At 58.9% G+C, this 57,671-nt stretch carries 53 protein-coding genes (2 of these 53 running past the window's edge); 30 read left to right on the forward strand and 23 right to left on the reverse strand.

What is annotated here, in order from left to right:
* The 11 genes from trpE to FO268_RS05430 form a co-directional block, all read left to right on the forward strand.
* Positions 1 to 1,375 carry the 3' portion of an anthranilate synthase component I gene (gene trpE / locus FO268_RS05380; RefSeq protein WP_150990497.1) on the forward strand. 113 nt of this gene lie to the left of the window's left edge, so the window shows 1,375 of its 1,488 coding nt (coding positions 114–1,488); the start codon falls outside the window, past its left edge; the stop codon is at positions 1,373 to 1,375.
* 16 nt (positions 1,376 to 1,391) lie between these two features.
* Positions 1,392 to 1,970 carry an aminodeoxychorismate/anthranilate synthase component II gene (locus FO268_RS05385; RefSeq protein WP_150990499.1) on the forward strand — a complete coding sequence of 193 codons (579 nt, stop codon included), beginning with the start codon at positions 1,392 to 1,394 and terminating at the stop codon, positions 1,968 to 1,970.
* 478 nt (positions 1,971 to 2,448) lie between these two features.
* Positions 2,449 to 3,477 (forward strand): anthranilate phosphoribosyltransferase, encoded by a 1,029-nt coding sequence (gene trpD, locus FO268_RS05390; protein ID WP_150990501.1) that lies wholly within the window; start codon positions 2,449 to 2,451, stop codon positions 3,475 to 3,477.
* A 162-nt stretch (positions 3,478 to 3,639) separates the two neighbouring features.
* Positions 3,640 to 4,452: an indole-3-glycerol phosphate synthase TrpC gene (gene trpC / locus FO268_RS05395; RefSeq protein WP_150990503.1), complete on the forward strand. Its 813-nt coding sequence runs from the start codon at positions 3,640 to 3,642 to the stop codon at positions 4,450 to 4,452.
* Positions 4,453 to 4,465: 13 nt separating this feature from the next.
* Entirely contained in the window at positions 4,466 to 5,818 is a 1,353-nt protein-coding gene (locus FO268_RS05400) for an MATE family efflux transporter (protein ID WP_150990505.1), read from the forward strand.
* Positions 5,819 to 5,919: 101 nt separating this feature from the next.
* On the forward strand, positions 5,920 to 7,728 hold the full coding sequence (locus FO268_RS05405) for an IucA/IucC family protein (protein WP_150990507.1): 1,809 nt from the start codon (positions 5,920 to 5,922) through the stop codon (positions 7,726 to 7,728).
* Positions 7,715 to 9,508 carry an IucA/IucC family protein gene (locus FO268_RS05410; protein ID WP_150990509.1) on the forward strand — a complete coding sequence of 598 codons (1,794 nt, stop codon included), beginning with the start codon at positions 7,715 to 7,717 and terminating at the stop codon, positions 9,506 to 9,508. Before FO268_RS05405 ends, FO268_RS05410 begins: the two co-directional genes overlap by 14 nt.
* A 2-nt stretch (positions 9,509 to 9,510) precedes the next feature.
* Entirely contained in the window at positions 9,511 to 10,833 is a 1,323-nt protein-coding gene (locus FO268_RS05415; RefSeq protein ID WP_150990511.1) for an AMP-binding protein, read from the forward strand.
* Positions 10,830 to 11,123, forward strand: coding sequence for an acyl carrier protein (locus tag FO268_RS05420; protein ID WP_225316503.1), 294 nt, complete (start codon positions 10,830 to 10,832; stop codon positions 11,121 to 11,123). Before FO268_RS05415 ends, FO268_RS05420 begins: the two co-directional genes overlap by 4 nt.
* Entirely contained in the window at positions 11,120 to 12,145 is a 1,026-nt protein-coding gene (locus tag FO268_RS05425) for a DUF6005 family protein (protein WP_202336539.1), read from the forward strand. The genes FO268_RS05420 and FO268_RS05425 overlap by 4 nt, the downstream gene beginning before the upstream one ends.
* A complete protein-coding gene (locus FO268_RS05430; RefSeq protein ID WP_150990513.1) occupies positions 12,142 to 12,996 on the forward strand; it encodes a sugar phosphate isomerase/epimerase family protein in 855 nt (284 codons plus the stop codon). The genes FO268_RS05425 and FO268_RS05430 overlap by 4 nt, the downstream gene beginning before the upstream one ends.
* Here FO268_RS05430 and FO268_RS05435 read toward each other — a convergent pair.
* From FO268_RS05435 to FO268_RS05470, 8 genes are all read right to left on the reverse strand, one after another.
* Positions 12,963 to 13,262 carry a DUF2218 domain-containing protein gene (locus FO268_RS05435; RefSeq protein WP_150990515.1) on the reverse strand — a complete coding sequence of 100 codons (300 nt, stop codon included), beginning with the start codon at positions 13,260 to 13,262 and terminating at the stop codon, positions 12,963 to 12,965. The two genes, FO268_RS05430 and FO268_RS05435, sit on opposite strands and share 34 nt — an antisense overlap.
* Positions 13,262 to 14,059 (reverse strand): ABC transporter ATP-binding protein, encoded by a 798-nt coding sequence (locus tag FO268_RS05440; RefSeq protein ID WP_150990517.1) that lies wholly within the window; start codon positions 14,057 to 14,059, stop codon positions 13,262 to 13,264. Before FO268_RS05440 ends, FO268_RS05435 begins: the two co-directional genes overlap by 1 nt.
* Complete coding sequence (locus tag FO268_RS05445) at positions 14,056 to 15,066, reverse strand: FecCD family ABC transporter permease (protein WP_227716323.1); 1,011 nt, start codon at positions 15,064 to 15,066, stop codon at positions 14,056 to 14,058. Before FO268_RS05445 ends, FO268_RS05440 begins: the two co-directional genes overlap by 4 nt.
* Before the next feature lie 82 nt (positions 15,067 to 15,148).
* Entirely contained in the window at positions 15,149 to 16,309 is a 1,161-nt protein-coding gene (locus tag FO268_RS05450) for an ABC transporter substrate-binding protein (protein WP_225316504.1), read from the reverse strand.
* Positions 16,309 to 18,294 (reverse strand): TonB-dependent receptor domain-containing protein, encoded by a 1,986-nt coding sequence (locus FO268_RS05455; protein ID WP_150990521.1) that lies wholly within the window; start codon positions 18,292 to 18,294, stop codon positions 16,309 to 16,311. The genes FO268_RS05450 and FO268_RS05455 overlap by 1 nt, the downstream gene beginning before the upstream one ends.
* 98 nt (positions 18,295 to 18,392) lie before the next feature.
* Positions 18,393 to 19,739 carry a sensor histidine kinase gene (locus FO268_RS05460; protein ID WP_150990523.1) on the reverse strand — a complete coding sequence of 449 codons (1,347 nt, stop codon included), beginning with the start codon at positions 19,737 to 19,739 and terminating at the stop codon, positions 18,393 to 18,395.
* Positions 19,736 to 20,440: a response regulator transcription factor gene (locus tag FO268_RS05465; protein WP_150990525.1), complete on the reverse strand. Its 705-nt coding sequence runs from the start codon at positions 20,438 to 20,440 to the stop codon at positions 19,736 to 19,738. The genes FO268_RS05460 and FO268_RS05465 overlap by 4 nt, the downstream gene beginning before the upstream one ends.
* 117 nt (positions 20,441 to 20,557) lie before the next feature.
* Entirely contained in the window at positions 20,558 to 21,169 is a 612-nt protein-coding gene (locus FO268_RS05470) for a DUF4202 domain-containing protein (protein WP_150990527.1), read from the reverse strand.
* 219 nt (positions 21,170 to 21,388) lie between these two features.
* Here FO268_RS05470 and FO268_RS05475 point away from each other — a divergent pair, with 219 nt between their 5' ends.
* On the forward strand, positions 21,389 to 22,522 hold the full coding sequence (locus FO268_RS05475; protein WP_150990528.1) for a GGDEF domain-containing protein: 1,134 nt from the start codon (positions 21,389 to 21,391) through the stop codon (positions 22,520 to 22,522).
* Here the strand turns inward: FO268_RS05475 and FO268_RS05480 are convergent.
* From FO268_RS05480 to FO268_RS05490, 3 genes are all read right to left on the reverse strand, one after another.
* Entirely contained in the window at positions 22,519 to 23,136 is a 618-nt protein-coding gene (locus FO268_RS05480) for a glutathione S-transferase family protein (RefSeq protein WP_150990530.1), read from the reverse strand. The genes FO268_RS05475 and FO268_RS05480 overlap by 4 nt on opposite strands.
* Positions 23,137 to 23,226: 90 nt before the next feature.
* Positions 23,227 to 23,961: an alpha/beta fold hydrolase gene (locus FO268_RS05485; protein ID WP_150990532.1), complete on the reverse strand. Its 735-nt coding sequence runs from the start codon at positions 23,959 to 23,961 to the stop codon at positions 23,227 to 23,229.
* 2 nt (positions 23,962 to 23,963) lie between these two features.
* Positions 23,964 to 25,064, reverse strand: a complete 1,101-nt coding sequence (locus tag FO268_RS05490; RefSeq protein WP_150990534.1) for a M14 family zinc carboxypeptidase — start codon at positions 25,062 to 25,064, stop codon at positions 23,964 to 23,966.
* Positions 25,065 to 25,363: 299 nt separating this feature from the next.
* Between FO268_RS05490 and FO268_RS05495 the strand changes: the two genes are divergently transcribed.
* The 4 genes from FO268_RS05495 to FO268_RS05510 all read left to right on the forward strand — a co-directional run bounded on the left by FO268_RS05495 (position 25,364) and on the right by FO268_RS05510 (position 29,513).
* Entirely contained in the window at positions 25,364 to 26,332 is a 969-nt protein-coding gene (locus FO268_RS05495; protein ID WP_150990536.1) for an ABC transporter substrate-binding protein, read from the forward strand.
* A 107-nt stretch (positions 26,333 to 26,439) separates the two neighbouring features.
* The gene (locus FO268_RS05500) at positions 26,440 to 27,474 is read left to right on the forward strand and encodes an ABC transporter permease (RefSeq protein ID WP_150990538.1); all 1,035 of its coding nucleotides are present in this window, start codon (positions 26,440 to 26,442) and stop codon (positions 27,472 to 27,474) included.
* Positions 27,475 to 27,485: 11 nt separating this feature from the next.
* Positions 27,486 to 28,544, forward strand: coding sequence for a quaternary amine ABC transporter ATP-binding protein (locus tag FO268_RS05505; protein WP_150990540.1), 1,059 nt, complete (start codon positions 27,486 to 27,488; stop codon positions 28,542 to 28,544).
* 99 nt (positions 28,545 to 28,643) lie between these two features.
* On the forward strand, positions 28,644 to 29,513 hold the full coding sequence (locus FO268_RS05510; RefSeq protein ID WP_150990542.1) for a substrate-binding periplasmic protein: 870 nt from the start codon (positions 28,644 to 28,646) through the stop codon (positions 29,511 to 29,513).
* On the opposite strand, the gene FO268_RS05515 is transcribed toward FO268_RS05510, so the two are convergent.
* Positions 29,488 to 30,240 carry an META domain-containing protein gene (locus FO268_RS05515; protein ID WP_150990544.1) on the reverse strand — a complete coding sequence of 251 codons (753 nt, stop codon included), beginning with the start codon at positions 30,238 to 30,240 and terminating at the stop codon, positions 29,488 to 29,490. The two genes, FO268_RS05510 and FO268_RS05515, sit on opposite strands and share 26 nt — an antisense overlap.
* A 141-nt stretch (positions 30,241 to 30,381) precedes the next feature.
* On the opposite strand from FO268_RS05515, the gene FO268_RS05520 reads away from it, so the two are divergent.
* The gene (locus FO268_RS05520; protein WP_150990546.1) at positions 30,382 to 31,119 is read left to right on the forward strand and encodes a glutathione S-transferase family protein; all 738 of its coding nucleotides are present in this window, start codon (positions 30,382 to 30,384) and stop codon (positions 31,117 to 31,119) included.
* Here the strand turns inward: FO268_RS05520 and FO268_RS05525 are convergent.
* Positions 31,109 to 32,146, reverse strand: a complete 1,038-nt coding sequence (locus tag FO268_RS05525) for an AraC family transcriptional regulator (protein WP_150990548.1) — start codon at positions 32,144 to 32,146, stop codon at positions 31,109 to 31,111. The genes FO268_RS05520 and FO268_RS05525 overlap by 11 nt on opposite strands.
* 138 nt (positions 32,147 to 32,284) lie before the next feature.
* Between FO268_RS05525 and FO268_RS05530 the strand changes: the two genes are divergently transcribed.
* The 6 genes from FO268_RS05530 (at position 32,285) to FO268_RS05555 (ending at position 37,797) form a co-directional block, all read left to right on the forward strand.
* Positions 32,285 to 33,208, forward strand: coding sequence for a sterol desaturase family protein (locus tag FO268_RS05530; RefSeq protein ID WP_150990550.1), 924 nt, complete (start codon positions 32,285 to 32,287; stop codon positions 33,206 to 33,208).
* 97 nt (positions 33,209 to 33,305) lie between these two features.
* Positions 33,306 to 34,223, forward strand: a complete 918-nt coding sequence (locus tag FO268_RS05535; protein WP_150990552.1) for an alpha/beta fold hydrolase — start codon at positions 33,306 to 33,308, stop codon at positions 34,221 to 34,223.
* A gap of 70 nt (positions 34,224 to 34,293) precedes the next feature.
* The gene (modA, locus tag FO268_RS05540) at positions 34,294 to 35,070 is read left to right on the forward strand and encodes a molybdate ABC transporter substrate-binding protein (RefSeq protein ID WP_150990554.1); all 777 of its coding nucleotides are present in this window, start codon (positions 34,294 to 34,296) and stop codon (positions 35,068 to 35,070) included.
* On the forward strand, positions 35,070 to 35,750 hold the full coding sequence (gene modB, locus FO268_RS05545) for a molybdate ABC transporter permease subunit (protein ID WP_150990556.1): 681 nt from the start codon (positions 35,070 to 35,072) through the stop codon (positions 35,748 to 35,750). The genes modA and modB overlap by 1 nt, the downstream gene beginning before the upstream one ends.
* The gene (modC, locus tag FO268_RS05550) at positions 35,747 to 36,826 is read left to right on the forward strand and encodes a molybdenum ABC transporter ATP-binding protein (protein WP_191966847.1); all 1,080 of its coding nucleotides are present in this window, start codon (positions 35,747 to 35,749) and stop codon (positions 36,824 to 36,826) included. The genes modB and modC overlap by 4 nt, the downstream gene beginning before the upstream one ends.
* An 83-nt stretch (positions 36,827 to 36,909) precedes the next feature.
* Positions 36,910 to 37,797 (forward strand): alpha/beta fold hydrolase, encoded by an 888-nt coding sequence (locus tag FO268_RS05555; protein WP_150990560.1) that lies wholly within the window; start codon positions 36,910 to 36,912, stop codon positions 37,795 to 37,797.
* Here FO268_RS05555 and crp read toward each other — a convergent pair.
* Positions 37,794 to 38,435, reverse strand: a complete 642-nt coding sequence (crp, locus tag FO268_RS05560; RefSeq protein WP_007153756.1) for a cAMP-activated global transcriptional regulator CRP — start codon at positions 38,433 to 38,435, stop codon at positions 37,794 to 37,796. The genes FO268_RS05555 and crp overlap by 4 nt on opposite strands.
* 237 nt (positions 38,436 to 38,672) lie before the next feature.
* On the opposite strand from crp, the gene FO268_RS05565 reads away from it, so the two are divergent.
* The 3 genes from FO268_RS05565 (at position 38,673) to FO268_RS05575 (ending at position 41,088) form a co-directional block, all read left to right on the forward strand.
* Complete coding sequence (locus FO268_RS05565; RefSeq protein WP_150990562.1) at positions 38,673 to 39,095, forward strand: OsmC family protein; 423 nt, start codon at positions 38,673 to 38,675, stop codon at positions 39,093 to 39,095.
* A 201-nt stretch (positions 39,096 to 39,296) separates the two neighbouring features.
* Positions 39,297 to 40,088, forward strand: coding sequence for an adenosylmethionine decarboxylase (speD, locus tag FO268_RS05570; protein WP_150990565.1), 792 nt, complete (start codon positions 39,297 to 39,299; stop codon positions 40,086 to 40,088).
* A 142-nt stretch (positions 40,089 to 40,230) separates the two neighbouring features.
* Entirely contained in the window at positions 40,231 to 41,088 is an 858-nt protein-coding gene (locus tag FO268_RS05575; protein WP_150990567.1) for a pirin family protein, read from the forward strand.
* On the opposite strand, the gene FO268_RS05580 is transcribed toward FO268_RS05575, so the two are convergent.
* Complete coding sequence (locus FO268_RS05580) at positions 41,089 to 41,955, reverse strand: phosphoribulokinase (protein ID WP_150990569.1); 867 nt, start codon at positions 41,953 to 41,955, stop codon at positions 41,089 to 41,091.
* Positions 41,956 to 41,973: 18 nt separating this feature from the next.
* Positions 41,974 to 45,732: a DUF1631 family protein gene (locus FO268_RS05585; protein WP_150990571.1), complete on the reverse strand. Its 3,759-nt coding sequence runs from the start codon at positions 45,730 to 45,732 to the stop codon at positions 41,974 to 41,976.
* A 168-nt stretch (positions 45,733 to 45,900) separates the two neighbouring features.
* On the opposite strand from FO268_RS05585, the gene FO268_RS05590 reads away from it, so the two are divergent.
* The gene (locus tag FO268_RS05590) at positions 45,901 to 46,971 is read left to right on the forward strand and encodes an aminopeptidase (RefSeq protein ID WP_150990573.1); all 1,071 of its coding nucleotides are present in this window, start codon (positions 45,901 to 45,903) and stop codon (positions 46,969 to 46,971) included.
* On the opposite strand, the gene argA is transcribed toward FO268_RS05590, so the two are convergent.
* The 7 genes from argA to coaBC all read right to left on the reverse strand — a co-directional run bounded on the left by argA (position 46,942) and on the right by coaBC (position 56,253).
* A complete protein-coding gene (gene argA / locus FO268_RS05595; protein ID WP_150990575.1) occupies positions 46,942 to 48,252 on the reverse strand; it encodes an amino-acid N-acetyltransferase in 1,311 nt (436 codons plus the stop codon). The genes FO268_RS05590 and argA overlap by 30 nt on opposite strands.
* 179 nt (positions 48,253 to 48,431) lie before the next feature.
* Complete coding sequence (gene argE / locus FO268_RS05600; protein ID WP_150990577.1) at positions 48,432 to 49,592, reverse strand: acetylornithine deacetylase; 1,161 nt, start codon at positions 49,590 to 49,592, stop codon at positions 48,432 to 48,434.
* Between the two features lie 26 nt (positions 49,593 to 49,618).
* Positions 49,619 to 50,872: an acetylornithine deacetylase gene (locus FO268_RS05605; protein ID WP_150990579.1), complete on the reverse strand. Its 1,254-nt coding sequence runs from the start codon at positions 50,870 to 50,872 to the stop codon at positions 49,619 to 49,621.
* A gap of 20 nt (positions 50,873 to 50,892) precedes the next feature.
* Positions 50,893 to 51,789 (reverse strand): acetylglutamate kinase, encoded by an 897-nt coding sequence (gene argB / locus FO268_RS05610; protein ID WP_150990581.1) that lies wholly within the window; start codon positions 51,787 to 51,789, stop codon positions 50,893 to 50,895.
* Between the two features lie 58 nt (positions 51,790 to 51,847).
* Complete coding sequence (locus FO268_RS23265; protein ID WP_150990583.1) at positions 51,848 to 54,478, reverse strand: phosphomannomutase/phosphoglucomutase; 2,631 nt, start codon at positions 54,476 to 54,478, stop codon at positions 51,848 to 51,850.
* An 86-nt stretch (positions 54,479 to 54,564) separates the two neighbouring features.
* Positions 54,565 to 55,026 carry a dUTP diphosphatase gene (dut, locus tag FO268_RS05620; RefSeq protein WP_150990585.1) on the reverse strand — a complete coding sequence of 154 codons (462 nt, stop codon included), beginning with the start codon at positions 55,024 to 55,026 and terminating at the stop codon, positions 54,565 to 54,567.
* A 12-nt stretch (positions 55,027 to 55,038) separates the two neighbouring features.
* Complete coding sequence (gene coaBC / locus FO268_RS05625) at positions 55,039 to 56,253, reverse strand: bifunctional phosphopantothenoylcysteine decarboxylase/phosphopantothenate--cysteine ligase CoaBC (protein ID WP_150990587.1); 1,215 nt, start codon at positions 56,251 to 56,253, stop codon at positions 55,039 to 55,041.
* 140 nt (positions 56,254 to 56,393) lie between these two features.
* Between coaBC and radC the strand changes: the two genes are divergently transcribed.
* The 3 genes from radC to rpmG all read left to right on the forward strand — a co-directional run.
* The gene (gene radC / locus FO268_RS05630; protein ID WP_150990589.1) at positions 56,394 to 57,068 is read left to right on the forward strand and encodes a RadC family protein; all 675 of its coding nucleotides are present in this window, start codon (positions 56,394 to 56,396) and stop codon (positions 57,066 to 57,068) included.
* A 201-nt stretch (positions 57,069 to 57,269) separates the two neighbouring features.
* Positions 57,270 to 57,506 carry a 50S ribosomal protein L28 gene (rpmB, locus tag FO268_RS05635; protein ID WP_027829915.1) on the forward strand — a complete coding sequence of 79 codons (237 nt, stop codon included), beginning with the start codon at positions 57,270 to 57,272 and terminating at the stop codon, positions 57,504 to 57,506.
* Between the two features lie 11 nt (positions 57,507 to 57,517).
* On the forward strand, positions 57,518 to 57,671 hold the 5' portion of the coding sequence (gene rpmG / locus FO268_RS05640; RefSeq protein ID WP_007153739.1) for a 50S ribosomal protein L33. The gene runs 2 nt beyond the window's last position; only the first 154 of its 156 coding nucleotides appear in the window; it begins with the start codon at positions 57,518 to 57,520; the stop codon is cut by the window's right edge — 1 of its three bases falls inside, at position 57,671.

Genomic DNA, 57,671 nt, shown 5'->3' on the forward strand with positions numbered 1-57,671 from the left:
CAGCGGCCCTTACTCCTACCTGTTCGAGTCCGTGCAGGGTGGCGAGAAGTGGGGCCGCTACTCCATCATTGGTTTGCCCAGTCGCGAAATCCTCAAGGTCTTCGACCACGACATCACAATTACCCGCGACGGCAAGGTGGTGGAGGAGACGACGGCAGACGATCCACTCGCCTTCGTGGAAGACTACCAGGCCCGCTTCAACGCGCCGGACCTGGACGAACTGCCACGATTCAACGGCGGCCTGGTGGGTTATTTCGGCTACGACACCGTGCGCTACATCGAAAAACGGCTGCGGAACACCTGCCCTCCGGACAAGATCGGCACGCCCGATATCCTGCTGATGGTCTCCGACGAAGTGGTGGTGTTCGACAACCTGCGGGGCAAGCTGCATCTGATCGTCCATGCCGACCCCAGCCTTGACGGCGCCTATGAGCATGCCCAGCAACGCATTGATGAACTGGAATCACGCCTGCACCGCCAGACTGCCAACGCACCCCGTACCCCAGAGCATCTGCGTGGCAAAACCGTGGACGAGAGCGACTTTATTTCCGGCTTCAATCAGGAAAAGTTCGAAGCGGCCGTGGGCAAGATCAAGGAATACGTGCTGGACGGTGATGTGATGCAGACCGTCATCTCCCAGCGCATGTCGATCCCGTTCGAGGCACCACCACTGAACCTTTATCGCTCACTGCGGGTACTCAACCCGTCCCCCTACATGTATTTCCTGGACCTGGACGACTTCCACATCGTCGGTTCCTCGCCGGAAATCCTGGCCCGGGTGGAAGACGAGGAAGTCACCGTGCGCCCCATCGCCGGTACCCGCAAACGCGGCGCCACCGATGCCGAAGACAAGGCCCTGGAAGCCGAGCTGCTGGCCGACCCCAAGGAAATTGCCGAACACCTGATGCTGATCGACCTGGGCCGCAACGACGCCGGCCGGGTATCGGAAACCGGCACCGTAAAACTGACCGACAGGATGATCGTGGAGCGCTACTCCCACGTGATGCACATTGTCTCCAACGTCACCGGCCGACTGAAAGAGAACACCAGTTGCCTGGATGTCCTGCGTGCCACCCTGCCCGCCGGCACCTTGAGCGGCGCCCCCAAGATTCGCGCCATGGAAATCATCGACGAGCTGGAGCCGGTGAAGCGCGGCGTGTATGGCGGCGCCGTGGGTTACCTGTCCTTCAACGGCAACATGGATACCGCCATTGCCATCCGCACCGCCGTGATTAAGGACAAGACGCTGCACATCCAGGCTGGTGCCGGCGTGGTGGCCGATTCGGTACCCCGCCTCGAGTGGAAGGAAACCATGAACAAGGGCCGCGCGATCTTCCGCGCGGTGGCCATGACCTACAACGATTTCGACCACTGAGGCGGAGGATAAGATTATGTTGCTGATGATCGATAACTACGATTCCTTCACCTACAACGTGGTGCAGTACCTCGCGGAGCTGGGTGCGGATGTTCAGGTGTATCGCAACGACGAAATCACGGTAGAGGAAATCGAAGCACTGAAGCCGGAGCGCCTGGTAATCTCCCCCGGGCCCTGCACGCCCAATGAGGCCGGCATTTCCATGGCTGCCATTCGCCACTTTGCCGGCAAGCTGCCGATCCTGGGCGTATGCCTGGGCCACCAGGCCATCGGCCAGGTGTACGGCGGCGATGTTATCCGCGCTGGCCGGGTCATGCATGGCAAGGTATCACCGGTGTATCACAAGGATCAGGGCGTGTTTCGCGGCCTGAACAATCCGCTGCAGGCGACCCGCTACCACAGCCTTGTGATCGACAAGGACACTTTGCCGGATTGCCTGGAGGTCACGGCGTGGACCCGCAATGAGGATGGCTCGGTGGAGGAAATCATGGGGGTCCGTCACAAGACGTTGCCCATTGAGGGCGTTCAGTTTCACCCTGAATCCATCATGACCGAGCAGGGCCATGAGTTGTTGCGGAACTTTCTTAGGAGCTAGTTTTGGTTAGGTTGCCCGGGGGTCTGGTTCTGAGTCCGGGCAGTAATGGGGAGAGCTTATCCCAAACACGCCTCAAGACGTCCATGTGCGGCTCGGGCTCCGCCATCCATGGCTCCGCACGGTTTGGGATAAGCTCTCCCCATTACTGCCCTCTCAGCATGTTGTTCCAACCTGTTCTCCGCTCAAGTGTGGGACGGCAAAGAGAAAGTGAGGGGCATTAATTTCTGAATAAGCCCTCACCCAGGCTCTAAGGGAGAGGGCTGGGGTGCCCCCTTCCAAAACCGTGCGGAGCCATGGATGGCGGAGCCGAGCGTACAGGGACGTATTCACAGCGTGTTTTGGAAGGGGGCACCCCAGCCATCGACCAGGCTCCAAATCAAAGGGCTAACCCAACAACAGGCCCTACACCCAGCAGGAAATTGCTAAGCTAGACCCAAACACAGAAGACAAAAAGCAGATCAACCCAAGGGGCCCACGAATGGACATGAAAGAAGCACTGAACCGCATTGCCTCCAACCTGGACCTGTCCACCGAGGAAATGAAAGACGTTATGCGCATTGTCATGAAAGGCGAAGCCACTGATGCGCAGATCGGGGCTTTTCTGATGGGCCTGCGCCTTAAGAGTGAAACCATCGACGAAATTACCGGTGCCACCGAGGTCATGCGGGAGCTGGCAACCAGAGTGACCGTCAACGCCGAGCCTCTGGTAGACATTGTTGGCACGGGGGGCGACGGTGCCAACCTGTTCAATGTGTCTACCGCCGCATCCTTTGTGGTGGCAGCGGCGGGCGGTTTTGTTGCGAAGCATGGCAACCGTGCGGTGTCTTCCAAGAGCGGCAGTGCCGATCTACTGGAAAATCTCGGCATCAACCTGCAGATGAAACCCGAAGAAGTCGCACGCTGTGTGGAAGAGATCGGTGTCGGCTTCATGTTTGCCCCGGCCCACCACGGCGCCATGAAACACGCCATCGGGCCTCGCAAGGAGCTGGGGTGCCGGACCATTTTCAATATCCTTGGCCCCATGACCAACCCGGCAAGCGTCAAACGCCAGCTGATCGGCGTGTTCACAAAAGAGCTGTGCCGCCCGATGGCAGAGGTACTGCAGCGGCTGGGCGCCGAACATATCATGGTTGTACACTCGAAAGACGGCCTGGACGAGATCAGCCTCGCCAGTTCCACTCACGTGGCGGAGCTGAAAAACGGTGAAGTCACCGAATATGACATTACCCCGGAAGATCTGGGCATCAAAAGCCAGGCCCTTGTCGGACTGACCGTGGATACTGCCGAAGACTCCCTGAAACTGATCCGCGCCGCCTTTGGTCGTGGTCATGATGAAATGGCGGAGAAGGCACGAGATCTGATTGCACTGAATGCTGGCGCAGCCATTTATGTTGCCGGTCTGGCCAAATCACCAACAGCAGGCGTTGAGATGGCACTCGATGCCATGGGTTCTGGTCTCGCGGCCGGCAAGATGTCCGAACTAGCGGACTTTTCGCAGTGTTTCTAATACCGGACTGCTAACATTGGAGCCGGACGAACCGGCGGGGAGCCCCTTCCAAAACACACCCACGAGTACGTCCATGTAGGGCTTGACGTCAGCCATCCCAGGCTGACGACAGTTTTGGAAGGGTCTCCCCACCGGCTCTCGCATACTTTTTACGGGCCTGATATGACTGACAGACATTTGGACAAGACTCCTACCATTCTGCGGAAAATCGTCGATCGAAAATGGGAGGAAATTGATGGGCGCAAGCGCAAGGTTTCCATTGCAGACCTGAAAGCCATGTCGGGTGACCAACCGCCTGCGCGTGGCTTCGCTGATGCCCTGGGTGCACGAATTAAGGCACGGACTCCCGCTGTGATTGCCGAGATCAAAAAAGCCTCCCCCAGCAAGGGCATCCTCCGCGATCCGTTTGTGCCCGAAGCCATTGCCGAAAGCTACGAAAAAGGTGGAGCTGCCTGCCTGTCAGTACTCACCGACAAAGACTTCTTCCAGGGCCATGAGGACTTCCTCAAAGCCGCCCGCGCTGCCTGCAACCTGCCGGTAATCCGCAAGGACTTCATGGTAGCGCCGTATCAGGTCTACGAGAGCCGGGCTATTGGCGCGGATTGCATACTGCTGATCGCCGCCTGCCTGACCAGAGACCAGCTGCAGGAACTGGAAGGCATCGCCCACGAAATCGGGCTGGATGTGCTCGTTGAGGTGCACGATGGCGAGGAGATGGACGATGCCCTGACTCTGTCAACGCCATTGGTGGGCATCAACAACCGCAATCTGCACACTTTTGACGTGTCGCTCGACACCACGTTTGACCTGCACGAGCGCATTTCCACAGATCGCCTGACCATCACTGAAAGTGGCATCATGACCCGCGACGATGTCACCGCCATGACCGATCGCGGTATTTACGGTTTTCTGGTGGGCGAATCTTTCATGCGCGCGCCGGACCCCGGCGATAAACTGCGGGACCTGTTTTACTGAGTAGCACGCTCTCATGGACGAAGATACCAACACAGACCCGATCCTCACCGGCCCACGCTGGCCGGTGTTCTTCCGTTACGCGCTGCCCTCGGTGGCGGGTTTACTTGCGCTGACCACCGCCAATATTGTTGATGGCATCTTCATTGGGCAGTTCGCAGGCGCCGACGCCCTTGCCGCCCTTAATCTACTGATTCCCTACTTTACCCTGCTGTTCGGCCTGGCATTAATGCTGGCTATCGGTGGCACCGTTCGTGCCGGACGCTACCTCGGAGAGGGCAACACCGGCGCTGCCTCCGCCATTTTCAGCAAATGCCTTGTTACCACCCTGGCTATCAGCCTGGTCGCGACGCTGTTATGCCTCGTCTTCCATGAGACGGTTTACCGGGCACTGGGCGCCTCACCGGAACTGTTCCCCCTGATGTCGGAGTATTTCCTGGTGATCATCTGGGTAATGGTGATTCAGCTGGCTTCCATGGTTCTGTATTACTTCGTGCGCGTGGATGGCAAGCCGGCGCTTGCCACCACTGCCCTGATGACGGGGGCCTTTGCCAATATCGCCCTTGATGCCCTTCTGGTAGGCGTGCTGGATTACGGTCTTACCGGTGCCGCCTTCGCTACCGGCATCGCCCAGATCTTTCAGTTGCTGGTGCTGTTTCGCTACTGGCGCAGCCCCTCAAGGCGACTGCAGTTCCGTATTCGTCAGTCCAACTGGGGGGAAGTGCGACAGGCGGCCGCCAACGGTGTGTCGGAATGGATCAACGAGGTGTCCGTGGGCCTGGTGCTCTTGCTGATCAACTGGCTGATGATGGCCAGCCACGGGGTCGCCGGCGTGGCCGCCTTCACTGTCATCAATTACCTGATTTTCCTGAGCCTCATGATGTTCTACGGTATCTCCGATGCCATGCATGTGCTCATCAGCCACAACCTGGGCGCCGGCAACGCCCGCCGGGTGCGGGATTTCATGATCTGTGGCAGTACGGTGATTATCGGGCTCAGCATTACCCTGCTGGGGACCCTGTGGCTGAGCGGGACGGAACTGATTGGCCTGTTTCTGGACGATTCCGCCGCAGCACAGCGCGCGCTGGCCATCGAATTCCTGTCGGTGCTCTGGCCGCTGTTTCTGATCAATGGTCTCAATGTTTTGCTGTCCGTCTACCTCACGGCTATGCACCAACCCCTCCCCTCCGCAGCCGTTGCGCTCTCCCGCAGCCTGGTCCTGCCTGCAGCGCTGCTGGTTCTGCTGGCCCGGTTTGCCCCTGACCTGCCGATGCTACTGGCCCTGCCCATTGCGGAATGGCTGACGTTTGCGCTGGCGATCACACTTTTTCTCCGTTACCGACCACACCGCCTGATTCCCGCCAGCTAAGCTGCCAGACGACTCCCGCCAAATGTAAAATTTGTAAATTTCGTGTTAATGCGCCTCATTCTCATCTAGCTTGTCTGTAAATAACCAGACAGGAAGAACCTATGGGACCGTCAGCACGCGCCATAGCTGAGCAGGCAACTTTTCATGCCTTCCTCTACTGCTACCTCCGCGAAGTGGACCCCGGGCAGTGGATAGCCCTCGATAACTGGAGTACCGACCCATCCGGCGGTTACCAGGGCCCCGAGGTGTGCATGCTCCGTCTCGACCTGCAGCGGGCCCGCCTTGCCGTTGATATACCTTACCGCTCACAGGCCGGGCGCCATCGTTTCGGAAAGGTACGGGTCTGGCATGCCGGCCGGCACAGCTGGTCAGACATTGAGCCCATACAGGCAGTCTATATGTTGATCAGGGAACTCTACGGCCTGACCGGTGGCATGGTGCCGGAGCTGCGTAAATCCAGGGAGCTTGAACTGCTCTGCCGGTTGACCGAGAGCTATCAGGTGACGGCGAATTACATAGCCGCCCGTCGCGGCGACGCCCGGCTGGGTTCCGACCTGTTCATCGATACCGAGCAGTCACTGCTTTTCGGACACAGCGGCCACCCCACCCCGAAGAGCCGACAGGGCTTTCCTCAGTGGCAACACAGTGCTTACGCTCCAGAGTTGGCCGGCAGCTTCCGGTTGGAGTATTTCTCGGTACACCGCTCGCTGGTTGAGCAGGGATCCGGTGCCGCCCTCAGTGCCGAGGACATGGTCACCGCCGCGCTCTCACAATGCCGGGGCCCCGTTAATCCGGCGCCAGAACGGGTGCTCATACCGACTCACCCGTTACAGGCCCAGTGGCTTATGACACAGTCTTCGGTCAGGTCCGCGATTGCAGAGGGTCTGATTCAGCCACTTGGCGCCCTTGGCCCCGCTTTCACCGCCACCTCGTCGGTCCGCACGGTCTACAGCGACCAGTGCGACTGGATGTTCAAGTTTTCGATACCGGTGAAGATTACCAACTCTCTTCGCACCAACAAGTACCGGGAACTGCGGGCCGGCATGGTTATGGCCGGGCTGACGGAGAAAACCGGATTCAACGACAGCTATCCGCAGTTCTGCATTATCAATGACCCGGCGTGGCTGACCGTAAAGCTGCCGGGCAAGGAAGAAAGTGGCTTCGAAGTCATCATACGGGACAACCCTTTCTACCGAGGACGGGCCAGCGGCATATTCTCGATTGCGGCCATCACCCAGGACCCGGTCTGCGGACAGCCTTCCAGGCTACGCGCTGTCATTGAAGGGCTGGCCCTGAACGAGGGACGCAGCCTCGCTGCCGTCAGCCGTGACTGGTTCCGGCAGTACCTTGCCTGTGCCATTGAGCCCGCCCTCAGACTCTATGACGACCATGGCATTGCCCTTGAAGCCCATCAGCAGAACAGTCTTCTGGACCTGTCTGGCGGGTACCCGCGCCGGTACTTCTATCGCGACAATCAGGGCTATTATCTGTCCGAGAGCAAGCGGGGCTACCTGACGGATCTGGAACCCGGGGTCTCCTCCACACCGGAGCTCTTTTACCGGGATGCCATGATCCGTGACCGTTTCTGCTACTACCTGGTCGTCAACCAGTTGTTTTCCATGATTGCCCGTTTCGGACAAGACGAACTGGTTGCGGAGCAAACCCTGCTCGACCAGCTAAGGCACAGATTGGGCCTGTTATTGCCATCCATGAATGGGCCGGCTGTGCCGCTGATCCAGATGGTGCTGAGGGACAGACGCCTGCCCTACAAGGGCAACCTGCTGACCCGGGTTCATGATGTGGACGAACTCAACGCCGATTTGGAGATGGCGGTTTACACCAGTATCAGCAATCCCCTGACCGAGAGCCCGGCAAGACCGGAAAAGGTTCGGCACCATGCGGTTGCGTAAGACTGTGCCACTGGCCAGTCCGCACCCTGAACAACCGGCGGACCGGGTCACCCGACAGCTGCTGGAAGCCCTCTTATTCGAGCGTCTGGTCCCCTGGCGGAGCGATAAAGCGCAATCGGGCAAGTGGCAAACCCTGTTCTTTCGCATCGGCAGACTCCACTGCCAGTGCCGGGGGAAAGTGCGGGGATTTGGCCGCATAAGGCTCGATACCAACACCCTGATTGCCGACGATGGCAAACGTCGCCAGACACCCACGTTCAGCCAGCTGACAGCCCAGCTCCCTGCAGCTCCGGATGTGCGAGCCGCATTGCTCAGTGAGCTGCAACAAACCGTTCGCTTCTGCTGCTGGAACCGCGACCATCTCCCCAGTAGACGCGAACGTCGCGGTATGGAATTTGAAACCCTGGATGCCGCCCTTGATGAGGGCCACCCGTACCATCCCTGCTATAAGGCACGTACCGGCTTCAGCCTGTCTGACCATCAATGCTACGGTCCGGAATGCGGGAACCGGTTCCGCCTGCACTGGCTGGCCGTTGAGCGAAATTGCACAGACCTGGCTATTCCGGTGGAGGAGCAGGCCTTCTGGTTTGAGGAACTGGGGCATGAACAGGCCTTCCTGTTGCGAGCCGCATTCAACCGGACAGGTGCCGACTGGAGCCGGTTTACTGCCATACCTGTCCACCCCTGGCAGTGGCAACACCTGCGCAAATCCGAACTCGAACCCGCGCTGGCCAACCGACAGGTCCGCGATCTGGGGCCGCTCGGCGACCGCTATCAGCCTGGCCAGTCACTGCGCTCGCTGTTCAATGTCTCCCGCCCCGGCAAGGCCACACTGAAACTGCCGCTGGCGGTGGGGAACACCTCGTCCATACGCACTCTCGAGCCCCACTCCGTGCCCTCTGCTCCGGCGATATCCCGATGGCTTGCGGATACGGTCACCAGCGACGGCCGGTTCGCCGGGAATTACCGGCTCGAGTTGATGGCTGAATACGCCAGCACGCTGTTTTCCGGGCACCAGAGCCTCGCCGGCCACCTGGGATGCCTGTGGCGGGAGAGTATTAACGGGCACCTGCGCCATGGCGAGCAGGCGTTGCCGCTCAATGCGCTGACCGCTATTGAAGGCGACGGCAGCCCGCTGATAGCGCCCTGGTTTGAGCGCTACGAACCCCAGTCCTGGCTGGCCAGGTTGCTGGAAGTGGTCATCCTGCCCGTCTGGCACCTGCTTGTGGCCCATGGCATCGGTGTGGAGGCACATGCCCAGAATACGGTACTGATTCATTGCGACGGCTGGCCAGTGGGCATCGCCCTGCGGGATTTCCATGACAGCGTCGAATACGTCGAAAGCTACCTGGCACCTTCCACTGGCCAGCCGGATTTCGGTCCCCGCAACACCATGTACCAGAATGCTGCCGACAATCGCTATTACCGCATGGCCACTCCAGAGGCCCTGCGGGAACTGGCGATGGATACCCTGTTTGTCTACAACCTCAGCGAGCTTGCCGGCTTCTGTGAAGATTACTTCGGCCTTTGCGAAGCGAATTTCTGGAAGCAAGTTCGCACGGTGCTGGCCAACTACCGCCGCGACCATCCGGAACTGGAAGCTCGCGTGGACCAACTTGGCGCGACAGCGCCGTCCATCCTGACTGAATCACTGATGACCCGTAAATTGCGCGGGCCCGCAGCGCCGGAATGCCACCACCGCATCGCCAACCCGCTGGCCGGGACGTGCGGCAAGGCCGCTGCTGTCCCCCTGTCACCCACCCAGTCTGTTAGAGCATGACCATGTTGCCAACCAACAACACCACCGACACCCTGTTCGTAATCAACGACACCCATTACAGCCGCGATGACTGCCAGCGTGCGGCGGACCGGTTTCTCTCCCTGCCTGAGCTGGCCATACCGGAAAAAACCCGTATCGCCGTGTGTTTCCAGGACACATTTCTATGGCTTGCCCTGTGCCTGGCATGGCGTGAAAAAGGGGGCAGCGTTCTTCCCATTCACCCTGGCACGCCAGAATCCGCGGCCAGGGAACTGGCCTTGCGCACCGGGTGCACCCACTTCCTGTACGGCGACCCCGGCCAGCCAGAGGCTCTCCCCAGGCCCGAAGGTGACGCCCCACCCAAGATGGCAGCGGGAGGCGAATTGATCCAGCTGAGTTCAGGCACAACGGGTACGCCAAAAACCATCAGCCGGTCCTGGCGGGAGATCGACCGGGAGCTTGCAACCTATATCCGGACTTTTTCCGCGGCGAACGGACTGACACCGGTTATCGCCTGCCCGGTCACCCACTCCTACGGCCTCATTTGCGGATTTCTTGCGGGTCTGGAGCGCGGTGCTGTGCCCCGGATCGTCACCAACCTCAACCCCCGGTTCATTCTTGACCAGCTCCGCAGCCATCCCCGATCTCTGCTCTACGCTTCTCCCACCCTGCTCAGCCTGCTGCTGAGAATGTTGCCGGAAGAGCAAACGCTCCACCGCGTAATGGTTTCCGGGGCATCACTTCCCTCGACCTTACTGGAGCAGTTAAAAGCCCGTTCCGGCGGAGTTTTCCAACAGTACGGCTGCTCCGAGACCGGCTGTATTGCAATCGCCAGTAACGTGACCGAGGCCGGCATGGTGGGAACGCCCCTTGAACACCTGGATGTTGTAGCCGGTGAGCGCGGGGAAAAGCCCGCCGAGATTTGTGTCAGGTCCGGAGAACGCATGATCCGTACCCGGGATCTTGGGTACCTGGATGACCATGGTTGCCTGCATTTTATTGCGCGCATGGACGACACCATCAATGTCGCCGGCATCAACGTCTATCCCGCCGATGTTGAAAACGTGGTCCTGCAATATCCGGACATCCGCGAGGCAGTGGCCTGGAAGCAACCCGATGCTTACGCCGGGGAACGGGTGTTTCTCACCTTTGTGGCGGCCCAGGAGATTGACACCGAAGCCCTGCGCCGCTGGTGCCGTGAGCGGCTGTCGCCCCACCAGGTGCCTGCAGCCATGGAGCAGGTGGAAGAGATACCCCGGCCGGCAAACGGCAAGATAAGCCGCCGGCACCTGAGTGAACGTTACAGCCAGACTACCCAAAAGCACCGCAAGGAGACCCCGGCATGAGCAAATCCCCTGACACCGATGGGCGCCAGGCGCTCGCGCCGATCAGTGAAACCATCCGCATGGCGCTACACAGACATCTTCCGGCTGCGCGACTGGAGAACTTCAGCACTCATGCAAGGCTCAATGCCGACCTCGGGTTGGATTCAATCATGTTGATGGAGTTGCTGGTCTCCCTGGAACTGGAAAACGGGCTGAGGATTTCGGAAGACGCCTTCATCGGGGAAAACCTTGAGACGGTCCGTGACCTGGCACGGTTGCTGGCCGAGGGCCACCACGAGGTACCCGCATGATCAAGGTTCACTGCTTCGTCAGTTGCGTGTGCGAGATTATCAAACGCACCCCGGGCGTGGATCACCGCCCCTTTTACTTCGGGGTCTGGGACGCCGACTTTTCAGTCAGTGCCGACAAGGTGCTGTCCTACCACTCGCCCCATACTCGCCATGAGGATTTCCGTAATTGGTACCGCCAGCTTTACGGGATCCAGATCCACGAGTGGTTCGATGCCACGGCCCCCAAGGAGCACAACATCGACACTCTGAATGAGCTGCTCTACACCCGCCCCCCGGGGCGGCATATCATGGTGATGCTGGACATGTACCGCCTGCCCGAACGGGAGAACAAGTTTCAGCAGAATCCGTTCCCCCACTACGTCATGCTTGAAACCACGGATAACCCGGAGGAATGGTACATGTCCGACCCGGATTTCCGCTGGGAAGGCATTCTGCCGAGAGCGTTGATTCTGGATTCGATCCGCTCCCCTGCCGCGGCTGGCGGCTTCTACTTCGACGACGTGGATATCCGCCATAGCGCTGATGAAACGGTGGCCGCCTACTTCGCCCAGTGTATGAAACCGGATCACAACCCGTTTACCGATGCTCTTCGCGACATTTTGCGGGCGCACCTGGGCGACCGGGCCCCGTTGCCCCTGGAACACCTGTCCCTGGCATTCCGCGAAATACCTGTGATGGCCATTCGCAAGTATGCCTACGAACATGCCTTCGCCTGGTTTCTCGAGCAGCGCGGTGAACAGGTCGACGAGACCAACCTGTTTTTCGAGAGTTGGTGCGATGACATCGAAACACTGGTGAAAACCTACACCCGCATTCAGTTCCGCGCCATGAAACTGGTTATGAGCGGTGACCGGTCGCTGATGGCCGGCATTGAGCGCCTGCTGGACGAGCAGGACGACCGGGAGTTCGGCATCAAGCAGGCGCTGACATCACTGTTCGAGGAATGGTGGCAGCAGCGCAGATTACACCTCGCTGCAACAGGTCCGACAAGACACCAACCCCTCCCGGAGACGCCCACATGATTCACCTGCACCTGTGCACCATCTCATTCCGCCACCACCTTGTCTCGCTACCGGAACTGGCCACTTGGGCCGGGGCGGAAGGCTTTGCCGGCATTGAACTCTGGGGCGTCCATGCCAGACATCTCGCGAGCCGGGCTGATTACAATCAACAGTGGATTCAATCCCATGGGCTGCGGATTCCCATGATCAGCGATTACCTGCCCCTGGACGGCTGCGAAACCAGCGCCCTGGCCAGGACCCGCCAGCTCTGCATGCTGGCGCAACGCTGGGGGGCGCCACGTCTGCGCACCTTCGCAGGAAAACGTGGCAGCGAAGATGTCAGCACCGCGGAGCGAACGGAGCTCACCCGCCGGCTACGGGAGTTGTGTCAGTGTGTTGGCGAATACGGCCTTGACCTTGTGGTGGAAACCCATCCGGGAACCCTGGCCGATACGGTGGCCTCAACCCGCCAGCTTCTGGAACAGGTTGATCACCCGGCCCTGGGCCTCAACTTTGATGTGGTCCATATCTGGGAGTCCCGGGCCGAACCCCTGCAAGGACTGCTGGATCTTGAACCCTGGGTACGCCATTTTCACTTCAAGAATGTACGTTCCCGGGATTTACTGGCGGAGTTTGCCCCCGTCAATGTCTATTCTCCGGCGGGCAGCCGCCAGGCCATGGTACCGCTGTTTGAAGGAGCCTGCGATTATCGCCCCTGCCTGGAATACCTGCAGTACCGGGGTCACGTTGATGCCTCCCTGGAATGGTTCGGCGAAGACTGCAAACAGGTACTGCGGCACGACGCCCGGCAACTGCGGGCGCTGGCCGCCGATTATCGTCAGGCGTCGGGCGAGGTCACGGTTTGCCAGTGAACCGCGTCAACCTCACCCCCGGCAAAGCGGATCAGGTGCGAGGCAACCACCTCGCCCAGTTGATCCAGTTGTTGCTGGTCCGGCGCTTCGCAGTGCAGTTCCAGGCCTGTGGTAGCGGCCTGGAGACGGCACCGGCCGATATCAAATTCCAGCCGGCCCTGTGAATCGCTCCACGTGGCCTCGATCTTGTGACTGAAATGCTTGCACAGCCGCTTCAGGTAGCGGGCTGCATCATCGGTATTCACCACGGCGTGCTTGGCTGGCATCAAGTTATCTCCTGTGTCGGGACCGGCATAACAGGCCGGTCGGCAAGAACAATGGGATGCCCCCGGGAACAGCGTTCGATCCGGGCATCAATATGGTAAGTGCGCGCCAGCAGCTCAGGAGTCAGCACTTCTTCGGGCTCTCCCATCACCGCCCGGCCACCGGGCGCCAGCACCAGTACCTGGTCGCAGTAGCGTAGCGCTAGGTTCAGGTCGTGGCTGGCCACCATGGCGATAGCGTCGGTACCACTGGTGGCGGCTTTCACCGCGTTCAGCACGTTCAGTTGCCAGTGCAGGTCCAGCGCACTGGTGGGTTCGTCCAGCAACATCAGCTGCGGCTGGCGTACCAGGACCTGGGCCAGCCCCACCATCTGTCTTTGCCCGCCGGACATTTCCGACAACCGCCTCAGGGCCAGCGAGCGAATGCCAAGCGTATCGAATACCCGCTCTATGGCCTGCTCCGTTTGCTCCCTGCTCCAGCCACCGCGGGCGGAACGGAAGGCACTGAGGACAGTCTCATAAGCCACCAAAGGGATGGCCTGGGGTAACGGTTGCGGAAGGTAGCCTATGCGGTGTACCCGCATCGCTGGTGCCAGTGCTGTCAGGTCCTGACCGTCCAGCTCGATACGCCCCTGCACCGGTAACAGCCCGGCCAGTGACTTCAGCAGAGTGGACTTGCCCACGGCGTTGGGCCCCACCACCGCCACCAGGGAGCCAGGCTCGATAGCTGGCAGGGTGAGGTCACGAAACACCGGTCGACGCCGGTACCCGGCGGTCAGTTGCTCCAGTTTCAGGCTCACAGCGCCGCCCCCCGACCACTGCGGCCAAGTATCAGGGCAATGAACAATGGTATGCCCACCAGGGCAGTAACAATGCCCACCGGCAACACCACGCCGGGCACTATCAGTTTGCTGGCAATAGACGACAGGGAGAGCAGCAAGGCGCCGGCCAGGGCGCTGCCTGGTAGCAGGAAGCGATGATCCTCACCCAGCATCAGCCGCGCTATATGAGGCGCGACCAGCCCAATAAAACCAATCTCCCCGACAAACGCCATGGCCGCTGCCGTCAACAGGCTGACCCGCATCAGCACCACCAGACGCATACGTTCCACCGGCACGCCAAGGCTGCGTGCCTGCTCTTCACCACTGCGCAGAAGAGTCATCGCCCAGGCGTTGCGCAATGAAAAGGGCAGACACACCGCGAGCACCAGGGCGACGATAACCACCTTGTCCATGGAAGCACGGGCCAGGCTACCCATGGTCCAGAACACAATCTGCTGGACGGATTCGGCATCGGCAACGAACTGGATCAGCCCAACTACAGCGTTGATCCCGAACAAAAGCGCGATGCCAAACAGCACTACCGCGTGCACCGACGCACCCAGCGTGCGGGACAACAACAGGATCAGCAGTGAAGCGGCAGCGGCGAATACGAAGGCCGACAGGGGCAACAGAATATGCGAGGCCAGGCCGAACAGAGACAGGTTGAAAACAATCACCAACGACGCACCCAGAGTCGCAGCGGCTCCGACACCAAGGGTGTAGGGGCTGGCCAGTGGATTGTTCAGCACCGTCTGCATCTCGGCCCCGGCCAGCCCGAGACAGGCACCCACAACCACTGCCATCAGCGCATAGGGTATGCGGATATCCTGGATAATCACCCGGGTACCAGCGTCAAGCGCCGCAGGGTTCAACAGTCCCCGCACAACATCCAGCAGGCCGAGCGAGGACGGACCTGACGCCACATCCACCACTACCGCGGTAACGGCCGCCAGCGCAAGGGTGACCAGGCACAGTACCCGCCGCATGACAAATTTACGGTACTGGCCTGCCAACCCGCCCTGAACAGCAGGCGAGCCAGCAAACGTTCCGGCAGCCGTCCCAGGGGTGTCATTCATTTACCGCCTCCCTGAGATTGACCCAATAAGTGCCCTCCAGGCTCACCGGCTGGAAACGTTCGTAAAATGCTTCCAGAGTTTGCTCGGGGCGCAGGTGGCCAAGCCTGTCGGGATGGAGCCAGCGGGCCAGCGCCTGCACCGCCACCACGTTCAGCGGCGTGTTGTAGAAATGGTGCCAGATGGCAAAGGCCCGCTGATCACGTATGGCGTCCAGAGCCGAGAGACCGGGGCGGGTACTCACCCGTTTCAGGGATTGACGGGCAGCGGCTTCGGTCACGCCCGCACCCAGAACCACATAGGGTTGCTCTTCGGCGGGCACCTCCAGACCGGGCGAACCAATGGCGGTGGCAATGTAACGGTCCGGCTGGGCTGTAAGCAGGTATTCCAGATTGAATACACCGCTGACGCCAGGAATACGCCCGGCCGCAATGTTACGGCCGCCCGCGGCCTCGATGAACAAGCCCATCATGCCGTGCACCATGGTTTCACAACAGCTATCGTGCAGTCCCACCCGGCTGTGCAGGAACACCGATGGCCATTCGCTACGGGGTATCTCCGCCACGGCTTCCGTTACCCGGGCCAGCTCGTTGCGGTAAAACTCGTTGAATGCCTCCGCTTCGGCTTGCCGGCCCAGGGCTTCCCCAAGCACCGCTATGCTCCTGGGTGTGTTGCGCAATGGCTCCTGACGGAAATCGATGAAGATTACTGCGACACCGGCGCTTTCCAGCCTCTCAATCAGTTCACGATTACGGGCACCGGGGCCATGGCCTTCCACACTGAATATTGCCAGGTCCGCCCCCATGGCCAGCACGCTCTCCAGGCTGAAGCTATCGGCGGAGGCATGGCCCACACGGGGCACATCGGCGAGGCCGGGGAAGCGCCTGAGGTACTGGGCGTAACCAGCCGGGTCGGTTTTTTCGAAATCCGGCAGCATTCCTGCCAGCCGGTCCGCCACCCGATCCCCCTCAAGAATGGCCAGTGCCGGAATGTATCGGCTCTCGCCAAGAACAATGTGGCTGACTTCCTTGGGGATACTCACCGTACGCCCTGCCAGATCAGTCACAGTGCTGTCAGCCTGGGCGGCAGCAGCCTGAAACAGCAGAGCGCCGCCCAGAAGGGCGAGGATGAACCGTTTGCATAACATGGCCAGCATCAGAATCGCATGGCCAGACCAATCCGAACATCCCGCCCCGGTTCCGGCATGCCCACAACGCCTTCATAGCCTGCAATGTGCTGGTAGTCGGCGTTGCTGGCGTGATCAAGGTATTGCTTGTCACCAACGTTCTTCACCGTGACCGTCAGGCGCAGGTCCTCATCGCCGGTGGGCAGCCAGTGCATGAACAGGTCATGCACGCCGTAACCGGGCTTGTCGATGGTGCCAACAGACGTTTCCACGCTGTCGACGCCCTGCACGAAACGACCCTGCCAGCCAAATTCAAGGTTACGATCCCAGCGATAGGCAAGGTCTGCTACCCAGGTATCACCCACGGTGTTACCCAGCAGGTTATGTTCGTAGACAGTCAGCGGATCACCGTCCAGTTCGGCGTCATTGCTATGGAAGCTGAGTCCCGCCTGGAGGCCACCAATGTGGTAGGTGGTACCAATCAGGTAGCCATCGGATTCCAGATCACCGATGTTCTCGTAGATGGCCGGGCCGAACAGTGGGTCGGCGATGGCGTCCTTGATCTCAGAGCGGTAGACCTCGGCAGACAGGGTGAAATTGCGGTAGACATAGTCAAAGCCGATTTCGGTGTTTTTCGCTTTCTCACCTTTCAGGTCCGGATCATTACTGGCGCGATCAATCTTGAAGGTGTCGTGGGTGCTCGGACCCCGGAAGGCTTCGGCATAGCCGGCCTTCAGGGTCAGGCCGCTCACCACTTCCCAGGCGACATTGGCGTTGGGGCTGACATCATCTTCACTGAAGTTCTCGCCGTTGTTGTCGTCCAGTTGGTAATCGTCGTATCGCACACCCGCACTCAGCAGCAGGCGGTCGGTCACCTGATAGTCATCCTGCAGATAGACACCCGTAACCTCGCCGTTTTCTTCTTCGGCCCTGCGATCGGCCGCGTCGCCGGCGTTGACCTTGTCTTCGCGATAATCCACACCGTAGGTCAGTGCATGGCTGCCCAGCGTACTGGTGTTACGCAGATCGCCGCCGATACTGCGGGTAAAACCGAAGTATCTCCCCCAGCGATCCTCCACATTCTGTTCAATCTCGGATTCGGTGTGGTAGACCGTCAGGGCAACATCCATCCACGGATTAGCTTCCGGTGCGATACCATAGTTCAGAGTGGTAGTATCACGCCGGCCATCCAGGTCATAAAGGGAGTTGAAACCGCTGACAATCCACTGGGGACGCTGGGGCCGCTCGCCCTCGTCAGTGCGAACTTCGTGGCTCAGTTTGAGGGTCTGATCGCCCGGCAGTTGGCCGACCAGTTTGGCAAAACCAAGTTGCTGTCTGGCGTCGGTACCGGGGATTTCATTGTTGTCACCATCCTCGAATCGCTCGTGATCGCTCTGACTGACAGACACCATCGTGCTCCACCGGTTGTTTAGCCGTCCGAACAGCGTGGTGCTGGCCTTGTAGCCATCGGTATTGGAGAACGACCCCAGTTTGACCAGGGCACCCACCTGTTCCCCGGGGCGCAGCAGGTCTTCCGGGTCTTTGGTGACAAACCGGATAGCACCGCCCAGTGCACCGGCACCAGAGGTGGCGCGGCCAGCACCCGCATCCACTTCTACCTGCTTCAGCAGTTCCGGCTCCACGGCCAGGCGACCGGTGTGGTGGAACAGCGCGCCGGCTTGCGTTGCGCCATCAACAGTGACGTTCAGGAGCGGGTCTTCAAATCCACGCACATAGACCTTCTGGGCTATGCCAACGGAGCCACCAACAGACACATCGGGCTGGCTGGCGAAAACATCCTCCAGATCATCTGCCTGGTAACGTTCAAGACGTTCGTCGGTTACCACACGATCACTCGTCGCTTCACGATCGGCGCTTACTTCAATCGGCTCGAGTGCCCGGGTTTCTTCCTGAGCAAGTGTCGGGGGGCTGACAGTTATCGCGACAACCGCCAATGCGAGGGCGTTACGGCGGTGGCCCGGAAGACGAACTACGTCTGACGTCTTGATATTCATGTGCGCTCCGTTAACTGAAAATGATTCCTATTTGGCGCACATTCTTATTTAGCAAATGAACAATGTGAAATACTTTTACAATTGTTACGAATCAGAGCTCATGAGCCGGGCACGGGAAACCACAACACCATTCGCAACCCACCGCCTTCCCGGTTCTCGGCTCTGATCCAGCCACCGGCTGCCTCTACCTGGCGTCTTGCCAATGCCAGGCCCAGGCCATGGCCTGCAGGCTGGTCATTGCTGATGCCGCGCGAACGGAAGAAGGGTTTAAAGATAAGTTCCAGATGTGCCGGTGGGACCCCCGGCCCCTCATCGTTCACGGTCAGCCGATAGCCGCTGTCTTCCTTTTCCAGACTAACGAGTATGGTGCCATCGGCCGGGGTATGGTTACAGGCGTTGCGGATGACATTTTCAATGGCCTGGGCCAGTGCGCGATGACTGCTACCAGTGAGTTCAGCACGGTCTGGGAGGCGGGCCTGAAGCTGGTGGCCGGGATATTCGTAGCGGGCATCATCGAGGATGCTGTCAAGCAGGTCAGTGAGGTCCAGGGCTTCCTGATCGAGACTGGGTTTTTCGTTCTCCAGCCAGGCCAAGGTCAGTGTGTCTTCGACCAGCCCCCGCATGAGCCCGCACTCGCGGCGGATACGTGGCAGGAAGTGCTGGGTGTCGATGCCTTCTTCAAGGCAGCTCACGGCCATGTCGATGCGGGTAAGCGGGGTTCTCAGTTCGTGGGAGAGATCCGCAATCAGCCGTCGCTGGCTCAGTATGAGATCGCCGGTCCGCTCTGCCATGCGGTCGAACGTTTCCGCCAGAGCGGCCAGTTCGTCGTTGCGGTTGCCCAGCAGGGCCCGGACCCGCACCCCGAGGTTGCCGTCCGTGAACTGTCGGGTAGCCAGTTCAAGCTGGCGCAGCGGGGTCATCACGTGGCGATAGATCACCAGACACAGCACGATCAGGACAGCCAATGGCAGGGCAACTTTGAGCAGAATCCTGACCTGGGGCAGGTAGGTCCCCGGGCGCATGCGGTCGGGCAACAATATCAGGAAGTGGGTGTTGCCGTCGGCGAAGGTGGTTTCCATGATCGGGTTCTCGACGAAGTAGAGGTGAATTTTCCACTCTTCATCACGTCCCAGACGAAAGCCCTCGCGGAACCGGTCCGTCAGTTCACTCCCGGCCAACGGCCGGATATCGGACCGGACAACAGCCGCCCAGGTGTTTTCCCTTGCCTGGAGGTCTTCCAGCCATTGTGCCAGGGCCTGCTCGTCCCCTTTGCGATAAAGGGTTTCGGCGGCCCGCCCCCAGTCTTTCAGGGTCTGCTGGTATTCTTCGTCAATAAAACTCATCTTCCGCTCGGTTTCCGAACCCACGAAAGAAATCACCCAGAACAGCACCAGGGTCCCCAATGCCAGGGTGCCGCAGAGTTTCCATAGCAAACGATGGTTCACAGGAAACAGTAGCCCTTGCCGTGAACCGTCTGCAGGCGATCCGCAGCCATTCCGGCGTCTACCAGTTTGCGCCTGACCCGGCTCAGGTGCATATCCAGGCTCCGGTCGTAACGGCTGAATTCTTTTTCCAGTACAACCTGATAGAGATAGGGTTTGCTCAGAGCCTCGCCCTGATGCAGCACCAGGACCCACAGCAGGCGGAACTGGATCTGGGTCAGTGTGAGTTCTGTTTCGTCATAGAATACGTCCCGGGATACCCGGTTCAGGTGAAGCTTGCCAAGTTCGATCGTATCCGGGTCGGAGCGGGTGTCGTGGCTACCCCGGCAGCGTCGCAGAAGCGCCTCGATGCGAAGCATCAGTTCCGTGAAACTGAACGGTTTGGGTACATAGTCGTCCGCCCCGCGGCTATAGCCCATGATCCGATCTTCCTCGGCGCCACAGGCCGTCAGCAGCATGACCGGTGTCTGGTGGGTCTTGCGTAGCCGATTGAGTATTTCGAAGCCGCTCAGCTGGGGTAGAAGCACGTCCAGCAGGATCAGATCGAAACGTTGGCTGACTGCAGACAACAGCCCGCTCTCTCCTTCGAAGCACTGATGAGTGCGATAGCCTCGGCTTCCGAGCAGTTGCGCAATCTGGCCATTGAGGGCACGGTCATCCTCGATAACCAGAATACTGGGTTGCGGCGAGTTGGCTGGGGGCATGTCAACATCCTGTCCGGCAGCGCCGCCAACGAACAGCGGCCAACACGTTAATGATAATGATTATCATAAACAGCGATGACCAGGATAGCAAGAGAAGCGAGGAACTGCTGTTCGAGGTCAGGAACCTTCAGCCAGCGCCTCGTTCAGCAAATCCAGCAGATGCGCCGGCATACCCTCAGCCAGCTTCAGTGCCGCGTCATGCCCCCGCGGAGACATCTTGTTCCAAGTCCGGCGAACAATGCGCAACCATTTTTCCCGGTCATAGTCGGCATTCTGATCATAGAAATCCGCGAAGTAGCGCTCCAGAAACACCATGCAGGCCACGTCTTCCAGTAACTGGGTGTCTTCATCCTTACGCAACTCCCGCTTGGTGAGGATGGTTTCGACCCGCTCACACTCCGCTTTGGAGTAACCGCACGTCCCCATGATTTCCGCTGCCCGGCGTCCATGCATGCGGCCGCAGGCCTGCCGCCATTCATAATAGGCCTTGCGCCCTTCCGGAAAGTCGGCGCGGGGCATGGTCCAGCGTTCAATGTGCTGAGCCCGGCAGGCGATCTGCATGCGCTCGGAGGGCTCGGGTTCAAGCTCATGCAACCAACGCGTCATATGCAGGCTGTAGGCAACCTCTTTAGGGAGCATGTCATTACCTACCTGCTCACGGTTAGGGTCTGCCTGATTGGCCTCGTCGATGGCCTTCAGGGCACACTGTAATTGCCGGGATTGTGTCATAGACCAGTTATCTGTTCCTTAGGCGAACGTTGCCGGAAGAATAAGGATGGTAGACTGCATTCTAGCGTGTCAGGAGCGCCCCCCTCTACCACCGATGAGTGTCCACAGAGGTGTTTGCCCTACTCCATGTAGGTATACCCTTAATTTCATTGCTTTATGCACTCATTTCCTTAAAGATTCGTAGAGCGAAAACGCAAGCAGCGAAAGAGTCGTCCCACTATGCAATTGTCAGGGCCATCAATACCCGAGAAATGGCAATCTGCCTATGATGAGCACCTGCAAGCTCTGGAAGGCAAGGTTGCCGTGGTGGCTGCCTGGCTACTCCTGGTTACCGTCGTCATCTACCAGTTTTCCCATCCTCTGCGTAACATCCACAGCTCGGAATTCCTGGGCCTCGAGTTCCTGTTTCGGTCCCCCGTTATTCTGGTATCCATAGTAACCCTGCTCGGGCATTATTCCGGTCGTTTCCGGTGGCCAAGCCGGTATTTTTTGCGAGTAATGGGGCTGTCGGTTATGGCAATGATTCTGTCATTACTGCTGCTATATCTGAAAACCGGGACCTCAGGGCTTTATCAGATCAGCAACGGCCTGGTCATCAGTTTCTTTGGCGTTTCTGTGCTGGCGGTGCGGGGGCCGAAGGAATGGATGTTATTGTTCCTGCTTCCTCTGGCAGTCTTTGCCGGTGCGGCCATTTATCTCGACATTCCTTTCACCGGCATCTTGCCACTGTTCTTTGACCCCCTGATGATGATGGTCATCGGCATGATCGTGATGGAAGCGCTGCGGCGAGTTCTCACCAGTGAATTCGAAGCCCGCCAGACACTCGGAGAAATGGCAGCAACCGACCAGTTGACCGGCCTTCTGAACCGGCGGGCGATATGGCCACTGCTTAACCATGAGCTGCAACATGCGCAAAGGGCCGGCACACCATTCAGCCTCATACTCGGTGACCTCGACCTGTTCAAGAAGGTCAACGATACCTATGGACACGATGCCGGCGATCTGGTGCTTCAGGAGACCGCAAGGCGGCTTGAGGGCGCACTGCGACGGCAGGACGCACTCTGCCGCTGGGGCGGAGAAGAACTACTGGTATTGCTGCCGGACACCGACAGCAATGGCGCTCTGGAGGTGGCGGAAAAGCTCCGGGCTTCGATGGCAGATTCTCCCATTACCGCCGGCGACAACCGTATTCATCAGACGATCAGCCTGGGTGTCGCCAGTTTTCAGACCGGTGATGCCGTGGACGCCGTTGTCAGCCGGGCCGATGAAGCGCTTTACCAGGCCAAACATAAGGGCCGCAACCGGGCAGAAATGGCCGCAGCCAGTGAGGCAGCCCCCGGCGCAGGTGATTAAGCCTGGGCAGAGGAACGCTGCTTGATACGATCGTACCAGGCCTGAAGATGGGTCTGCTCCGGCTTGATGCGGATGTCCACCACGCGGGCAAAAGCCACCGATGTAAAAGCATTGATGTCCGCTGCCGTGAAACGGTCGCAACAGATGTATTCCCTGCCGTCCAATTGCTTATCGAGAAAATGCAGGAACTTCTCCACCATTGTCCGGCACTCCTCGCCCCATTCCTTGATGGGATTCATACGGTCCTTGAAATAACCGGTGGTGTGCTGGAAACACATGCCCGTGGGCATGGAGAGGGAGAACTCGATCCAGCGCAGCCACTGTTCTACAAGCGCTTTTTCCAGTGGCGTATCGCCCAACAGGCTCGGCGTATCCGGATAACTTTCCTCAAAATAACGGCAGATGGCCATGGTTTCGGAGATGCAGGTGCCGTCATCCAGCTCCAGCACCGGTACTTTCTTCATCGGGTTCCTGGCAGCGTATTCCGGTGTCAGGTTCTCACCTTTTAACAGGTCCACCTCAACGAACTCTGCCTTTTCCAGCAGTCCTTTTTCAGACATGAACATGCGTACCCGGCGGGGGTTCGGGGCGGTTTTGGTCTCAAGAATCTTCATTATTCCGGGCTCCATACGTCAGCAAAGGTAAACAGTGATAAATCGTATAGGAGAGTGACGCGGAAGAACAGTTGCGTCAAGCAACCGTAATTATCCGGGCAACCAGCTGTCCAGCTGGTGGATGATCCATTCCGGGTCATCCAGCGGAAGGTCATGGCCGGCAGAGGGATGCATCTTCAGGGTCCACTGCCAGCGCTGCTCGAACGCTTCACTGCACTTCCAGTGCACGATGCGATCGCCCCTGCTGGCCAGTAGCAATGCATCAGGCAGGGGCCGCTCGGGTTGCGGTTTGAACCTGGCCGCGGCTTTCATTTGTGCCAGGGCATTCCGGAAACTGACCGGGCGCTGGCGCTGGATACTGTACCAGTGTTTGATGGTAGCCAGGCTGACTGGCCGGTTGCAGCTCAGCCTCAGGATATCGGCTTCACGATCAAACAGTTCCCGCCGGGACAACAAACGAACAATACGGGGCCAGGCTCCCGGTCTCATTCTTCGCCAAGCCGGACTGAATCCGGAGCTGGTGTTGATCATTACCAGATTCTGGATTTCTCCTTCGGGCGCATGCTGGGCCCAGTCCAGGGCGACCATTCCGCCCATGGAAAGCGCCAGCAGGCTGTAGGGGCCAGGGATGTGCTGAACACTGTGGCGGACTTTCTCACGAATGGCAGCGATGCTCTCCGGGCAGGGGTCGTTGAAGTGCACGCCAGTACCAGGAAGGTCCACCGGATGGAATTGTTGTCCCGGAAAAGCATCTGCAAGCAGTCGTGGAAACACCCCCCAGTGCGACTGCTCCCGGGTCAGTCCACGCAACAGAATCCAGTGCATTGTCAGTGATGGTCCCTGTACCAGTGGGCGATAGCGGCTTCCCTAAGCATGGACTCGTCCTCTTCCCGCGGCAACCAGTTTTCATGGTTCGCGGCTGCGCTGACCAGGAAATCGATGAAGGTCAGGTGACTCCTCAGGACCCTGCGGTGCCGGTGAGGAACCAGCGGATTGAAAAAACCGTCCAGTCGCAGCAACTGCCTGGGGCGTTTCTTGATCCAGCGCCAGGATCCCAACTCGAGCGTCAGGGGAATAAACGCTCCACTGCCGCTGCGGTTTATCTTTTTATAGAAGTAATCCCACAGGTCACCATGGGTAAGATAGTGCCGGGACTGGGGCTCGAAGCGATAGTTGTGTTCCGGCCAGGCCTGCTCCCAGATCAGTTTCAATGCCATCACCGATGCAATCCGCCGCATCGGTCGGCGACGATAGGCATAGGGAAACCAGATCTGGTCCTGCCAACCGAACCCCGAATGGCAGTCAAGGGCAACACTGAATGGGCGCCCGGGCAATAATCCCGATATCACGGATTCCAGTGCCTGGTTCTCCGCTTCCATGCCCTGCTCAGGGTCTCCCGTGAACCATGGCAGGCGCGGAGAGAACCGCTGCCCGCCCAGCAAAAACGCACTGCGATCCTGGGCCGTGATCGGCGCGTTACGCATCAGGTCCACGCCGTTGGGATTGCTGCGTTGGTTGAGATACATGCCGCCAGGATTAAGTATCGGTAGCAGCGTAACCCGAACCTTCTTCATCAACGCCTGAAGGTGGCTGTCCCAGGAAATCCGGGCGAGCAGGGTGCGCAGCCAGGCCATGATTACCTCACTGCCTATGCGCTCAAGGCCATGCACGCCCCCCACCAGCAAGACTACCGGCGCATCCGGTGCATCGCTGCCCAGATCAACCCGATATAGCGGTAAATCAATTTCTTTAAGGGCAACCCGCGCCAGCGTGTCTACGGAGACCACCTCCGGAGCCTCCGCCAGCATACGTTCCAGGCGAACCATCTCCGGCAGAAAGCTTCGCAACAGATGCCGCTGCCGGCTACTACGACGGGCTTGTTCGGCCGGAATGGCAGAATGGGAGGTGAGTTCGCGCAATTCAGTCATGGGGCTCTCCGGTTTCAGATAACCCTTCAAACTACCGCTGAATTGCTTCATTTCGTTGACAAAAACTCTGGGAAACCAGAAATGACATATGCATGTTCCGGCGACATTTTACATTAATGGCTTGTAACTCAGGCTCAGGGCGTTACCCTTGAAAGTACGTAGTAACCGAGGTCATAGCATTTGTCTTGTCCTTTGATCACGCAGTTTCAACAAAGCGTTTTCACTTCTCGAGAGGTCATCCGGACCACTCAAGCGGATGTTTTCCCGCGTATTTTCAAAACCAATAAGGAGAACCAATCATGCGAAAGCTAACGCCTGTCGCGCTGCTTTGCGCGATGTCTGTTCCCGCACTTGCCCAGGCCGACTGTGGTGAAGTCTCGATCACTGAAATGGGCTGGGCGTCCAATGCCGTTGTTACCGGTGTTGCCAAATTCATCATGGAACAGGGCTATGGTTGCGATGTGACCGTGGTTCCCTCGGACACCGTTCCGGCCGTCACTTCGGTTGCGGAAAACGGTGAACCCGACATCGTCACCGAGCTGTGGCTCAATTCCGCCGGTGAGGCTTATCTTGAACTGGAAGAACAGGGCAAGATCGAGCGGGTAGCCGAGGTGCTGGACCCGGGTGGTGTTGAAGGTTGGTGGATTCCGACCTATCTGGCCGAGAAGCACCCAGAACTGACGACCATCGAAGGGGTCATGGAAAATCCGGAGCTGGTGGGCAACCGCTTCAACAACTGCCCAAGCGGCTGGGGCTGCCGTGTGGTCAGCGACAATCTGGTCAGAGCACTTGACCTGGAAAGCTCCGGCATCAAGGTGTTCAACCATGGCTCCGGTGAAACGCTGGCTTCGTCGATGGCATCAGCGGTTCAGTCTGAAGAGCCCTGGTTCGGCTACTACTGGGGGCCCACCGTGCCACTTGGCAAGTATGACATGACCCGCGTTGAGCTGGGCGAGTACAAGCCCGACGTGCACACACGCAACCAGACACAGGACGCAGATAACCCGGGTGTGTCTGAATTCCCTGCAGCGACAATCCTCACATCCATCACGACCGACTTCAAGGATCGCGAGCCCGACGTGGCGGAAATGCTCAGCCACATGACATTCAAGACGTCCACCATGAGCGAATTGCTGGCCTGGATGGACTCCAACAATGCTTCTGCCGAAGAAGCAGCGGTGTATTACCTGAGCAACAACAGCGACGAGTGGTCCAGCTGGCTGAACGATTCAGCCAGGGAGCGCCTGGCTGCAGCAATGGGAGAATAATCCCCTGCCGGCCCTGACAGGGCCGGCCCTCCCGGCCCTGTCAACTCCGATAACGGAGAACTCGAAACGAGCCTTTAACATCTGATTGCGACGGGAACCAACCGCCCATGGCTACCTACGATTTCTTATTTTCATCACTGGGACTGGAAGACTGGTGCGCAGAAGGTCAGAGCGATGGCCCCATGTCGATGGCCGACTTACTGAAAAAAACCCAGGGAACCAGCAGCGAACCCGAATCACTCTGGGATACCCCCTTTCCTTCCATGGACGCGCTCAACGAATCCTGCGCGGCCTTCCCGAAATCACGCGAACTGACAAAGGGTCTTGAAGAGGGCTTCCTGTCCATCAAGGATAGTCTGAGCGTTGTTCTGGATCCTTTGACCCAACCTCTGAGCTGGGCTCTGGACGGCACACTCTATGGAATGCTGAACACCCCCTGGTGGATCGTTATACCGTTGTTGCTCGCGGTGGTCTTCTTTGTTACCAAGTCCTGGAAACTGGTCGGCTTTGTCGCAGGGAGCCTGTTCCTGCTGGCCTTTATCGACTACTACCGATACGCCATGGAAACGCTGTCGATCATCTTTGTCTGCGCCTTTATCTGCGTGCTGTTCGGTGTGCCCATCGGCATAGCCATGTCCCGCAGTGACGTGATGCAACGCCTGACCATTCCGGTGCTGGACATGCTGCAGACACTGCCACCCTTTGTCTATCTCATCCCGCTGATCTTCCTGTTCAGCGTGACCGAGTCGAAACTCTATGGCATCGCCATTATTCTCTACGCCATTGTACCGGTCATCCGCCTGACCAATCTTGGCATACGGCTGGTGGACAAGGACGTGATTGAAGCCGCTGACGCCTTCGGCATGACCAGCCGGCAAAAACTGTTCAAGGTCCAGATTCCGCTGGCGCTGCCAAACATCATGGCGGGCGTGAACCAGACCATAATGATGAGCCTTGCCATGGTTGTTATCGCGTCCCTGGTATCGGCACCCGGCCTGGGGGTTCTGGTGCTTCAGGGCATTCGCAACCTGGAACTTGGTGTGGGACTGGTAGCCGGTCTCGGTATCGTAATTCTGGCGGTCATCCTTGACCGGGTGACCAAGGCTTCGCTGGCGCGCATAAACGCCTCACAAAAACAGTAAGGGAGCGAATTGTGGACCGGAATATCAAGATATCCATCCGGAACCTGTACAAGATCTTCGGCCCGGATCCTGTGGGCGCTCTGGAGCATGTACGTGGTGGCATGGGGAAGGCAGAGCTGCTGGAAAAGCACAACCACGTTCTGGGCCTCCAGGACATCAACGTGGATATCCACGAAGGTGAGATTACCGTCATCATGGGGCTCTCCGGCTCTGGCAAATCCACGTTGATACGCCACCTCAATCGGTTGATCGAGCCCACCGCGGGAGAAGTCGAGGTGGATGGCGAAAACGTTCTACAGTTCAACGAGGATCAGCTAAGGAAACTTCGACGCGAGCGGATGTCGATGGTATTCCAGAAGTTTGCACTTCTTCCCCACAAGACGGTGCTGGAAAATGCCGGTATGGCATTGCTGGTCCGGGGGTTTTCCGTCGAGGAATTCGAAGCCGATGCAAAAAAATGGCTCGCCCGGGTGGGGCTGGAAGGCAACGAATACCAGTACCCACACCAGCTTTCCGGTGGCATGCAACAGCGCGTGGGAATTGCCCGGGCGCTGGCATCAAACTCACCGATTATGCTGATGGACGAAGCTTTCTCGGCGCTGGACCCATTGATTCGCTCCGATATGCAGGACCTGCTGCTGGAACTGCAGGACGAGTTGCAGAAAACGGTCGTCTTCATTACCCACGATCTGGACGAGTCCCTGAAGCTGGCGGACCATCTCGTTATCCTCAAGGACGGTCACATCGTTCAGCAGGGGGAGCCCCAGGAAATCCTGATGTCACCCAATGACCCTTACATCACCGATTTCATCAGCGACATCAACCGGGCCCGGGTGCTGCGGGTTCGCTCCGTCATGAAGAAAACCACCGAAGCACCGCCGGACTGTGCCGGTGATATTTCCGATCGCGATAATCTGGAGTCGGTCATCGCCCGGTCAGATGGCGACACCGACCTCACCTACCGTGTGGTCAGGAAAGGTAAACAGGTGGGTGTTCTTGATATGAAAGAGCTGGTCAAGGCACTGGTCCCTACCGAAGCCACTGAAGGCGATGCCAGAAGCCGTTACTGATCCTGGCCTGGTGGGGCCCCTCAAGCAGATGACAGGTTGATGACCGCGGGGCTATGATAGAAATGTTGCCGCAGCTTCGCGGTGCCCCGGACAACCATCATGTGGCGACCAGTCGTCCTGGCATTCATGTTCGTCCTGTTCATGGGCTGCTCGCCTCAGGACAACGACATTTCCGAGGCGGTTGCTGAAACCGCGCCCGAAACCTCTGCCGGCAAAGCCTCTTCTGCAGGTATTACCCGCTATCAGGAGCAGCCGGAAACGATTGTCATCGCTGCCGACCCCTGGTGCCCCCACAATTGTGAAGCAGGAAGTGATCATGAGGGCTACATGGTCGACCTGGCCCGTGACATCCTCAACGAGGCGGGGTACACCGTCGAGTATATCAACCTCAGTTGGGCAAGGGCGCTGCAGATGACCCGGGAGGGCCAACTGGACGCCGTTGTCGGTGCTTTCGTTACCGATGCCCCCGATTTCGTTTTCCCTGAGATCCCCCAGGGATACTCGTCCATTGCCCTGTTCACCCACCCGGATAACACCTGGCACTTCAGTGGGACTGAATCCCTGAACGACCAGCAACTGCTGGTGATCAACGGGTATTCCTATACGGAGGAACTGGACCGCTACATTGAGCGGCACCTGGCTGACCAGGAAAAGGTCTGGGTCATTTCCGGCCCCTCCCCATTGAATCGTGCCATCAGCCTGCTGGAGCAGGATCGCACGGACATTTTCGCTGAAGATGAATATGTCATGGCCTGGTGGGCCAAAAGCGCCGGAAAGACCGCAAACCGGCCCCGCGAAGCGGGGCTCATTAGCAAGACCGAAGCTTTCGTGGCCTTCTCTCCCGCCCGGGAAGACGCCCAAGAACTGGCCCAACTGCTTTCGGAGGGCACCCGTCAGCGAATCGATGATGGCCGAGCCCAGCAGATCCTCGATAAGTACGGGCTTACTCTGTGGACGGAAATGCCGTAATCACCTGGCCCTCCGACGATATAAGCAGCAGTTCACCATGGCGGCCGATATCAAACCGGGTGATATCGGCCAGCAGCGACAGGAACCGGCTTTCCTGATTCATCAACGCGGGCGTGCAGTTCTTGCTGGTAGAAGCCATACGGGTTAACCCGAGGCCTTCACCTGTCAGACTCCAGTTACCTTTGAACTGGTTGCAGGAGGCGTTTCCCGCCACCCGGTTCGCTGACAGGAAATCTATCGTCACCCGTGAGCTATCGATGAGGCCGGCACCACCGATATCCTCCACCACCCATTCATCCCCCTGCAGCAACCGCTCCGGATCGCCACCACAGCCACGAGACGGCTCACCGTTGACCTCCAGGCGAACCTGATTGGGATAGGGCATGCCGGTCATCGAGTCACGGCACAGCTGGCGGGCGGTCACCAGAGTGATCCGGATACCCTCTCCGTCCGCACGGAACGTGCGGCCAGTGGCACTGCGACGGGTGGTTTCATAGCGCAGTTCGACCGGGGATTCGCCCATCCGCTCAAGCACCAACTGGCCCGGTTCCACAATGGCACGCCAGAAGGGTTCATTGCCCGTGGCGGTAAAGGGCAGCTCAACGGCCCCGGATGCCGGATCTTTGGCTTGATTGGGAGCACTGTCGTCGGGAGTGGAGGAGCAACCTGTTGCCAGCATCAATGACGCCATTAGAGTTAGCGCAATACAGCGTGTGAATCCATTCATTGTGAGTTTCCTGTTCCATTAGGTGTTTTGCCTTCGCGGCAGTCTGTTTCCTGCGCTGCCGATTTTAATGCACAGTCGTTACCATTTCCTGCCTCAAAGCATTACGCTTATGCCAGTTATGACACTGGAGAACACTGCACCATGGCCATCAGACTTTACCAGTTTGCGATATCCCATTACTGCGAAAAGGTTCGCTGGGCGCTGGATTACAAGGGCGTGAGCTACGAGACCGTCAACCTGCTACCGGGACAGCATGTCAAAACTATCCGCAGGCTCACCGGTGGGGATTCGTCAGTGCCTGTGCTTGACCACGATGGCCACCGGGTCCAGGGCTCAAAGGAGATCATTGACTACCTTGACGAGGTTTTCCCGGAGAATCCACTGACACCGTCAGACCCGCAGGCCCGTGAGACAGCCATTGCCTGGGAGCAGCGGCTGGACGATGAAGCAGGCCCGGCAGTGCGCTGTTACTCCTACCACCACTTCCTGCAGCGCCCCAGGGTAGTGGTTCCCATGCTGGCGGCGGGCACGCCGTTCTACAACCGGATTCTGCTGAAACTGGCCTTCAGCCGCGTGGATGAGATCATGCGTAAATGGATGAAGATCAATGAGAAAACGGCGGAACTGTCACGTGAAACCATGGAAGCCTACCTGACAGAACTGGCTGAGGCGTACCAGCAGACATCCTTCCTGGCCGGCGACAGTTTTTCTCGCGCCGACCTTGCTGCTGCCGCATTGTTCGCGCCCATGTTCCAGCCCGAGCAATACCCCGTGCCCTGGCCAAAACCGGCAAAAATCCCCCGCGACATCAAGGCCTGGCTGGACCAATGGCAACCCCAGATCGAACCTCTGGAGAGGATCTACACCGCTAATCGCTGAGCTGTTGCCGGCGCTCCCTGCCCGGCGAATTACCGGTCCAGCGGCGGTAGGCCCGGGTAAAGGCACTCTGTTCGGAGAAGCCCAGTAACAGGGCGATGTCTGTCAGGGTCAGGGACGGGTCTGCCAGATACGGCCGGGCCAGTTGCTCCCGGCTACGGTCCAGCCATTGCTGCCAGCTCAAATGGTGCCGGGCAAGCCGCCGCTGCAGGGTGCGGGGCGCCATGTGCATGGCACTCGCGGCTCGCGCCAGGGTGGGCTCGCCGTCGGCCAGCAGCCTGAGCAGCACTTGCTGCAACTGGCGGTCGGTGCCGGAACTGTCTTCGCGACTCTGGCCATGACCCTCGCCAGCACCTGGCGGCAGCGCCCTCACTAGCGCTCTTGCCTGCCGGTCCAGTAACGCCCTCAACGTGGGGTCTCGCCGCGGCATGGGCCGACTCAGATAATGCAGCGGGAACCGCACCCGCACGTGGCTGTCCTTCCATGTCACCGGGCAGCCGAAAAATTTCTCATAGGCTCTCGCGGTTTCGACATCCACGCTCTCAAGAAAACTGATCGCGGAAGGAGGCGGCGGCTGGTCAATCTGCCGACGCATGAAGGTCACCAGCGCCGCAATTGCGGCGCCATCCGCCTGCTGCCCCAGCTCATTATCCGAGGGGGGCCAGCGCATCTCGGCCTGGTCGCCGATAATCTCGATCTCTGCGAGGCTGGCGCCATAGAACAGGGTTTCATAGCGCTGATAAGCCAGCATGGCTTCCCCCAGGGTATCCGAGGCCAGCACCAGGTAACCCAACACCCCGACATGGCCGGGAAGCACGCAGGCCCCTACATCCAGTTCGGGCGCGATACGGCCCGGGGCCAGCGCCAGCCCCTGCGCGAGCAAATCGCGCCAAACCGGTACCGGAACATTGTCCCGTGCTGCCCACCGGGCCAGCGCCACCCGTAACGGTGCGGCCTCCAGCCCTTGCTGGTCCAGCCAATCGGAAAGCAGACCGGTCCAGGCTCCGGTTACCCGGATTACCCTCGCCACCACTCATTCTCTGTCATAGCGTCAAACTCCACAGAATTGGCACCAATAGTCAATTTTGTGGCATGTATTGTCAATTTTTACCGGAATGGCAGGCTCAGAATTAACGGGTATCAACAAACATAATAAGACGGGCGAACTATGGCGTTGACAGACATGATGATGGCAGTACTCCAGAGCAGCGGTCTGCTGTCGCTCTGGAATACCCTGGCCCCCTGGCTGGCACTGGATGAACGACAACTGATCTTCATGGTCGCCACGCCCGTCTTCATTGCCGTTACCCTCTGGGAGTACCTGCGCATTCGCCATGACCCCACGCGTATGGATGTGCCGGAAGCCATCCGCAACTTTGGCCTGGGCGCCGGTTATCAGGTTACGGAACTGTTGTTCGCCGGCCTGATTGCCTTTCCCGTATACGCTTTCCTCTACCACCACCGCATTCTGGACCTGGAGCTGAACTGGGCGACGGGGTTCCTCACCTTCCTGGGCGTGGACTTCTGTTTCTACTGGATGCACCGTTCCAGCCACCGCATTCGTTGGTTCTGGGCGGCACACGTGGTACATCACTCCTCGGAGCGGATGAATTTCTCCACCGCCATGCGTCAGAACGCCACCAACATTTTCAACGGAATGTGGGCATTTTACCTGCCGCTGGCGCTTATCGGTTTCAATCCGGTGTGGATCGGCATTGCCTACGCTCTTTCACTGGTTTATCAGTTCTTTATCCACACCACGCTCATCGGCCAGTTACCACTATGGGTGGAACTGGTCTTCAATACACCCAGCCATCACCGGGTCCACCACGGCCGAAACCCGGGCTATATCGACCGCAACTACGGCGGCACACTGATAATCTGGGACCGGCTGTTCGGCACCTTCGTGGCGGAAGATGTACAGGCTCCCCCGGAATATGGCATTACCCGGCCGGTGCGCTCCAACAACCTGCTCGTATTATGGACTCACGAATATGTGGACCTGTTCCGGGCCATGGCCCGCCCCGGCGGCCTGCTGTTGCGGCTGAAGCACCTGTGGAAGCCACCTGAATGGGAAAGAGACGTGGAATAAGAGTTCAAACCAAAGATTTTCAGGACCTGTCTCAATTTCAGACGCGTTTTCCCGCTAGACTCCGTAGTAAATATCTAACCAGCCCGGATTCGATCACATGGACCTGCAGGAAAGTTTCATCAACAGCCCCGATCATCACCGGATTCCGTTACTCTCGTGGGCCCCTGAAAAGAAGACTGCAGTCATGGTGATTGCCCATGGCATGGCTGAACATGCCGCCCGCTACCAGCCACTGGCCCAATGGCTCAATCAGCAAGGGGTGGCCGTCTTCGCCATCCAGCACCGGGGTCATGGACCACACTGTCCTGAGGGCGACCTTGGCCATTACGCCAATGTTCGGGGCTGGCAAAAGGTGGTGGACGACCTGCAGCAGGTGGTTGTCCACGCCAGGAAACAGTATCCCGATCTTCCGCTGACACTGTTCGGGCACAGCATGGGCTCGTTCATCGCCCAGGCATTCACCCAGCAATACGGTGACCAGATCGACAACCTGATTCTCTGCGCCACCAATCGCATCGACAAACCGAGACTGCTGGTCTCCCTGGCTCTGGTAAGACTGATCCGGGTACTGCGGGGGAAACGACATCACAGCCTTCTGATCGACAACATGACGTTCGGCGCTTTCAACAAGGCGTTTGCGCCCAACCGCACCAGCCATGACTGGCTGAGCCGCGACCCACAACAGGTGGACCGCTACCTGAAAGACCCTCTATGCGGCTTTTCCTGCACCGTCGGTCTGTGGTCAGACTTCATTGGCGGCATGCTGGGCATCAACCCGGCAGGCTGGCGCAAAGACCTGCCGGTGCACCTGCTCGCGGGGGACAACGACCCGGTGGGTGAAATGGGCAGGGGTTTCAGCCGCCATGTGGCCAACCTTCAGGCAGCGGGTGTCAATGTCGTCTCTGAACGGCTGTTTCCCGGGGCCCGTCACGAGCTGGTCAATGAAACCAATGCCAGTGAGGTCCAGAATCATATTCTCGAATGTATTCCCAGGCTTTCATATTCAGTCAACTGAAGCATGACGGCGGCCGCTCAGGGGCGGTATGATCACGGCCATTAATTGAACCTTGGGAGTACACTTGTCCATGACCGCTACCCTCCGTTCACTGCTGGCTCTGAGCCTGCTGATGACCAGCGGAACGTCGTTGGCAGGTGAGGTCAGGCTGGCCATTGCGACCAACTTTCACGATGCCGCCGAACGCCTTGCTGCGCAGTTTACAGATGCAACAGGCCACAGTAGCCGCATCAGCTACGGCTCCACCGGAAAGCTTTACGCGCAGATCCGTCACGGAGCGCCGTTCGATGTATTTCTCGCTGCGGATCAGGAACGGCCGCGGCTGATGGAGCAGAACGGCTCCGGTGTTCCCGGCACCCGCTTCACCTATGCAGTCGGACAACTTGTTCTCTGGAGCCCAGACCCGCAGGCATTCGTGGACCCGATAGCGTTCCTGCGTGCCGACAACGTCCGGCGACTGGCCATTGCCAATCCTGCAACCGCCCCCTACGGCCTGGCTGCCCAGCAAACCCTGGAACACCTCGGCCACTGGGCAACCCTGGGAAGCCGGCTGGTGCGGGGAGAGTCCATAGCCCAGACCTTCCAGTTCGTGGCAACCGGCAACGCCAAAGCAGGCTTCGTGGCACTGGCCCAGCTCCGTGGGGAGCATGACGGCGGTGCCCGCTGGGAGGTGCCCGCCAGTTACCACGATCCTATCGCACAACAAGCCATCCTGCTGGAACGGGGCCGGGACAACGAGGCCGCCAACGCATGGCTGGACTTCCTTGCCAGCGGTGAAGCGCAGGACATTATTCGCCAATACGGCTACGATATCCCGCAAGCGTCCGAAGAACCCATGGAGTATTGATGAGCCCGGAATGGCAAACTGTCTGGCTGACCCTGAAACTCGCCGGCATCACTACTGCCCTGCTGATGGTCATCGGAACCCCCATCGCCTGGTGGCTGGCCCGCAGCAGCCACTGGCTCAGACAACCGGTAGCCGCCATTGTGGCCCTGCCTCTGGTCCTTCCACCCACCGTTCTGGGATTCTACCTGCTGTTACTCATGGGGCCTGAGGGCGTTGTGGGTACGCTGACTGACACTCTGGGGCTGGGCACCCTGCCCTTCACATTTGCCGGGCTGGTGGTGGCGTCTGTGCTCTATTCACTGCCCTTCACGGTTCAGCCCCTGCAGAATGTTTTTTCCACCATTAACGAACGAATGCTGGAGGTTGCCGCCACCCTGCGGGCGTCGCCGCTGGATCGCTTTTTCTCCGTGGTGGTTCCCCTCGCACGCCCCGGCTTCCTGACCGCGGCGGTGCTGACCTTCGCCCATACGCTGGGGGAATTCGGGGTGGTGCTGATGATTGGCGGCAATATTCCCGGCGAAACCCGGGTTCTGTCCGTGGCTATCTACGACCATGTGGAAACCCTGCAGTACGGCAAGGCTCACCTGCTGGCAGGCGGCATGCTGGTATTCTCATTCCTCGTTCTGCTGACACTCTATCTGATCAACGGACGCCTGAATAACGGGAACCTGAGATCATGAAAGAGCCAGGGATTCTTGCCCGCTTCGCCACCGGTTTTGCGGGCTTCCGCCTGGATGTGGACCTGGAATTGCCTGGCGGTGGCGTTACTGCCCTGTTCGGCCATTCGGGCTGCGGAAAAACCACTCTGCTGCGATGTATCGCGGGCCTGCAGGACTGTGCCGGCTACCTGTCCGTCAACGGCGACGTCTGGCAGGACGACAATGCCCGCCTGCCGGTCCATAAACGCCCACTCGCCTATGTATTCCAGGAAACCAGCCTGTTCCCGCATCTGTCGGTCAACGGTAACCTGAATTTTGGCTACCGTCGCACGCCGGCGTCAGAGCGACGGATTCACCCCCCGCAGGTGATTGACTGGCTGGGACTCTCGCATTTACTGGTCCGCAGGCCGGACCGGTTATCCGGCGGCGAGCGCCAACGCGTGGCTATCGCCAGGGCGCTGCTGACCAGCCCCCGCCTGTTGCTGATGGACGAACCCCTGTCGGCACTGGACCAGACCAGCAAGCGGGATATTCTGCCCTACCTGGAAACCCTCCGGGACAGCCTGGACATTCCCATTGTCTATGTCTCTCATTCCGCTCCCGAAGTGGCGCGGCTAGCCGATTACATTGTGATGATGGACCAGGGCCGGGTGGTCACCCAGGGCTGCCTGCAGGAGACGCTGGCCCGGCCCGACCAGCCATTTGCACTGGAAAAGGACGCTGCGGTGATCGTTCCTGCCGTGATCCGGGAACGGGACCCGCAGTGGCATCTGTGCCGCGCTGAGTTCGAGGGGGGTAACCTTTGGTTACGGGATGACCGCCAGCCCGAACCCGGAAGCCGGGTCAGGCTGCAGATACTGGCACGGGATGTGAGTATTGCCCTGACAGCAAATCCTGACCAGAGCATTCAGAACCTGCTCCCGGCCAGGGTAATAGATATCGCCGCGGAGCAGCGCCCCGGCATGACCACGGTACGACTCCAGGCAGGCAGAACCTCGTTTCTTTCTCGAATTACCAGTCGTTCGGCGCATCAGCTCAGGCTCAGTCCCGGCATGGAAGTCTGCCTGCAGATCAAGAGCGTGGCTATCGTCGAATAACCCCATCATCTGGCCCCTTCGGCACGGGTTCCGCTCGTACTCGTCGCGTTACTCTGGATACCTGACCAAAAAGGAGAGCAGGTATGCCATATACACAGCGGTGGGTAAGCAACAAAGAGGTCGATCTGTATGTGGTCACCGAGGGTCACCCAGACAAGCCTGCTCTCGTGCTTGTGCACGGCTATCCCGATAATCATTCCGTATGGGATGCCGTTACCCGCTACCTGGTCAGCCATTATTTTGTGATCCGTTACGATGCGCGCGGAGCCGGCCGCTCCAGCTCTCCCGCCCGTACCCGTGACTACCGACTGCGACACCTGGCCGCAGATCTGGCAACCGTTGTAGACGCCGTCATTCCGGGGCGATCATTTCACCTGGCGGGCCACGACTGGGGTTCAATACAAAGCTGGGAATCCGTCACAACCACTCCCTTGTCCTCCAGGGTGCTCACCTACACCACGATCTCCGGCCCCTGTTTGGACCATGTCGCCAGCTGGCTGCGCCTGAATCTTACGGGCAATGGAAAAGCTGGCAGGCAGAAGGTTTTCCAGCAACTGGCCAGCTCCTGGTACGTTCTCCTGTTCCAGTTGCCGCTGATGCCGGAAGCGTTGTGGTATGGCGGACTGGACCGGCTATGGCCCACATATCTGGCCCGCAGGGAGCAGGTTACCCGCTCTACCCCTGGCCGGTACCTGAAAAAGGACGGTTACCATGGCGTCAAACTCTACCGCGCCAATTTCCTGCCTCGACTCCTCCGCCCACAGCCCAGGCATGCCCGCTGCCCGGTACAGCTGATCGTGCCCAGACAGGACAATTATGTGGGGCAACAGCTCGCTGAAGGCCTGGAGCAGTGGGCAAGCACACTGGTAAGGAAGGACATTGATGCGCCGCACTGGGTTGTGTTGACGCATCCGGAGAAAATTGCAGGGTGGATCGACGAGTTCGCCCAGAACCCGAAGGCAGCAGCCTAACGGGTACCGTATACCACCATGGTCTTGCCCTTGACCCGGACCAGGCCCTGGTCTTCCAGGGTTTTCAGCACCCGGCCGACCATCTCGCGGGAACAACCCACAATGCGGCCGATTTCCTGGCGGGTGATCTTGATCTGCATGCCGTCCGGGTGTGTCATGGCGTCCGGCTCCTTGCACAGGTCCAGCAAGGTGCGGGCCACACGGCCTGTCACGTCGAGAAACGCCAGGTCACCCACCTTGCGGGTGGTCTGGCGCAGGCGTGAAGCCATCTGCTCGCCGATGAAGTACAGCACCCTCGGATCCTGCTGGGCAATTTCCCGGAACTTGGTATAGCTGATTTCGGCAACTTCACACTCGGTCTTGGCCTTTACCCAGGCGCTGCGCGAATCCATGTTGTCGAACAGCCCCATCTCCCCGAAGAAGTCCCCGGCGTTCAGGTAGGCCATGATCATCTCGCGACCGTCGTCATCCTCAATAATGACCGTGACGGATCCCTTGACGATGTAGAACAGGGAATCGCTTTTATCCCCTGCATAGATAATGGTGCTCTTGGCAGGGTAACGCCGGCGATGGCATTGCGAAAGAAAATAGTCCAGGTGCTTGGTTTTCTGCTCAACCGGCTTGACGATAGTGGCCATAGTGCGAGTCATGCCTCCTTAGTACTGGCGGGATCCCGATGTTTTTATTCACCCTGCTTTCCGTGCGGGTTCATTCATTATGAACGCAACTTATAACAAGAAGGCCCCGTTTCGGCAACCTGAAACAGTATAGACCAGATCCGCAGACCTGCCTTTTTGCGAAGCTGCCGCACAATCCGGGATATGCTAGCATCCCAGCCAACCCCACATCACACCTCATCCGGAGCATGAAAACCGATGAAAGCAACCATTGACTGGACGGGCGACGCCAGCTTCCGAGCAACCAGTGGCAGCGGCCACTCCGTGCAGCTGGACGGGCCACCTGATCACGGCGGCAAGGACCTGGGGCCACGTCCCATGGAAATGATGCTGATGGGCCTTGGAGGGTGCTCTTCCTTTGACGTCATGAGCATCCTTGAGAAAAGCCGTCAGAACGTCACTGCCTGCCATGCCGAACTGGAAGCGGAACGCGCCGATGCAATGCCTGCAGTTTTTACCCGCATTCACCTGCATTTTGTTGTTACCGGGCACAACCTGAAGGAAAACCTGGTGAAAAGAGCGGTCAGCCTTTCCGCAGAAAAATACTGCTCTGCCTCCATCATGCTGGAGAAAGCCGGCGTGGAAATCACCCACAGCCATGAAATCCGTGAGGCGTCCTGAATCGGGATGAATACGGATGCTACAATATTGTCGCGAACTCTACCCAAATCAAGGGTCGGTGTGCATAATACGCACCCTCTCCGCCGGTCTGCGCAAAAGGTAATCATCCCGGTCAGTTATCGGTGGCGGCCTTGGTGGCATGCATGCAACGAACAGACATGACCACCGACACTCATCTCCAGTCACTTGGGGGGGCTGAACATGGAAACCAAACTACAACTGCATGGTTTCAATAACCTGACCAAATCGCTGAGCTTCAATATCTACGACATCTGTTATGCGCAGACCGAAGAGCAACGTGAAGCCTATATCGACTACATCGACGAGATGTACAACGCGGAGCGTCTGACCCAGATTCTCACCGACGTGGTCAAGATCATCGGCGCCAATGTACTGAACATCGCACGCCAGGACTACGAGCCCCACGGCGCCTCCGTCACCATGCTGATTGCCGAGCACGAGCTCAGCAGCGGCGAGCCGGACAACGAGGAATCCCCGGGCCCGCTGCCGGATGCCATCGTGGCGCACCTCGACAAGAGCCACGTTACGGTGCACACCTATCCGGAGAGCCACCCCTATGAGGGCATCAGCACTTTCCGGGCGGACATCGATGTATCTACCTGCGGCCTGATCTCACCGCTGAAAGTACTGAACTACCTGATCCACAGCTTTGATTCCGACGTGGTGACTGTGGATTACCGTGTACGCGGCTTCACCCGCGATGTGGACGGGACCAAGCACTACATCGACCACGATATCAACTCGATCCAGAACTATTTGACCGAAGACACCCAGAACGCCTACCAGATGATTGACGTCAACGTGTACCAGGAAAACCTGTTCCACACCAAGATGATGCTCAAGAATTTCAATCTGGATAACTATGTGTTCGGAGTCAATGCCAGCGATCTGGACCCGGAAGAAGCCCGCTCCATTGAAGAACGCCTGAAACGGGAAATGCTGGAAATGTTCTATTCCCGCAACGTGGAATAACGTCTTCCTGATCCGGTCCGGTGGTGCGCCGTCATCACCGGACCTTCAGTTTTTTTGATGTCTCCTTCCAGAATTCTCCGTTTTGTTCCCCATGCCTCAAAGGCGTTTAATAGACCCTATACCCTTTGAGGAGGAATAGACCATGCCCCTGCGATCCGTTACCAGGACCATCTCCGCTCTGGAAACCTCTGATGGCGCCGGTGTGCGCATCAAGCGCTCCATCGGTCAAAACCAGCACATCCGCCTTGACCCGTTTCTGATGCTGGATGAGTTCGGTTCTGATCAGCCCCAGGACTACATTGCCGGTTTCCCGTCCCACCCTCACCGGGGGTTCGAGACGGTCACCTACATGATCGAAGGCCACATGCTCCATGAAGACCATCTGGGCAATCGTGGCAACCTGAAAAACGGTGGCGTTCAGTGGATGACCGCCGGGCGCGGCATTGTGCATTCGGAAATGCCCCAGCAGGAATCCGGTCAGATGCGTGGCTTCCAGCTGTGGCTCAACCTGCCTGCTGCAGAAAAAATGAAACCAGCGGGCTACCGCGACATCCAGCCTGAGGAGATTCCGGCCATTACCGTGGACGGCGGCCTGGTAAAGCTTATTGCTGGCAGGATAACGGTGGAAGGACAGGAGCATCTGGGCGCTGTCAGTGGCGGCAGCACCCGCCCCCTGTATGCGGACATTCACCTGGAGCCAGGCAAGGAAACCCTGCTGCCGGTCGAACCGGAGCTGGACGGAATGCTCTACCTGTATGCCGGTGACGCGTCACTGGTTTCGGAGGAGGGTTCTCAGGGTCTTGAGGCCTCAGCCGCCAGCATCCTCTCCCAGGGGGACAGCCTCAGGATCAGCGCCGGGGAGAACGGTGCACGCCTGCTGCTTATCGCCGGAAAACCTATCGGAGAACCCGTGGTGCAGTACGGCCCGTTTGTGATGAACAGCCGGGAAGAAATCGAGCAGACCCTGCGGGATTACCGCGACGGTCGACTGACTGCATGATCAGGCGAAGGGTTTGCGAGCCATCAGCTCCGACACCAGCGGCCGCATGATCAGGTCCATGGCCAGTGACAGCTTGGTCCCGGGAATCACCAGGGTGTCGTGACGGGACAGGCTGCTGCTGGCGATCATCTGGAGCAGATAAGGAAAATCCACATCCGTCGGATCACGAAAATGGATAACGATCAGGCTCTCATCTTCCGTGGGAACATCCCGGACGACAAAGGGATTGGACGTGTCCACCAGCGGAATACGCTGGAAGTTCACATGGGTGTGGGTGAACTGCGGAACGATATCGTGTACGTAATCGTCCATGCGGTTGATGATGGTCTCCACGACCGCATCCTGGGAATACCCTCGCTTGTTGGTGTCACGGTGGATTTTCTGGATCCACTCGAGATTGACAATGGGCACCACGCCCACCAGCAAGTCCACATACTGGGCGATGTTATAGGCTTCGCTGACAACCCCGCCGTGGAGCCCCTCGTAGAACAGCAGGTCAGTGTCGGGGGCCAGCGGCCCCCATGGCGTGAAGGTGCCGGGTTTGTGTCCTGCTTCAATCAGTTGCCTGTCTTCGTCATGGACGTACTGCCGGAACTGGCCGCTACCGGTGTGGCCATAGTCGTAAAACAAAGCTTCAAGCTTGTCGATATGGTTTGCCGCCAGGGCAAAGTGGTTACGTTCACCGAACTGACCCTTGGCGGCAAGGCGAGCCATCTGCTCACGATTGTAGCGGTGAAAGCTGTCGCCACTGACCATGGCAGCGTTTAGCCCCTCACCTGCAAAAAGACGGCTGAAAATGTTGCCGGTTGTGGTGGTACCAGCACCGGAGGAACCGGTAACCGCAATGATCGGATGGCGTTTTGACATAACAGGTGGTCCGGAAAGTCAGTCCAGGCTGGTGAGCAGCCGCGGCTTTTCGATGATGAAACCCTGAGCATAGTCCACACCCAGACTGGTCAGCATATCGAGAACCCCGCGGGTTTCAACCTGCGAGGCAATCACTTCCCGTTTCATGTAGTGGGCCATGTCCACCATCGACTTCACCATTGCCCGGTCTGTTTCACTGGTATCCAGCTGGCTGGTGAAGGCGCTGTCGAGCTTGATGAAGTCCACTGGCAGGCTGCGCATGAACTGGAAGGAGGTTGGGCCGCTGCCGAAATCCCCCAGGCAGAATCGACACCCCAGCTCTTTCATTTCCTCGATGAACTCGGAAATGCCCTGAATGTCATTGATGGCCGAAGCCTCAGTAATCTCAAACCAGATCCTTTCGATGGGGGCGTCTTTCTGGCTCAATTTGTCATAGATGAATTCCATCAGCAGCTGGTCGTTCAGCGAATGCCCTGACAAGTTAATACAGATGCCCCCCAGGTGCTCCGGATCCGGCGCCTTGTCCCGCAGCCAGTCCAGCATCTGGCCCACCACCCAGCGGTCGACCGCCTGCATGCGATCATAGCGCTCCGCCATGCGGACAAAGTCCTTGCCGGTAATCAGGTTGCCGGTGTCATCATACATGCTGATCAGAATTTCATATTGTGGCGCCATGGTGGTGTGCGGATGCAGCGGGATGATCTTCTGGCAACGCAGTAACATGCGCTCTTCATTGAGATCTCCCAGATTGGCCACCTTGGCGGCAATCTGCTCCTGGCGGGCATGGCCGTGCGCGTCCAGGGAATACTCCATCACCTTGCCGTGTCCCCGTTTCTTGGCCGCTTTCATGGCTTCCTCAGCCGCCTTCAGCCAGCGCTCTGCGTTGGCAAGCGCCGGCAGTTCCTGGGCCAGCCCGGCACTGGCAGAGAGGTGATAACTACCGCTGTCAAAACGGAATTCCATGGCCTCAATGGCCGCCACGATGCCCCGGGAAGCCTCAAGGGCATTTTCTGCCGGCAGCATTACGGCAAACTCGTTACCTGACAGCCGTGCCAGTGGCATGCCATTACCCACGTGGCTGCGAAGTACATCCGCTATCATGCGCAGTGCTTCGTCCCCCGCCTGGTAGCCGGCGGTATCATTGAGCAGCCGGAACTGGCGCAGATCAAGCCTCACAAGTGCCCGCTCATCCTCGCGTCGCGCCAGTTGCTGCTCCAGCACACGCTCAAACTCACGACGCCCCAGCAGCCCTGTCAGCTCATCATGGGTGGACGCCCAGGACAATTGGTCGTAGACCTTGCGCACCATCCGGTCGATGCTCTCGTCCACCAGGGGCCGCTCGTACTGACTGTCCGGAACGATAATACCCTTGCGCATATGCTGGGCGAGAGCCTCCAGCTCCAGCTCTACCACCCGCATGCCCTGGTGGTTCACGAATACGAAGCGACTGAATCCGCGGGCCACCCAGACCAGGCGAATATACTGGGGCTCGTCCGGCTTCTCCTGGTCTTTGAGCCAATCACCCGTGCGCAACTGCTGGGCACGGTTAATCCAGCGCTGCAGGCTGCGCTGGTCGCGCTCCGACAGGGCCTGTTTCTTGTCGTCTTCGGTCTTCGCCGGCGGCATTTCCACCATGGCGGGCGGGCTTTCCGGGCTGCGCACCAGGAACTGCTTGAGCTCATCGCGGATCTGTGAAGACGGCATATGGTTACTGGAGATCGAGGCCAGCCCGTCCTGGATCACCCGCAACAACTCCGGGAGATTAATGGTGTTCTCAGGGTCATCCGCAAAGGTCATCAGCGAATCAATGACGGAAAGATAATCCTGCCACAACGGGCTGTCCTGTCCCTGGCGGATCCAGGTCAGCGAGAGCAGATCACGCCAGCCGCCATCCAGCAGGCTGACGACGGCCTTCGGCACTTTCCGGCCAGCCAGTTTCTGCTCCAGTACCACCGCCACTGCCTTCTTGGACTCCGACACCTTCTGGGCGCCCTCGGCGGCAGCCGTCACCCGCTCCACGTTGCGCCGGTAGACAAGGTTCTGGCGATCTATCAGCCCATCCAGTTCTTGCACGGCACTCTCAAATACCCCGGTGTCTTGCTCGAAATCGGTGGCGATCCGCTGAATCAGCTCATCAACCCGCCGCTGAACCACCGGATTGATGCGGCCACCCTTCACCCCCAGTTGAGCCAACCGGTTCATGACCCCACGCACCGGGCTGTCCTGATCATCAAAAAACTCGGGATCCCTCATGACCACTTTCAGCACCGGTACTTCCAGCTGGCGCATCCGCGACTGGGCATACGCACTGAGCTTCGGACTTTCCACCACACTGCTGAAGAACCGGTCGACCACATCCAGGGTACCTTGCTCCTCCTCACCCAGCGCGTGCTCTCCACTCTCCCTCACCCGTTCCACCACGCGTTCACGAAGGGACGGCTGTTCCGGGCTGGCAGCTGCTGCCTGCAGCTGGAGCTCTTGCAGTTGCTTCTGCAACTCACCGGCGGAAAGTTTCCTTGCACCCGGGGAAAACTCTACCGGTTCCATATCGCCCCGGGCCAGGCGACTTGCAGTCAACGTCCCAAGCAGATTTTTCACCGTTGCAAAGGCAGTCTGGGCGGCCGAGGCGTAACCACGGAATTCGGAGGAGGATTTTCGGCCAGGGAAGCGGGTCATTTTAAGCCCGGGAGGCTCCACCTCCCTGACAGGCGTGGCCTCCTCTTTTACCAGAGCCTCAGCGCTGGGTGCGACAGGCGCCTTTATTTTCTTCGCCTCTGCTTCCGCAGGGGAGTGTTCGCTCAGATACTTGCTCAGATCCAGGTCCGGCAATACGCCATGACGCACCAGAATATTATTCAACTCCCGATAAAGGGGGCCAAGGTGCATCAGTACGGTTTTTTCAAAGACCTTGAGGCAGGCCTTCTCCACATCACGGTCGGCCTTGAGCAGACTCAGGCCGGAATGGAAGGCTTCGCAGATCAGCGCCGGGCCGAGGGGGTTGTGGTGACCTGTGGAGTTGGCAATGCCCAGCTTGTCGAGGCGGAGTTTGAGCTGGAGCAGATCACCCCGGTACTGGGTATCCGCCTTGGTAACCATTACGCGGATTGTCAGCCAATCTTCAAACTCGCCCTTGTCCACCACCGATAACTCAGCCCCGGGAGCGCCCCTGGGAGCCGGTTTGAGGGGCGACTCGAGGCTGCGGGCCATCTGGTGCCAGATAATCCGCTGACGCGCCTGTAGCTGGCCAGACGCATCCATGAATTCATTCGCCTGCTGATCATTGCCCGCCCTCTGGGCCGCTTCACGCAGGGCGGCGATCATCTGCACGAGACACGAATCCATCAGCGGTTCTATATACTGAACAACGGCCTTTGCTGACTGGTGCAGGACGAACTGGACCTTGTCTGTGGGTGCCCGCAAGGAAGCCCGGTCCTGGTGGCGATCGGCGCCACACTGTTCCAGCATGGCATTGACAGCCTCGGGATTGGAGCGTGTAAAACCCACGCCCATGGCGCCTTCAATACGGCGCATGACATTGACGTACAATTCGTGACGTTTACGGCCGTCAGGGCTGCGAAAACGGACCACCAGCTCCGGAACGCCCCGCGAAAGAACCTGGTCCAGCTTTCTGGACGTCTCCCCGGAATACCGGACAAACAGGCCCTCAGCACAGAAATCCGCAATCTGACAGGGCAGGTTTTCGCCACTGCCAACATCCAGCTGGGCGGCAAGTTTGATCGGTTGGCGGGGACTAGAACGACGATCTTTCGGATCCATGAACTACCTGATTTCTGGCAAAGCCTGGTGGACCGGGAATGCAAACTGTTCCGGTTCCCGGCCGGTATCCCTGAAAGGCGACAGAAGCCACCTGCTACTTGGGGGAACATAGCTGTAATATAACCCCTGACCCACTTGCCAGCCAGCAACAAAATAACAGCCTGAACCATGACACAGCTTAGTCAGATCTATCTTGTTATGCTACTCATAACGGCACTTTCCGGGTGTACGACATTAGGCTATTACAGCCAGGCCGCCAGTGGCCATTTGTCCCTGATGATGTCCACACAACCGGTGCACCAATTGCTCGACGCCCCCTCGACGCCGCCAGCACTGCGGCAGAAACTCACCGTAGCCCATGACGCCCGTGAATTTGCCGCTGACCAGCTCGCGCTGCCCGTAGGCGATGCCTTTTCCAGCTATGCCGAACTGGGACGACCCTGGGTTGTGGTTAACCTGGTGGCGGTTCCTGAATTTTCACTCGACGCCCATCGCTGGTGTTATCCGATCATTGGATGCCAGGCCTACCGGGGCTACTACCAACTGGAGAAGGCGCAAAACGAAGAGCAGTCATTCATCGACAGGGGCTACGATACGTTTATCGGTGGTGTTACCGCCTATTCCACCCTTGGCTGGTTTGATGACCCACTGCATACCGGTTTCACCTCCCTGCCTGACGATCGCATGGTGGCCCTCATGTTCCATGAACTGGCCCACCGCGTGGTTTACATCAATGACGATACGGCCTTTAACGAGAGCTTTGCAACCGCCGTGGAGCTGGAGGGCCTGAAGCTGTGGCTCGAACAGAGAGGTGATGACGAAGGCTTCCAGAGGGCCCTGGCGCGCCTGGGTCAACGCAACCAGACCCTCGCCCTGGTAGAGGCCGCCTCCGGGCAACTGGAGGCTCTGTATGAACACCAGGACGCCTTACCAAAAGACGAGCTCCGCCAGCAAAAGGCGCGGATCTTCGCTGAACTTGAGCACGAGTATCGCGCGCTGTCAGCCGACTGGGACCAGCCCGGCCCATTCGGGGAGGATCCCGCAGGGCTGAATAACGCCAACCTGGCCCTGTTCAGCCAATACAACCAGCATGTGCCCGCCTTCCGGCAACTGATCCGGGAGAACGACGGCAATTTTGGAGCCTTTTACCAGATGGTGAAGGCATTATCGAAGGAACCCGAAGAGGCCCGCCAGCAAGCACTGGCCCGGCTAGGCCAGCACTTTGACGAAAACCTTTGAGTTTCTCTGGGTATTGTAGGATGCCAGTTTGAGCCCGGGCAGCTCCCGCACCGTAGACGGCTGAAACCCCCGCTCCCGGAACCAGTGCTCGGTCTGGGTGGTGAGTACGAACAACCGCTGTATGCCCTGCCCCCGGGCAAGCTTTTCGATCATAGCCAGAATCTCGTCGCCACGCCCTGCGCGCCGATAGGCCTGATCTACTGCGAAACAGGACAGCTCCCCCGCACTCTCGTCGGGATAGTGGTAGAGCGCCGCACATCCGACAACCGTGCCGTCCCGCTCAGCCACCACAAAACTGCCGATCTCCGTCTCCAGCATCTCCCGGGAACGGCGCACCAGGATGCCCTGTTCTTCCAGAGGCTGGATCAGCTCAAGTATGCCGCCGATGTCCTCCACCCTGGCCTGGCGGATCTGCTCGTAATTATCACTGCTGACCAGAGTACCGGAACCGTCACGGGTAAAGAGCTCTTCCAACAACGCGCCATCGTCAGCGTAGCTGATGATATGGGCCCGTCGTACGCCCCTCACACAGGCATCACAGGCAGCCCGCAAAAGATCCCCGTCATGGCCCTGCACCATGCCGGCAGCCAGCCGGTCAGAAGCCTGCCGGGCAGACAACTCCCGCATCAGCTGGCCGTCTTCGTCCAGCAGCCCCTGATTCTCGGTATACATGATCAGCTTTTCTGCCTGCAGGGCAGCGGCGACCTGGCCACCGACATCTTCGTAGGACAGGTTGAATGCATCTCCCGTCGGCGAATACCCGAGCGGCGGCAACAGCACAATGTGGCCCAGCTCCAGCAGCTTCTCGATACCCGCCACATCCACCCGACGCACCCGCCCTGTATGACCAAAATCGATCCCGTCAAGCACGCCCACCGGCCTTGCCGTGACATAGTTGCCGCTGCTGACCCGAATACGCGCATTATGCATGGGCGAATTCACCAGCCCCATGGAAAGCCGGCTTTCCAGAAACGCCCGCAACCCACCGATTGCCTCCAGCACTAACGGTAATTGCTGCTCTGGCGTTACCCGCAACCCACGGTGAAAGCTGGACTCCTCACTGGCATTATCCAGGCGCGTTTGAATCTGTGGCCGGGCGCCAAAAGCTACCACCAGCTTGATCCCTAAACTGCTAAGCAAGGCAATATCATGAATAATATTGATCAGGTTGCCATGGGCAATCGCATCGCCCCCGATGGTCAACACCACTGTGCGACCCCGGTGAGCGTTTATATAAGGCGATGAGTGACGGAACCCATGCAACCATTCGTTCGATTTCAAGCTCTTCTCCTGCGGGCCTTCATCTTAAGAGTAGTCCGGGTATTGGCGGGAAGCTTTCCCAAAACACGCCCGTGAATACGTCCCTGTAGGGCTCGGTCGCGCCGTCCCTGGCGCTCCACGGTTTTGGGAAAGCTTCCCGCCAATACCCTCGTTATTCTATTGAGCTGCCCTCCTGCGGGTTAAAGACAGAACTCTTTAATTAATCCTGTGAGGATTCGGATAGCGGGATCCAGTTGGGACAACTCGACGAATTCATCCGGTTGGTGAGCCTGGTCTATATAGCCCGGGCCCATGACCAGAGTTTCCATTCCCAGTTTCTGTAACCAGGGTGCCTCCGTCGCAAAGGCTACTGCTTCGGCGGTGTGGCCTGTCAGCTTTTCGCAGGCACGGACCAGTTCTGCATCAGCGGGCGTTTCAAAAGGCGGCACGCCATCGAACAATGGTTCGAACTCCATCGAAAGTTCGCGGTTTTTCGCCAGTGGCTGCAATTTATGGAGAATCTCCTGGCGTAGCGCGTTCATATCCATTCCCGGCAAGGGCCGCAGATCAAAATGCAACTCGCAGCGGGCACAGATGCGGTTTGGGTTGTCGCCGCCGTGAATACAGCCCAGGTTCAAGGTGGGTACCTGAACCTTGAAATTGGGGTTGCTGTATTTTGCCTGCCAGCCAGAACGTAGAGAAAGCAGCTCGCCCAGTGCCTCATGCATTCCTTCCATGGCATTGCGGCCCAGGGAAGGATCCGAGGAGTGACCGGACTGGCCCTCGAAGACCAGGCGCTCCATCATGATGCCCTTGTGCATGCGCACGGGCCTGAGGCCGGTGGGCTCGCCAATCACTGCATAACGGGCCTTGGGCCGACCTGCCTCGGCCAGGGCCCGGGCGCCGTTCATGGAGCTTTCTTCGTCGGCAGTGGCAAGGATGATCAGCGGCTGCTTCAGTTCCTCACCCACAAAGGCCCGCGCCGCTTCGATGGCCAGCGGGAAAAAGCCTTTCATGTCGCAGGTGCCCAGACCGTACCAGCGGTCGTCCCGCTCGGTCAGGGTAAACGGGTCACTCTGCCAGCGCTTGTCGTCGAAAGGCACAGTATCCGTGTGGCCGGAAAGCACCAGGCCGCCGGGCCCCCTGCCGAGGGTGGCGATCATGTTGTATTTGCCGGGCATGCCCGGCACTTCAAGCAGCTCGACGTCAAAGCCCATGGGCTCCAGCCATTCGGCCAGGGTGCGCACCACCGGCTCGTTGCTCTGGTCCCACTCCGCAGAGGCGCTGCTGATCGAGGGTTGAGAGATCAGCTTCGTCAGCATCTCGCGAACGCCGGGCAGATGTTGTGTGGATCCGGACATAAACAGTACTCCGCCCCGTCTCGGGGCTAGCGGGCCTGGCCCCGACGCCAGACCTCGAAAGTTGCAATCAGCCGAGTGGCAATGGGGTAGGCAACCTCGCCACCATCCATCAGCCGCGCGATTTCCATCCGCGAGTCACCTACGCTTACCAGCCTGCCTTCTACAACGTTACCATTCTCCAGGGTGACTCTCACCGTCTGTCCAATCCAGGAGTCGGCACTCTCCCTGTCGGCAGAATTCCAGCCGGCAATCATATCCGCGCGGCCATCACCACTGCCACCTGGTACCACGGGCTCGAGCATGACTTCGGGCCGCTCCGGCACTTCGGGCTCCACGCGAGTCAGATAGACGTCAGGCACTTCAGAACGATTATATCGGACGTTCAGGCTGTTCCCTGCCGCTTCCTCTTCCTCTCGAACAGGCACGCCCCAAACCGGGGCCGACGGGTTCAGCTCCAGAGTCAGCTCACCACCTTCGGTCAGCCACTGCCGATAGAGCGCCAGTAACTGGTCGCTGGCGCTGAATCCACGGGCTTTCAGGCCGTCGCTGAAGGCATCCATAACGATGCTCGTCCATTCGCCGGTCTCCACTGCGGATTCCCGGGAACAATAGGCCGCCACCCGACGCATCAGGCCGCCGTCCCGCAGCGTTACTGTCATCGCTGAGGTAGCGGAGCTCATAAGGCCCGGTAAATCCAGCGGGTTGATCCTCGCGCCGGGCCAGTCGATTTCCACGCTGCCGGTATCGACCGTGGTCAGTTCGCCATAAACACCGCCGGCACGCTGGGTAACGAGAGCCTCACCAGACACGTCGGAAACCCCGAGCCTGAGCAGGTCACCGCTCCCGAGTTGCTGGCGATGATCAGGACCGCAAACCGGAGAAAACAGGGAGGGAGTCCTGTCACTGCCATCCGTAACCCAGTTGGGGAACATGTTGCTGTCCAGCATCAGGCGCAGATTCTCAGCTTGCAGGGACCACTTGCCAGGGAGGTCCATCGGGTCCAGCAAAGCGGTCAGCAAGGCCAGGGGGGAGCCGGCATCAAACGCCAGACGATCGAACGCCACAGGTCTGGTCAGGCGGAAATCCTGATAACTGCCATTACCCAGTACCAGCCGGCCTTCGATGCCGGAACGGATCTCGCCCCGATCAATCACCCCCACTTCTTCAAACGCCTTGCGGGCCTCGGCCAGCCTCTGGTCCGCCAGCCACCAGACCGCGCCCTTGAATGACAGGTAGCCAATCAGAGCCAGAACAACCAGAAAGGTGAGCAGGCGCTTCATCAATCGTTCCTCTCGGGGAGTCAGTTACGGGAAATCAGCGTACCCACACCTTCATCCGTGAAGATTTCCAGCAACGTGGCATGGGCCACACGGCCGTCGATAATATGGGAGGTACGAACGCCGTTTTCCACCGCGTCCAGGGCGCAGCGAATCTTCGGCAGCATGCCCCCATGGATAGTGCCGTCCTCGATCAGTTCGTTGACCTGTTTCACGGTCAAGCCGGTCAGTACCTTACCTTCCTTGCTCTTGAGCCCGGACACATTGGTCAGCAGGATCAGCTTCTCGGCCTTCATTGCCTCGGCCACCTTGCCAGCCACCAGATCCGCATTGATGTTATAAGACGCGCCGTCAGGGCCAACGCCAATGGGGGCAATCACCGGAATCACATTGCTACGGGTGAGCATTTCGATCACTTCAACATTCACGCTGGCCACTTCGCCCACATGGCCAATATCAATGATTTCCGGGCGCTCCAGCTCGGGGGAGCGGTTCACGACTTCCAGCTTGCGGGCCCGGATCAGGTTGGCGTCCTTACCCGTCAGGCCCACAGCTGTGCCGCCGTGGGAGTTGATCAGAGACACAATCTGTTTGTTGACCTGGCCACCCAGTACCATCTCCACCACATCCATGGTCTGGCTGTCGGTGACCCGCATGCCGTTCACGAAGTTGGACTTGATGTTCAGGCGCTCCAGCAACTCGCCAATCTGTGGGCCGCCACCGTGAACCACAATGGGATTGATACCCACGAGCTTCATCAGCACCACATCCCGGGCGAAGCTGCTTTTCAGTTCCTCGTTTTCCATGGCGTTGCCGCCGTATTTGATCACCACGGTTTTCCCGGTAAACCGCTGAATATAGGGCAGGCCCTTACTCAGTACTGCTGACACCTGCATTGCTGTTTCACGATCCAGAGCCATTCACATTGCCTTGTTGGTCAGAATTCTCATCATTGGTTTTACGATTATTCCAGAGCCGTCAGAAATCCGCGACAAGATCCGGTGCCACTTTCTGCAGCTGTTCCCGGAAAACAGCCTTGATGCGCTCCAGCGCCTCTTCCGTCTCGGCCTCGAAGCGAAGCACCAGCGCCGGGGTGGTATTGGAAGCACGGCACAACCCCCAGCCATCGGTGTATTCCACACGAAGACCGTCGATGGTACTGATATTTGCCTCACCAAAGTTGGCTTCTTTGCCCAGGCGTTCCATCAACGGGAACTTGACCTCCTCCGGTACCGCTACGCTCAGCTCCGGCGTACTGATATCTTCGGGGAAGTCCTCGAACACCTCGTCACAATGACGGTCCTCAATACCCAGGATTTCCAGCAGCCTGGCGGCGGAATACAGGCCATCGTCAAAGCCCATCCAGCGCTCGCCGAAGAAAATATGGCCGCTCATCTCTCCCGCCAACAGTGCCCCGGTCTCCTTCATTTTGGCTTTCATCAGGGAGTGGCCGGATTTCCACATGACCGGCCGCCCACCAGCCTCGGAAATCACCGCGGCAAGACGGCGGCTGCATTTCACGTCATAAAGCACATCGGCACCCGGGTTACGGGAAACCACGTCCCTGGCAAAGAGCATCAGCAGGCGGTCGGGCCAGATGATCTTGCCGGTGTTGGTCACGACACCCAGGCGGTCTCCATCACCGTCGAAAGCCAGGCCAATGTCTGCGCCTTCGGCCTTCACCCGCTCGATCAGATCCGCAAGATTTTCGGGCTTGCCGGGGTCCGGGTGGTGGTTGGGGAAGTTGCCATCCACGTCGCAGTAGAGGGGGATGACCTCGCAGCCCAGTTCCTCGATCAGCAATGGCCCCAGCTCGCCAGCGATACCATTGCCGGCATCCAGAACGACCTTGAGCGGCGCTGCAACCGCAATGTCGCCAACGATGCGGTCCAGGTAGGCCCGGCGCACATCTTCCGAGGACTGGCTGCCATGACCGCTGGCGAAATCACCGGTACGGATTCGCTGTAACAGTTTCTGGATGGCGTCACCAGACAGGGTTTCACCCCCAAGCATGATCTTGAGGCCATTATAGTTGGCGGGATTGTGGCTTCCGGTGACCATAACCCCGGAGCCGGTACCCAGTTCATGGGTTGCAAAATAGAGCACGGGGGTGGGTACAGCGCCCACATGAATAACGTTGCACCCGGTCGCCATGACTCCCTTTGCCAGGGCGTCGGCCAGTTCAGGACTGGAATGACGACCATCGTAGCCAATACACAGACTGTCCTTACCCCGCGCCAAGGCCTCGCTGCCAATGGCGCGGCCGATCACCGTCACGATATCGGGGGTCAGGGTTTCACCCACAATACCGCGGATGTCGTAGGCCCGGAAAATGGTATCGGAAACCTCTGCTTCGGGCAGAGCCACCTCCTCAACGTCCGGCGTATCGTCCGTGCTACCGGAACCGCCAAATCCGAGCACATCGTCGTCACCATCCAGCATATCGATGTCGAGCATATCCTTGTCCTGGAATAGCGGCTCGTCGGCGGCGGGCTTTGGCGCCTGTCCGCCGCTGGCCGGCTTCGGGCGCGCTGATTCGCCAGCCTTGGCAACGCGCTTCTCCACCATCTGTGAAAGCCGGTGAAGCACTTCAGCCGTCGACGCCACCATATCCCACTTCAGTGTGGGCGGCTTGATTCTTTCTCCACCAAACACCTTGTGGGCCCACTGGATCAACACGGTCACATCCTGCCGCAGACCTCTCTGGGCATTGCCCAGCAGCAGCCAGACAACAATCGCCGCAATCAACGCAGGAACCAATGTCAGGATGATAGCCAACGTGCTATTGAAAAGCGGGGCCGGTGACGACGCAGGGCGGTACTGAAGCTCCCAGTCCGGGTTAGTCAGGTCACGTGTCTGGACAGGGCCACTCCCACTCCCCTGGCTCACAATGGTGCGATTTGCGCCGTTAACGGACTGGATCAGGGAGAACTGCCCCCCCAGTGTCTGGTTGACTCCGGACATCAGTGGTTGCAACGGCGCGGTGCTGAAAACCACCAGTACACTGCCGGCAACCGCACGGCTCTGGGGGTTGCGGACCGGGGCGGCCATCTGCAGATACCATTGCCCGTCCCGCGGGAAGGCATCCGGGTAGAGTCTCTGGCCGGTTTCAGCCCGCCGCGCCAGGTCCAGACCGGCAAAGCCCAGGGTAGGCTCGCTGGCACTGCGGGGAATCTCCCCGTAAGGGAACAGGTAGACCGCTTCAACCTCCGGCAAGGTACCGGCGAGATCCGAGGCAACCTCTTCAATGGAGGCCTCGCCACGAAGTGCAGCCCGGACATGATCCTGTGCAGCTATGCCCTCTACTGAAGACTGAAGCAGCGAAAGCTGTTGGTTAATCCTGATTGCAGCCGTATCAGCCTCCAGAGCGGCCTGCATTTCATAACGGCGGGCCTCGGAAGGGGCGGCCAACAGGAAGTAGAGCAGCGCAGCTGATATTGCGCCGGCTATGACAACAACCAGAGCCTGGGTGACAGAAACAGAACTCAGCCGCTTGTGGCTCGGGCCAGTGGTCGATTTTTTGTCTTTGCTCTGTTTTTTTGCCTGTTTCCTGTCTGGATTCTTCTCAGGTGCGGCCTCGTCAGAGTTCTTCTTTTTGCCAAGCTTCATAGTCCATCCTGCTGGTGTTATTTTCGCCCGGATTCTTCATTTATCAGGGAAGTATAGCCCCTGAATACGGTTCTGCGCGTGCAAGCTCAATGGGTTCCTGTTGAACCGAACCCACCATCCCCGCGCTGGCTGGCGTCAAAAACAGACACCACTTCAAAGTCTGCCTGCACAACAGGCACCAGCACCAATTGGGCAATGCGTTCGCCTACCTCAACGGTGAATTCGGTTAGCCCGCGGTTCCAGCAGGACACCATCAGCTCGCCCTGATAGTCGGAGTCAATCAGCCCCACCAGATTGCCCAGCACGATGCCATGCTTGTGTCCCAGCCCGCTACGGGGAAGAATCATTGCTGCCAGAGACGGGTCGGCAATGTGTATGGAAAGGCCGGTTTTTATCAGTTCGGTCTGCCCCGGTTTCAGGGTAAGAGGCGCATCAAGGCAGGCTCGCAGATCAAGACCAGCCGAGCCTTCTGTTGCGTATTGCGGAAAAGGCACTGTATTGCCAATCCGGTCATCGAGAATGCGTACCTGAAACGTTTTTCGGGTCATCGATTTTCCTTGTCAGAAAGCGCCGGCGGGGCCAGCCTTTTCGGTGAGTTGATCTGCAATCAGGGCAATCAGCCGTTGCGCAAGGATCGCCTTGGAGTCAGGCCCTATGGACTCCCGGCCCTCGCGCCAGAAGACGGTGACAGCGTTATTGTCGCTGTTGAACCCCAGCCCTGGCGCCGAGACGTCATTGGCCACGATCATATTGAGCTTTTTCCGTGTCAGTTTGTCGAGGGCGTAGTGCTCAACATCGCGAGTTTCCGCGGCAAAGCCAACGGTGAACGGAGCATCGACCCGGGCAGCTATGGTAGCGAGAGTGTCAGGGTTACGCACCAGCGACAGGCTCATATTTTCGTTCGATTTCTTGATCTTGTCACCGGCGCAGGCGTCTGGGCGATAGTCCGCCACCGCCGCTGTCGCAATAAACAGGTCGCAGCCCTCGTCGACCGCCCTGCCAGCCTCTTCGAGCATATCCTGCGCAGTCGTTACCCCGCGAACCTCAACGCCGGCAGGAGCGGCGAGGGCCACCGGCCCGCTGACCAGAGTCACCTGCGCACCAGCTGCTCGGGCGGCCTCAGCAAGGGCATACCCCATCTTCCCGGAACTGTGATTGCTGATATAACGCACCGGATCGATAGGCTCCCGGGTAGGGCCGGCCGTAATGACCACGCGTCGCCCCGAGAGCGGGCCCACGTCAGCACCGACAATAAGATCATGCAGCGCTGCTGCCTCAAGCATTCTGCCCGGTCCTACATCACCACAGGCCTGCGAGCCCTGATCCGGGCCCCAGAGGCTGACCTGTGGATCAGATGCCAGCAAGGCGATGTTGCGTTGCGTGCGGCGGTTACTCCACATTGCCTGATTCATCGCCGGAGCTATCGCGATCGGTGCCTCTGTGGCGCAACACAGCGTGGTCAGCAAATCGTCCGCCATCCCCTGAGCCAGGCGGGCAATAAAGTCGGCCGAGGCGGGCGCAACCACTACCTGATCCGCCCATTTCGCCAGCTCGATATGGCCCATGCCGGACTCAGCTTCCGGATCCAGCAATGACGTCCGGACCGGCTCGCCACTGAGCGCCTGGAAGGTAAGCGGTGTAACAAAAGCTTCAGCACCCCGGGTCATCACCACCCGGACTTCATGGCCGGATTTTTTAAGCAGCCGGACCAGTTCAGCAGTCTTATAGGCGGCAATACCGCCGGTCACGCCCAACAGGATTCGCTTAGTGGCCATAACGGCTCCGTATCCATCACAAAATGAAAGGCTTATAAGATACCATGACAGAGCGCTGCCGGCAGCCTGCCTGGCGTGTTAGAATTCAGTCGATGGCGCACGCGCAGGAAGCGCAAACCACAACAGAAAGGATTCAACTCATGCCCGATACCGACTGGCCATGCGACGAACGACCACGGGAACGACTGCTGGCCCACGGTGCCGGAAGCCTGTCCGATGCTGAACTACTGGCGATTTTCCTCCGCACCGGCACGCCGGGCATGCCTGTTATGGCTTTGGCCCGTCACCTGACCGAGAACTTCGGCGGCCTGCGCGGCCTGATGACCGCCTCCAGGCGGCAATTCTGCGAGATAAAGGGCCTGGGGACCGCAAAATATGCCCAGGTACAGGCGGCCATGGAAATGGCCCGGCGGGTAATGGATGAGCCTCTGCGCCAGGGTGATCCGCTACGCTCACCGGAAGACACGCGCCGCTTTTTGTGTAGCCGGCTTGGCACCTATCCCCACGAGGTCTTTTCGGGGCTTTTCCTCGACAATCGCCACCGGGTGATCCAGTACCGGGAACTGTTCCGGGGCACCATAGACGGTGCAGCCGTCTATCCCAGGGAGGTGGTTAGGCAGGCACTGGAATTCAATGCGGCGGCCGTAATATTTGCCCACAATCACCCCTCTGGGGTGGCAGAGCCCAGCCAGGCCGACATATCCCTGACCCGGCGCCTGAAAGAAGCACTGGGGCTGGTGGATATCAGGGTTCTTGACCATATGGTTGTCGGGCATGGTGAGGTAATATCCCTGGCTGAACGGGGGCTGATGTAAGCCGGACGGGATTTCACCGGGAAACTGGCCAAATTCCCAACAATTTTTTGCGTTGGGGCAGCAGTTCTGGTATAAAAGCGTCCCTTTACTGGCGGCGTCTGGCGGGCAGCGTGCAATTTTGCGGCGCAGGTAGCGACCAGAGACGCAATTAAACGAATTAAATACGCATTTTCAGGACCAAAGCTCAGGTCGGAGGCAAGTATGTCCAGAGTCTGTCAGGTTACCGGTAAGCGACCGGTCACCGGTAACAATGTTTCTCACGCGATGAACCACTCACGTCGTCGTTTTCTGCCCAACCTGCAGAACCATCGTTTCTGGGTTGAATCAGAGAAGCGCTTCGTAAAGCTGCGCGTATCCACCAAGGGTATGCGTGTTATCGATAAAAAAGGCATTGACGCTGTGCTGGCCGATCTTCGTGCCCGCGGCGAGAAATTTTAAGGAGCCGCATCATGCGCGAGAAAATCAAGCTGGTTTCATCAGCAGGTACTGGTCATTTCTACACGACCAACAAGAACAAGCGTAACACCCCGGAAAAAATCGAGATCAAAAAGTACGATCCGGTTGTCCGCAAGCACGTTGCGTATAAGGAAGCCAAGATCAAGT

This window comes from Marinobacter denitrificans (genome assembly GCF_008795955.1).
GTDB lineage: Bacteria > Pseudomonadota > Gammaproteobacteria > Pseudomonadales > Oleiphilaceae > Marinobacter > Marinobacter denitrificans.

Bases quoted from the DNA above. Each gene is read 5' to 3' on its own strand.
- trpD (WP_150990501.1), top strand. From the start codon at position 2,449: ATGGACATGAAAGAAGCACTGAACCGCATTGCCTCCAACCTGGACCTG.
- FO268_RS05510 (WP_150990542.1), top strand. From the start codon at position 28,644: ATGTGGCGACCAGTCGTCCTGGCATTCATGTTCGTCCTGTTCATGGGC.
- FO268_RS05480 (WP_150990530.1), bottom strand. From the start codon at position 23,136: ATGAAGATTCTTGAGACCAAAACCGCCCCGAACCCCCGCCGGGTACGC.
- coaBC (WP_150990587.1), bottom strand. From the start codon at position 56,253: ATGGCCACTAAGCGAATCCTGTTGGGCGTGACCGGCGGTATTGCCGCC.
- rpmB (WP_027829915.1), top strand. From the start codon at position 57,270: ATGTCCAGAGTCTGTCAGGTTACCGGTAAGCGACCGGTCACCGGTAAC.
- FO268_RS05520 (WP_150990546.1), top strand. From the start codon at position 30,382: ATGGCCATCAGACTTTACCAGTTTGCGATATCCCATTACTGCGAAAAG.
- FO268_RS05470 (WP_150990527.1), bottom strand. From the start codon at position 21,169: ATGACACAATCCCGGCAATTACAGTGTGCCCTGAAGGCCATCGACGAG.
- FO268_RS05535 (WP_150990552.1), top strand. From the start codon at position 33,306: ATGGACCTGCAGGAAAGTTTCATCAACAGCCCCGATCATCACCGGATT.
- FO268_RS05580 (WP_150990569.1), bottom strand. From the start codon at position 41,955: ATGTCAAAACGCCATCCGATCATTGCGGTTACCGGTTCCTCCGGTGCT.
- FO268_RS05435 (WP_150990515.1), bottom strand. From the start codon at position 13,262: ATGCCAGCCAAGCACGCCGTGGTGAATACCGATGATGCAGCCCGCTAC.
- FO268_RS05565 (WP_150990562.1), top strand. From the start codon at position 38,673: ATGAAAGCAACCATTGACTGGACGGGCGACGCCAGCTTCCGAGCAACC.
- FO268_RS05405 (WP_150990507.1), top strand. From the start codon at position 5,920: ATGGGACCGTCAGCACGCGCCATAGCTGAGCAGGCAACTTTTCATGCC.
- FO268_RS05445 (WP_227716323.1), bottom strand. From the start codon at position 15,066: ATGCGGCGGGTACTGTGCCTGGTCACCCTTGCGCTGGCGGCCGTTACC.
- FO268_RS05490 (WP_150990534.1), bottom strand. From the start codon at position 25,064: ATGACTGAATTGCGCGAACTCACCTCCCATTCTGCCATTCCGGCCGAA.
- FO268_RS05410 (WP_150990509.1), top strand. From the start codon at position 7,715: ATGCGGTTGCGTAAGACTGTGCCACTGGCCAGTCCGCACCCTGAACAA.
- FO268_RS05555 (WP_150990560.1), top strand. From the start codon at position 36,910: ATGCCATATACACAGCGGTGGGTAAGCAACAAAGAGGTCGATCTGTAT.
- speD (WP_150990565.1), top strand. From the start codon at position 39,297: ATGGAAACCAAACTACAACTGCATGGTTTCAATAACCTGACCAAATCG.
- FO268_RS05515 (WP_150990544.1), bottom strand. From the start codon at position 30,240: ATGAATGGATTCACACGCTGTATTGCGCTAACTCTAATGGCGTCATTG.
- trpC (WP_150990503.1), top strand. From the start codon at position 3,640: ATGACTGACAGACATTTGGACAAGACTCCTACCATTCTGCGGAAAATC.
- FO268_RS05450 (WP_225316504.1), bottom strand. From the start codon at position 16,309: ATGCTGGCCATGTTATGCAAACGGTTCATCCTCGCCCTTCTGGGCGGC.
- FO268_RS05455 (WP_150990521.1), bottom strand. From the start codon at position 18,294: ATGAATATCAAGACGTCAGACGTAGTTCGTCTTCCGGGCCACCGCCGT.
- FO268_RS05530 (WP_150990550.1), top strand. From the start codon at position 32,285: ATGGCGTTGACAGACATGATGATGGCAGTACTCCAGAGCAGCGGTCTG.
- modC (WP_191966847.1), top strand. From the start codon at position 35,747: ATGAAAGAGCCAGGGATTCTTGCCCGCTTCGCCACCGGTTTTGCGGGC.
- FO268_RS05420 (WP_225316503.1), top strand. From the start codon at position 10,830: ATGAGCAAATCCCCTGACACCGATGGGCGCCAGGCGCTCGCGCCGATC.
- FO268_RS05500 (WP_150990538.1), top strand. From the start codon at position 26,440: ATGGCTACCTACGATTTCTTATTTTCATCACTGGGACTGGAAGACTGG.
- FO268_RS05485 (WP_150990532.1), bottom strand. From the start codon at position 23,961: ATGCACTGGATTCTGTTGCGTGGACTGACCCGGGAGCAGTCGCACTGG.
- radC (WP_150990589.1), top strand. From the start codon at position 56,394: ATGCCCGATACCGACTGGCCATGCGACGAACGACCACGGGAACGACTG.
- crp (WP_007153756.1), bottom strand. From the start codon at position 38,435: ATGGCCACTATCGTCAAGCCGGTTGAGCAGAAAACCAAGCACCTGGAC.
- FO268_RS05590 (WP_150990573.1), top strand. From the start codon at position 45,901: ATGACACAGCTTAGTCAGATCTATCTTGTTATGCTACTCATAACGGCA.
- FO268_RS05585 (WP_150990571.1), bottom strand. From the start codon at position 45,732: ATGGATCCGAAAGATCGTCGTTCTAGTCCCCGCCAACCGATCAAACTT.
- FO268_RS05400 (WP_150990505.1), top strand. From the start codon at position 4,466: ATGGACGAAGATACCAACACAGACCCGATCCTCACCGGCCCACGCTGG.
- FO268_RS05465 (WP_150990525.1), bottom strand. From the start codon at position 20,440: ATGCCCCCAGCCAACTCGCCGCAACCCAGTATTCTGGTTATCGAGGAT.
- dut (WP_150990585.1), bottom strand. From the start codon at position 55,026: ATGACCCGAAAAACGTTTCAGGTACGCATTCTCGATGACCGGATTGGC.
- FO268_RS05475 (WP_150990528.1), top strand. From the start codon at position 21,389: ATGCAATTGTCAGGGCCATCAATACCCGAGAAATGGCAATCTGCCTAT.
- FO268_RS23265 (WP_150990583.1), bottom strand. From the start codon at position 54,478: ATGAAGCTTGGCAAAAAGAAGAACTCTGACGAGGCCGCACCTGAGAAG.
- FO268_RS05605 (WP_150990579.1), bottom strand. From the start codon at position 50,872: ATGAAGCGCCTGCTCACCTTTCTGGTTGTTCTGGCTCTGATTGGCTAC.
- FO268_RS05430 (WP_150990513.1), top strand. From the start codon at position 12,142: ATGATTCACCTGCACCTGTGCACCATCTCATTCCGCCACCACCTTGTC.
- FO268_RS05385 (WP_150990499.1), top strand. From the start codon at position 1,392: ATGTTGCTGATGATCGATAACTACGATTCCTTCACCTACAACGTGGTG.
- modA (WP_150990554.1), top strand. From the start codon at position 34,294: ATGACCGCTACCCTCCGTTCACTGCTGGCTCTGAGCCTGCTGATGACC.
- FO268_RS05575 (WP_150990567.1), top strand. From the start codon at position 40,231: ATGCCCCTGCGATCCGTTACCAGGACCATCTCCGCTCTGGAAACCTCT.
- argE (WP_150990577.1), bottom strand. From the start codon at position 49,592: ATGTCCGGATCCACACAACATCTGCCCGGCGTTCGCGAGATGCTGACG.
- argB (WP_150990581.1), bottom strand. From the start codon at position 51,789: ATGGCTCTGGATCGTGAAACAGCAATGCAGGTGTCAGCAGTACTGAGT.
- FO268_RS05415 (WP_150990511.1), top strand. From the start codon at position 9,511: ATGTTGCCAACCAACAACACCACCGACACCCTGTTCGTAATCAACGAC.
- modB (WP_150990556.1), top strand. From the start codon at position 35,070: ATGAGCCCGGAATGGCAAACTGTCTGGCTGACCCTGAAACTCGCCGGC.
- FO268_RS05425 (WP_202336539.1), top strand. From the start codon at position 11,120: ATGATCAAGGTTCACTGCTTCGTCAGTTGCGTGTGCGAGATTATCAAA.
- FO268_RS05495 (WP_150990536.1), top strand. From the start codon at position 25,364: ATGCGAAAGCTAACGCCTGTCGCGCTGCTTTGCGCGATGTCTGTTCCC.